This window comes from Methylobacterium sp. J-090, from assembly GCF_022829345.1.
Classification (GTDB): domain Bacteria; phylum Pseudomonadota; class Alphaproteobacteria; order Rhizobiales; family Beijerinckiaceae; genus Methylobacterium.
This window is the reverse complement of sequence record NZ_JAKSXV010000096.1, coordinates 1-56,126: the sequence shown is the minus strand read 5'-3', so window position 1 is coordinate 56,126 and position 56,126 is coordinate 1. Positions and strand designations below refer to the sequence as shown.

At 68.0% G+C, this 56,126-nt stretch carries 54 protein-coding genes and 3 pseudogenes (1 of these 57 running past the window's edge); 31 read left to right on the top strand and 26 right to left on the bottom strand.

The window, feature by feature from the left end; genetic code table 11:
* The 3 genes from rseP to MKK49_RS17200 all read right to left on the bottom strand — a co-directional run.
* A protein-coding gene (rseP, locus tag MKK49_RS17210) for an RIP metalloprotease RseP (protein ID WP_244030657.1) crosses the window boundary here: on the bottom strand, window positions 1-1,047 show its 5' portion. Its footprint begins 114 nt before the window's first position; the window shows 1,047 of its 1,161 coding nt (coding positions 1-1,047); the start codon lies at window positions 1,045-1,047; its stop codon lies off the left edge, out of view.
* 163 nt (window positions 1,048-1,210) lie between these two features.
* The gene (locus tag MKK49_RS17205) at window positions 1,211-2,788 is read right to left on the bottom strand and encodes a DHA2 family efflux MFS transporter permease subunit (RefSeq protein WP_244030650.1); all 1,578 of its coding nucleotides are present in this window, start codon (window positions 2,786-2,788) and stop codon (window positions 1,211-1,213) included.
* A gap of 5 nt (window positions 2,789-2,793) precedes the next feature.
* Window positions 2,794-4,008: an HlyD family secretion protein gene (locus MKK49_RS17200; RefSeq protein WP_244030642.1), complete on the bottom strand. Its 1,215-nt coding sequence runs from the start codon at window positions 4,006-4,008 to the stop codon at window positions 2,794-2,796.
* A 122-nt stretch (window positions 4,009-4,130) separates the two neighbouring features.
* On the opposite strand from MKK49_RS17200, the gene MKK49_RS17195 reads away from it, so the two are divergent.
* Window positions 4,131-4,772, top strand: coding sequence for a TetR/AcrR family transcriptional regulator (locus tag MKK49_RS17195; protein WP_409565092.1), 642 nt, complete (start codon window positions 4,131-4,133; stop codon window positions 4,770-4,772).
* Between the two features lie 4 nt (window positions 4,773-4,776).
* On the opposite strand, the gene dxr is transcribed toward MKK49_RS17195, so the two are convergent.
* The 7 genes from dxr to MKK49_RS17160 form a co-directional block, all read right to left on the bottom strand.
* Window positions 4,777-5,940, bottom strand: a complete 1,164-nt coding sequence (gene dxr, locus MKK49_RS17190) for a 1-deoxy-D-xylulose-5-phosphate reductoisomerase (protein ID WP_244030641.1) — start codon at window positions 5,938-5,940, stop codon at window positions 4,777-4,779.
* A gap of 13 nt (window positions 5,941-5,953) precedes the next feature.
* Window positions 5,954-6,820, bottom strand: a complete 867-nt coding sequence (locus MKK49_RS17185; RefSeq protein WP_244030634.1) for a phosphatidate cytidylyltransferase — start codon at window positions 6,818-6,820, stop codon at window positions 5,954-5,956.
* Window positions 6,820-7,659, bottom strand: coding sequence for an isoprenyl transferase (locus MKK49_RS17180; RefSeq protein WP_409565091.1), 840 nt, complete (start codon window positions 7,657-7,659; stop codon window positions 6,820-6,822). The genes MKK49_RS17185 and MKK49_RS17180 overlap by 1 nt, the downstream gene beginning before the upstream one ends.
* 50 nt (window positions 7,660-7,709) lie before the next feature.
* On the bottom strand, window positions 7,710-8,276 hold the full coding sequence (gene frr / locus MKK49_RS17175) for a ribosome recycling factor (protein WP_056173131.1): 567 nt from the start codon (window positions 8,274-8,276) through the stop codon (window positions 7,710-7,712).
* A gap of 134 nt (window positions 8,277-8,410) precedes the next feature.
* On the bottom strand, window positions 8,411-9,133 hold the full coding sequence (pyrH, locus tag MKK49_RS17170; protein WP_244030632.1) for a UMP kinase: 723 nt from the start codon (window positions 9,131-9,133) through the stop codon (window positions 8,411-8,413).
* A gap of 186 nt (window positions 9,134-9,319) precedes the next feature.
* Entirely contained in the window at window positions 9,320-10,240 is a 921-nt protein-coding gene (gene tsf / locus MKK49_RS17165) for a translation elongation factor Ts (protein WP_244030629.1), read from the bottom strand.
* Window positions 10,241-10,408: 168 nt separating this feature from the next.
* Entirely contained in the window at window positions 10,409-11,476 is a 1,068-nt protein-coding gene (locus MKK49_RS17160; protein WP_244030626.1) for a 30S ribosomal protein S2, read from the bottom strand.
* A gap of 440 nt (window positions 11,477-11,916) precedes the next feature.
* Here MKK49_RS17160 and MKK49_RS17155 point away from each other — a divergent pair, with 440 nt between their 5' ends.
* Window positions 11,917-12,492, top strand: coding sequence for a hypothetical protein (locus tag MKK49_RS17155; RefSeq protein WP_244030624.1), 576 nt, complete (start codon window positions 11,917-11,919; stop codon window positions 12,490-12,492).
* A gap of 18 nt (window positions 12,493-12,510) precedes the next feature.
* Window positions 12,511-15,084, top strand: a complete 2,574-nt coding sequence (locus MKK49_RS17150; RefSeq protein ID WP_244031260.1) for a DUF2235 domain-containing protein — start codon at window positions 12,511-12,513, stop codon at window positions 15,082-15,084.
* Here the strand turns inward: MKK49_RS17150 and MKK49_RS17145 are convergent.
* The 7 genes from MKK49_RS17145 to MKK49_RS17115 form a co-directional block, all read right to left on the bottom strand.
* Entirely contained in the window at window positions 15,081-15,836 is a 756-nt protein-coding gene (locus MKK49_RS17145; RefSeq protein WP_244030622.1) for a pseudouridine synthase, read from the bottom strand. The genes MKK49_RS17150 and MKK49_RS17145 overlap by 4 nt on opposite strands.
* On the bottom strand, window positions 15,833-16,765 hold the full coding sequence (locus MKK49_RS17140; RefSeq protein ID WP_244030620.1) for a methyltransferase: 933 nt from the start codon (window positions 16,763-16,765) through the stop codon (window positions 15,833-15,835). The genes MKK49_RS17145 and MKK49_RS17140 overlap by 4 nt, the downstream gene beginning before the upstream one ends.
* A gap of 86 nt (window positions 16,766-16,851) precedes the next feature.
* Window positions 16,852-17,754, bottom strand: coding sequence for a GTPase Era (gene era, locus MKK49_RS17135; RefSeq protein ID WP_409565101.1), 903 nt, complete (start codon window positions 17,752-17,754; stop codon window positions 16,852-16,854).
* Between the two features lie 67 nt (window positions 17,755-17,821).
* Entirely contained in the window at window positions 17,822-18,616 is a 795-nt protein-coding gene (gene rnc / locus MKK49_RS17130; protein ID WP_244030613.1) for a ribonuclease III, read from the bottom strand.
* A gap of 14 nt (window positions 18,617-18,630) precedes the next feature.
* Window positions 18,631-19,431, bottom strand: a complete 801-nt coding sequence (lepB, locus tag MKK49_RS17125; protein WP_244030612.1) for a signal peptidase I — start codon at window positions 19,429-19,431, stop codon at window positions 18,631-18,633.
* Between the two features lie 117 nt (window positions 19,432-19,548).
* Window positions 19,549-19,962: a holo-ACP synthase gene (acpS, locus tag MKK49_RS17120; protein WP_244030611.1), complete on the bottom strand. Its 414-nt coding sequence runs from the start codon at window positions 19,960-19,962 to the stop codon at window positions 19,549-19,551.
* Complete coding sequence (locus MKK49_RS17115) at window positions 19,959-20,717, bottom strand: pyridoxine 5'-phosphate synthase (RefSeq protein WP_244030607.1); 759 nt, start codon at window positions 20,715-20,717, stop codon at window positions 19,959-19,961. Before MKK49_RS17115 ends, acpS begins: the two co-directional genes overlap by 4 nt.
* 115 nt (window positions 20,718-20,832) lie before the next feature.
* Here MKK49_RS17115 and MKK49_RS17110 point away from each other — a divergent pair, with 115 nt between their 5' ends.
* From MKK49_RS17110 to MKK49_RS17035, 16 genes are all read left to right on the top strand, one after another.
* Window positions 20,833-21,204, top strand: coding sequence for a PH domain-containing protein (locus MKK49_RS17110; RefSeq protein ID WP_244030605.1), 372 nt, complete (start codon window positions 20,833-20,835; stop codon window positions 21,202-21,204).
* Between the two features lie 72 nt (window positions 21,205-21,276).
* Window positions 21,277-21,540: a PepSY domain-containing protein gene (locus tag MKK49_RS17105; RefSeq protein WP_244030603.1), complete on the top strand. Its 264-nt coding sequence runs from the start codon at window positions 21,277-21,279 to the stop codon at window positions 21,538-21,540.
* Window positions 21,541-21,576: 36 nt separating this feature from the next.
* On the top strand, window positions 21,577-22,281 hold the full coding sequence (locus MKK49_RS17100) for an MgtC/SapB family protein (RefSeq protein WP_244030601.1): 705 nt from the start codon (window positions 21,577-21,579) through the stop codon (window positions 22,279-22,281).
* Window positions 22,282-22,606: 325 nt separating this feature from the next.
* Complete coding sequence (gene rpsF / locus MKK49_RS17095; RefSeq protein WP_056086650.1) at window positions 22,607-23,086, top strand: 30S ribosomal protein S6; 480 nt, start codon at window positions 22,607-22,609, stop codon at window positions 23,084-23,086.
* Between the two features lie 3 nt (window positions 23,087-23,089).
* Window positions 23,090-23,380 (top strand): 30S ribosomal protein S18, encoded by a 291-nt coding sequence (gene rpsR, locus MKK49_RS17090; protein WP_244030599.1) that lies wholly within the window; start codon window positions 23,090-23,092, stop codon window positions 23,378-23,380.
* A gap of 161 nt (window positions 23,381-23,541) precedes the next feature.
* Window positions 23,542-24,564, top strand: a complete 1,023-nt coding sequence (locus MKK49_RS17085; RefSeq protein ID WP_244030594.1) for a DUF2232 domain-containing protein — start codon at window positions 23,542-23,544, stop codon at window positions 24,562-24,564.
* Between the two features lie 60 nt (window positions 24,565-24,624).
* Complete coding sequence (gene rplI / locus MKK49_RS17080; protein ID WP_244030592.1) at window positions 24,625-25,188, top strand: 50S ribosomal protein L9; 564 nt, start codon at window positions 24,625-24,627, stop codon at window positions 25,186-25,188.
* Between the two features lie 268 nt (window positions 25,189-25,456).
* Window positions 25,457-26,947: a replicative DNA helicase gene (locus MKK49_RS17075; RefSeq protein WP_244030590.1), complete on the top strand. Its 1,491-nt coding sequence runs from the start codon at window positions 25,457-25,459 to the stop codon at window positions 26,945-26,947.
* A gap of 36 nt (window positions 26,948-26,983) precedes the next feature.
* Complete coding sequence (locus MKK49_RS17070) at window positions 26,984-27,790, top strand: DUF29 domain-containing protein (RefSeq protein WP_244030588.1); 807 nt, start codon at window positions 26,984-26,986, stop codon at window positions 27,788-27,790.
* Window positions 27,791-27,807: 17 nt separating this feature from the next.
* Entirely contained in the window at window positions 27,808-28,899 is a 1,092-nt protein-coding gene (gene alr, locus MKK49_RS17065) for an alanine racemase (RefSeq protein WP_279595604.1), read from the top strand.
* Between the two features lie 21 nt (window positions 28,900-28,920).
* Window positions 28,921-30,354, top strand: coding sequence for a DNA repair protein RadA (radA, locus tag MKK49_RS17060; protein ID WP_244030586.1), 1,434 nt, complete (start codon window positions 28,921-28,923; stop codon window positions 30,352-30,354).
* A 135-nt stretch (window positions 30,355-30,489) separates the two neighbouring features.
* Window positions 30,490-31,101, top strand: coding sequence for a CvpA family protein (locus MKK49_RS17055; RefSeq protein ID WP_244030580.1), 612 nt, complete (start codon window positions 30,490-30,492; stop codon window positions 31,099-31,101).
* Between the two features lie 119 nt (window positions 31,102-31,220).
* Window positions 31,221-32,711 (top strand): amidophosphoribosyltransferase, encoded by a 1,491-nt coding sequence (gene purF, locus MKK49_RS17050; RefSeq protein WP_244030576.1) that lies wholly within the window; start codon window positions 31,221-31,223, stop codon window positions 32,709-32,711.
* Between the two features lie 25 nt (window positions 32,712-32,736).
* Complete coding sequence (locus MKK49_RS17045; RefSeq protein WP_244030573.1) at window positions 32,737-33,486, top strand: SDR family NAD(P)-dependent oxidoreductase; 750 nt, start codon at window positions 32,737-32,739, stop codon at window positions 33,484-33,486.
* 95 nt (window positions 33,487-33,581) lie between these two features.
* On the top strand, window positions 33,582-33,989 hold the full coding sequence (locus tag MKK49_RS17040; protein ID WP_244030568.1) for a dihydrofolate reductase: 408 nt from the start codon (window positions 33,582-33,584) through the stop codon (window positions 33,987-33,989).
* Window positions 33,990-34,046: 57 nt separating this feature from the next.
* Window positions 34,047-35,165, top strand: a complete 1,119-nt coding sequence (locus MKK49_RS17035) for a carboxylate-amine ligase (protein WP_244030567.1) — start codon at window positions 34,047-34,049, stop codon at window positions 35,163-35,165.
* Window positions 35,166-35,190: 25 nt separating this feature from the next.
* On the opposite strand, the gene der is transcribed toward MKK49_RS17035, so the two are convergent.
* From der to MKK49_RS17020, 3 genes are all read right to left on the bottom strand, one after another.
* A complete protein-coding gene (gene der, locus MKK49_RS17030; protein ID WP_244030565.1) occupies window positions 35,191-36,543 on the bottom strand; it encodes a ribosome biogenesis GTPase Der in 1,353 nt (450 codons plus the stop codon).
* Window positions 36,544-36,585: 42 nt separating this feature from the next.
* Window positions 36,586-37,296: a tetratricopeptide repeat protein gene (locus MKK49_RS17025; protein ID WP_244030561.1), complete on the bottom strand. Its 711-nt coding sequence runs from the start codon at window positions 37,294-37,296 to the stop codon at window positions 36,586-36,588.
* Window positions 37,297-37,425: 129 nt separating this feature from the next.
* On the bottom strand, window positions 37,426-38,031 hold the full coding sequence (locus MKK49_RS17020) for an NnrU family protein (protein WP_244030560.1): 606 nt from the start codon (window positions 38,029-38,031) through the stop codon (window positions 37,426-37,428).
* A gap of 108 nt (window positions 38,032-38,139) precedes the next feature.
* On the opposite strand from MKK49_RS17020, the gene MKK49_RS17015 reads away from it, so the two are divergent.
* Window positions 38,140-39,315 (top strand): hypothetical protein, encoded by a 1,176-nt coding sequence (locus tag MKK49_RS17015; protein WP_244030559.1) that lies wholly within the window; start codon window positions 38,140-38,142, stop codon window positions 39,313-39,315.
* 9 nt (window positions 39,316-39,324) lie between these two features.
* Here the strand turns inward: MKK49_RS17015 and MKK49_RS17010 are convergent, their stop codons facing one another.
* Both MKK49_RS17010 and adh read right to left on the bottom strand, forming a co-directional pair.
* Complete coding sequence (locus MKK49_RS17010; protein WP_244030557.1) at window positions 39,325-39,750, bottom strand: DUF779 domain-containing protein; 426 nt, start codon at window positions 39,748-39,750, stop codon at window positions 39,325-39,327.
* Between the two features lie 98 nt (window positions 39,751-39,848).
* The gene (adh, locus tag MKK49_RS17005) at window positions 39,849-41,369 is read right to left on the bottom strand and encodes an aldehyde dehydrogenase (protein WP_244030555.1); all 1,521 of its coding nucleotides are present in this window, start codon (window positions 41,367-41,369) and stop codon (window positions 39,849-39,851) included.
* A 544-nt stretch (window positions 41,370-41,913) separates the two neighbouring features.
* On the opposite strand from adh, the gene MKK49_RS17000 reads away from it, so the two are divergent.
* Together MKK49_RS17000 and MKK49_RS16995 are read left to right on the top strand one after the other, a co-directional pair.
* Entirely contained in the window at window positions 41,914-43,083 is a 1,170-nt protein-coding gene (locus tag MKK49_RS17000) for a multidrug effflux MFS transporter (RefSeq protein ID WP_244031258.1), read from the top strand.
* A 70-nt stretch (window positions 43,084-43,153) separates the two neighbouring features.
* Window positions 43,154-43,666: a DoxX family protein gene (locus tag MKK49_RS16995; protein WP_244030553.1), complete on the top strand. Its 513-nt coding sequence runs from the start codon at window positions 43,154-43,156 to the stop codon at window positions 43,664-43,666.
* A 1-nt stretch (window position 43,667) separates the two neighbouring features.
* Here the strand turns inward: MKK49_RS16995 and MKK49_RS16990 are convergent, their stop codons facing one another.
* Window positions 43,668-45,068 (bottom strand): MFS transporter, encoded by a 1,401-nt coding sequence (locus MKK49_RS16990; RefSeq protein ID WP_244030551.1) that lies wholly within the window; start codon window positions 45,066-45,068, stop codon window positions 43,668-43,670.
* A gap of 310 nt (window positions 45,069-45,378) precedes the next feature.
* Here MKK49_RS16990 and MKK49_RS16985 point away from each other — a divergent pair, with 310 nt between their 5' ends.
* The 6 genes from MKK49_RS16985 (at window position 45,379) to panE (ending at window position 50,078) form a co-directional block, all read left to right on the top strand.
* Window positions 45,379-46,263, top strand: a complete 885-nt coding sequence (locus MKK49_RS16985; protein WP_244030549.1) for a DUF3313 domain-containing protein — start codon at window positions 45,379-45,381, stop codon at window positions 46,261-46,263.
* A 174-nt stretch (window positions 46,264-46,437) separates the two neighbouring features.
* Complete coding sequence (gene guaB, locus MKK49_RS16980; protein ID WP_244030547.1) at window positions 46,438-47,931, top strand: IMP dehydrogenase; 1,494 nt, start codon at window positions 46,438-46,440, stop codon at window positions 47,929-47,931.
* Window positions 47,932-47,992: 61 nt separating this feature from the next.
* Window positions 47,993-48,223, top strand: coding sequence for a hypothetical protein (locus tag MKK49_RS16975; RefSeq protein WP_244030541.1), 231 nt, complete (start codon window positions 47,993-47,995; stop codon window positions 48,221-48,223).
* Complete coding sequence (locus MKK49_RS16970; protein ID WP_244030540.1) at window positions 48,220-48,648, top strand: type II toxin-antitoxin system VapC family toxin; 429 nt, start codon at window positions 48,220-48,222, stop codon at window positions 48,646-48,648. Before MKK49_RS16975 ends, MKK49_RS16970 begins: the two co-directional genes overlap by 4 nt.
* Window positions 48,645-49,064: an MAPEG family protein gene (locus tag MKK49_RS16965; protein ID WP_244030538.1), complete on the top strand. Its 420-nt coding sequence runs from the start codon at window positions 48,645-48,647 to the stop codon at window positions 49,062-49,064. Before MKK49_RS16970 ends, MKK49_RS16965 begins: the two co-directional genes overlap by 4 nt.
* A 69-nt stretch (window positions 49,065-49,133) precedes the next feature.
* The gene (gene panE, locus MKK49_RS16960; protein ID WP_244030537.1) at window positions 49,134-50,078 is read left to right on the top strand and encodes a 2-dehydropantoate 2-reductase; all 945 of its coding nucleotides are present in this window, start codon (window positions 49,134-49,136) and stop codon (window positions 50,076-50,078) included.
* On the opposite strand, the gene MKK49_RS16955 is transcribed toward panE, so the two are convergent.
* Window positions 50,072-50,239 (bottom strand): hypothetical protein, encoded by a 168-nt coding sequence (locus MKK49_RS16955; RefSeq protein ID WP_244030534.1) that lies wholly within the window; start codon window positions 50,237-50,239, stop codon window positions 50,072-50,074. The two genes, panE and MKK49_RS16955, sit on opposite strands and share 7 nt — an antisense overlap.
* A 149-nt stretch (window positions 50,240-50,388) precedes the next feature.
* On the opposite strand from MKK49_RS16955, the gene MKK49_RS16950 reads away from it, so the two are divergent.
* From MKK49_RS16950 to MKK49_RS16940, 3 genes and pseudogenes are all read left to right on the top strand, one after another.
* On the top strand, window positions 50,389-51,696 hold the full coding sequence (locus MKK49_RS16950) for an RsmB/NOP family class I SAM-dependent RNA methyltransferase (RefSeq protein ID WP_244031257.1): 1,308 nt from the start codon (window positions 50,389-50,391) through the stop codon (window positions 51,694-51,696).
* Between the two features lie 88 nt (window positions 51,697-51,784).
* Complete coding sequence (gene guaA, locus MKK49_RS16945; RefSeq protein ID WP_244030531.1) at window positions 51,785-53,341, top strand: glutamine-hydrolyzing GMP synthase; 1,557 nt, start codon at window positions 51,785-51,787, stop codon at window positions 53,339-53,341.
* 308 nt (window positions 53,342-53,649) lie between these two features.
* Window positions 53,650-54,648 (top strand): annotated as a pseudogene (locus MKK49_RS16940) (tyrosine-type recombinase/integrase); the annotation flags it as partial.
* Window positions 54,649-54,802: 154 nt separating this feature from the next.
* Here MKK49_RS16940 and istB read toward each other — a convergent pair.
* Both istB and MKK49_RS16930 read right to left on the bottom strand, forming a co-directional pair.
* Window positions 54,803-55,516, bottom strand: a pseudogene (gene istB / locus MKK49_RS16935) (IS21-like element helper ATPase IstB).
* Between the two features lie 8 nt (window positions 55,517-55,524).
* Window positions 55,525-56,126 (bottom strand): annotated as a pseudogene (locus MKK49_RS16930) (Mu transposase domain-containing protein); the annotation flags it as partial.

The window sequence follows — 56,126 nt, the reverse complement described above, 5'->3', positions numbered from 1 at the left end:
CCGCTCGCTCAGGGGCCGGCCTCGCACGGCCTCGAACGCGTAGAACAGCAGGTGGCCACCATCGAGCAGCGGCACCGGGAACAGGTTGAGGAGGCCGATGGAGACGGAGAGCAGGGCGATGAGGCCGATGAGTCCGCCGGCGCCCCCGACCTTGGCCACCTCTCCGGAGACCCGGGCGATGCCGATGGGGCCGGAGAGCTGGTCGGCCGATTCGCGGCCGGTCACGAGTTTGCCGATGTAATCGATGGTGCGGTCCACCACGAAGTAAGTCTCATGGACGCCGAGTGCCACGGACTGGAGCGGCCCATATTGGACGAGCTTGGCCTCGTTGCCTTTCGGGCCCTGGATGCCGAGGCGGCCGAAGCGATGGCGGCCGAAGGGAGTACGCTCCTCCATTCCGTCCGGCACGGCGGTGAGAACCTGGCGCTCGCCGTTGCGCTCGACGGTGATGGCGAGGCTGGAGCCGGCACTCGTGGAGACCGTGCGCTGCATGTCGGTGAAGCTGTTCACCGTCGAGCCGCCAATGGCACGGATCACATCGCCGGGCTGGAAGCCGGCGCGCTCGGCCGGGCTTCCGGCCAGCACGGCTTCGACGCGGGCCGGCGTCTCGTAGCGGCCGCCGAAATAGATTGCCCCGGAGAACAGCACGATCGCCAACAGGAAATTGGCGATGGGCCCGGCCGCGACGATGGCGGCGCGCTTGGCCAGGGGCTGCGTCGGAAAGCTCGTCGCGCGCTCCTGCGGGCTCATCCGGGCGACGGCCTCGGGATCCGGCACGCTGGCACCGTTGGCGTCGCCGTGGAACTTGACGTAGCCGCCGAGCGGCACCGCCGAAAGCTTCCAGCGGGTGCCATGGCGGTCATTGAAGCCGAACAGTTCCGGTCCGAAGCCAAGGGAAAAGGCGTGAACGCCGACACCGCACCAGCGGCCGACCAGGAAGTGCCCCATCTCGTGGACGAACACGACGACGCTGAGCACGATCAGGAACGGGATCACGTTGCCGAAGAAGCCGGCGGCAGTTCCGCCCATCGCGTTCAGAAAGTCCATCGTCGATCCCCGAGGCGTCGCGGCAGCACGCCAATCCGCCTTTAGCAGATCGGACCCGTGGCCGGCGAACGCAAATGCGCCAGCGTGGTTCTGGCGTCGCACCGGGGCAAAGACCAGACGGAAAGCAGGCTTTCCTGCGATCTCGGTAAAGAGAGCGCGTCGTTCAGTGCCCCCCGCCCCCGCCCATGGCGGCCCTCGGCCGGCGGATGAAGGGCACGGCGCAGGCCATGAGGAGGAACAGGCCGGTGAGGACGAGGAACACGTCCGAAAAGCTCATCACGAGGCCTTGGATGCGAACGGTGTTCATCATCGCCTTGAGGGCCATGGCATCGGCGTTGCCGCCCATCCCCTCGAATTGCCGGCGCGTCATCTCCAGTCGCTCGAGCACGGCGGTGTTGGTCCAGGTGAAGCGCTCGTGCAGGCGGGCGAGGTGGAGATCCCAGCGGTCGTTGAGCACCGTGTTGATGAGGGCGAGGCCAACCGCCCCGCCGAGGTTGCGGGTGAGGTTGTAGAGACCGGAGGCGTTCTTCATCCGGGCCGGCGGCAGGGTGCCGAGCGCAATGTTGTTAATGGGGATCATGCACAGCATCAGGGAGCAGCCGCGCAGGATCTGGGGCACGAGCAGCTCGCCGAAATCCCAGTCCTTGGTGAGGCCGGTGACGATCCAGGTGCCGGCGGCGAAGCCGATGAAGCCGAGGCCCATGGGGATGCGCGGATCGACCTTGCCGAGGAAGCGCCCCGCGATGGGGGCGGTGGCGAACATGCACAGGCCGGAGATGAACATGGTCTCGCCGATCTGCAGGGCCGAGTAGCCGCGCACCCGACCGAGATAGACCGGATAGAGGTAGGTCAGGCCGTAGAGGCCGATGCCGAGGACGAAGCTGAACAGGCAGCCGGCGGCGAAATTGCGGTCGGAGAAGGCGCGCAGATCGACGATGGGCTCGGCCGCCGTAAAGGCACGCCAGAAGAAGGCCGGCCCGGCCACCGCGCAGACCACGGCGCAACCAAGGACCGCCTCGTCGGCGAGCCAGTCATGGTTCGGCCCCTCCTCCAGAACGTACTCGAGGCAGCCGAGCATCAGCGCCATGAACACGAGGCCGAACCAGTCGAAGCGACGGAACAGGGCGAGGTTAGGCTCGTCGAAATCGACGAGGCAGTAGGTCGAGACCGTGACGACGATGCCCGGCACGACGTTGATGAGAAACAGCCAGTGCCAGTCGAACAGGTCGGTGAGGTAGCCCCCCACCGTCGGGCCGATGGTGGGAGCGAGGGTCGCCACGAGGCCGATCATCGGCGAGACGATGGAGCGCTTCGAGGGCGGGAAGATCGTGAACGCCGAGGCGAACACCGTCGGGATCATGCCGCCGCCGATGAAGCCCTGCAGGGCACGCCAGACGATCATCTGGTTGATGGTGGTGGAGGTGGCGCACATGAGGCTCATGAGCGTGAAGCCGCCCGCCGAGATCACGAACATCCACCGGGTCGACAGCACCCGTGAGAGGAAGCCCGAGAGGGGAATCGCGATGACTTCCGCGATGAGGTAGCTCGTCTGGACCCAGGGGATCTCGTCGCCCGACGCCGAGAGGCCGGCCTGGATCTCGGCGAGCGACGCCGAGACGATCTGGATGTCCAGGATCGCCATGAACATCCCGAACACCATGCAGACGAACGCCACCATGCGGCGGCGGTCGAGAGGCGGTTCGGCGGCGGTGGGTGGGAACGCCTGGGCTGCGGCGGCCATGACGGCTACGGCCGCAGGGCGGCGGTCGTGGTCGTCACCGCACGGGTGTCGACCCGGACGGTGACGGAGAGGCCCGGCCGCAGCATTCCCTCGCCGGCGACGTCCGCCGGCACCCGTACTCGCACGGGCAGGCGCTGGACGATCTTGGTGAAGTTGCCGGTGGCGTTGTCCGGCGGGAGCAGGCTGAACACCGAGCCCGAAGCCGGCGACAGCGACTCGACCCAGCCGACGATATCGCGGTCCGGATAGGCGTCCACGGCGACGTGGACGGGCTGGCCGGCATGCATCCGCTCGACCTGTGTCTCCTTGAAGTTGGCATCGATGCGCACGCTCTGCAACGGCACCAGGGCAGCGATGCGCGACCCCGGAGACACGTAAGCGCCGGCCTCGACGGCCTTGTTGCCGATGACGCCGTCGAAGGGCGCATGCAGGACGGTGAAGGCGAGGTCGCGCGCGGCGCGCCGCTCGGCCGTGCGCAGTTCGGCGGCCAGCCCCTCGGCCTCGGTCCGCTGCGCGCGCAGGACTTCAACCTGGGCCTTCATCGCCACGAGGGACGCCTCGGCGCCCTTCTCGGCGGCCTGGGTGCGATCGCGGTCGGCTCGCGCCTGCTCGATACGGGCTTTGGCGACGAAATCGACCTTCTCGAGTTGCTGTTGGCGGGCGTAATCGGCCGCCGCACGAACCGAATCGGCCCGGGCAGCATCGATCTGGGCCGCGCTCTGGATGAGCTGGGCCTGGGCCGCCTCGACCTGCCGCCCGATGCGGGTAATGGTCGCCTCCTGGGTCACGAGCTTGTCGTGGGCGGCTTCCTCGGCGAGGCGATAATCCCCGTCGTCGATACGAGCGATGATGTCGCCGGCTTTCACCGACTGCCCGTTCACCACCGGGACGGCGGCGAGGTAGCCGGGCACCTTTGCGGCGAGGACCGAAATATCGGCCTGGATATAGGCATCGTCGGTCGACACGAAGAATCGCCCGACCGTCCACCACGCGTAGGCCTTGTACCCGCCTCCGCCGAGGATCGCGGCGACGAGGAAGGCGAGGATCAGTCTGCGCCCGATCTTCCACCGTGGCTCGGCAGCATCGGACACCGCAACCGACGCGGCCGACGAGGACGGCACCTGCGCGGCCATTGGTGACGGTGCTACCGGCGATGCGAAGCCGGATTCCCGGTCGTCATGGTGCTGCTCGTCCCGTCCGCCAGCGTCGCGCAGGGTCATCGTTGTGCTTCCGAGATCGAAAAATGACCGAACCGTTCGGTCATAAATTGAGACAGATTGAATTGCGATCGCGCGTCGGATAGATAGATTGACCGAACGGTTCGGTCAAGACGATGGTCGTTATGATGACGGGTAGTGCGAGCGTCGTGTCGGTCCGGGCGAGTCAAGAGACGGACAAGCGCCGACGGATTCTGGAGGGCGCGCGCGCGGTGTTCCTTGCCGCTGGCTTTGACGGTGCCAGCATGGGTGAGATCGCCCGGGTGGCCGGAGTCTCGAAGGGCACGCTCTACGTCTATTTCGACAGCAAGGAAGCCTTGTTTGAGGCGCTCACAAGCGCCGAGCGCGCGGGGCTGGCCGAGGCTCTGTTCCGGCTGGACGCGGACGATCCCGACGTCGCCGGCGTACTCACGCGTCTCGGGCACAGCTACCTCACCGAACTGGCACGGCCCGACCACGTGGCGGTGATCCGCATGGTCATCGGCGCAACGGAAAAGTTCCCGCGCTTCGGACAAGCCTTCTACGAGGCTGGGCCGGTCCAAGGTGTGGCGCGTCTAGCCGCTTATCTCGACGCCCAGGTGGTGGCCGAGAGACTCAAGGCAGCGGATCCGGAACTCGCGGCCAAGCACTTCCTGCACCTGTGCCAAGCTGGCCTCCTTACCCGCTTGCTGTTCGCAGCCGGCGAGGCGGTGACGGAGCGTGAGATCGGCTACCGGGTGGAGGAAGCCGTGCGGGTGTTCCTCGCAGGCTACGGACCGAAGGCCTGACCCTTCAGGCTGCCAGAGCCTGGCCGCTCCAGGCCCGAACCTCGGCGTCGATGGCCAGCGCCTCGTCGACATCGGCGGGGGCCTCCCGATAGAGGGCGGCGAACCGCGTGCAGGCGCGCTCGACGAGATCGCTGATCCCATAAAACCCGATGGCGCCGCGAATGAAAGCGTCGACCGCGATCTCGTTGGCGGCGTTCATCACCGTGGGGGCCGCGCCACCGTCGCGCAGGGTTGCTCGGGCGATGCGAAGGCACGGGAAGCGCCCCTCGTCGGTGGCCTCGAACGTCAGGCTGCCGACCGCCGCGAGATCGACGGACCGGCCACGCGCGATGGCGAGGCGTTCGCCGAGCCCGAGGCAATGGGCGATGGGCACCCGCATGTCCGGCATGGCGAGGCCTGCCGTTACGGCGCCGTCGCGCCAGGTGATCAGACCGTGGACGATGGATTGCGGATGCACGATGGCGTCGAGGCGTGCGGCCTCGATACCGAACAGGTGGTGCGCCTCGATGAGTTCGAGGCCCTTGTTCATCAGCGACGCCGAATCGATGTTGATTTTCATGCCCATGGACCAGGTCGGGTGGGCGGCGGCGTCCTCGGGTGAGGCGGCGGCGATGCGCTCCCGGGTCCAGGTGCGGAAGGGGCCACCCGAGGCGGTGATGGTCATGGTGGCGACATCCGCGACCTTGCCGTCGCCAAGCGCCTGCGCAAGGGCATTGTGCTCGGAATCCACCGGCAGGAGGGTGGCGCCGTAGCGCTTGGCGTCCCGCATGAAGGCATCGCCGGCACAGACGAGACTCTCCTTGTTGGCCAGCGCCACCGTGCGCCCGAGGCGCAAAGCCGCGTGGGTCGGGCGCAGTCCGGCGGCACCGCTCACGGCCGCCATCACGATGTCGGCGTCCCGCGCGACGGCTTCGAGCACGGCGCTCTCGCCGGCTCCGTTGGGGATGCCGCTGCCGGAGAGAAGTTCGCGCAGGGCTGCCCCTTGCGATTCGTCGGCGAGGGCGACGAAATCGGCACCGATCTCGCGCGCGAGCCTGGCGAGCGCCACGGCGTCACGGCCGCCGACGAGGGCGCCGATGCGGAAGCGCCCGGGGTGCTGGGCGAGGAGGTCCGTGGTGGAGCGGCCGATGGAGCCGGTGGCACCCAGGATGGAAACGGTGAGACTCAACGCGAGTGTTCCTTCAGACCGCGCCGGTGCGATGCGCGAGGAGATACAATCCGGCCAACAGCGCAACGGCGGCAAAGCCATCGAGGCGGTCCATGACGCCGCCATGGCCGGGAATCGAGCGGCCGGAATCCTTGACGCCCCAATGCCGCTTCAGGGCGGATTCGGCGAGGTCGCCGGCTTGGCTGAAGATGGAGGCGGCCGCGCTCACGAGGCCGACGATGGCGAGCGAGGTCGCCGCGAGCGGGCTCCAGCCGTATCCCCGGGCCAGAGCCACGAGGCCGATGCCGGCCATCGTCCCGGCGGCAAGGCCGCCGAGCGCACCCGACCACGTCTTCTTCGGGCTCACGGCCGGCATGAGCTTCGGGCCGCCGAAGGTGCGGCCGGTGATGTAGGCGACGACATCCGTGGACCACACGACGGCGAACATCCAGGCGGGTCCGAGGATGCCGATGGCGGGATCGTCGCGCAGGCCCGGCGGCACCAGTGCGACGACGGCGCCTCCGGCGAGACCCGCCACCGCGCGGGCCCGCGCCGGGCCGTCCTGAGCCAGGACGAGCAGGCCGATGGCGCCTGTCGCCGCGACCGCGAGAAACACGAGGGGAGTAGCCCCCTCCCGCAGGCACAGGGCGAGGCCGACCAAGGTGACGCCGATGATCGTCAGGAGCAGGCGGCGTGGGGCCGTGCGGCTCATACCGATCCACTCGGCGGTTCCGACGAGGGCGGCGGCGAGCCAGATGAACGCGAACGGACCGCCGCCGAGGATCAGGGCCGAGACGACGAGGACCGCCAGCACCGCGCCCGAAACGACACGAAGCTGGAACTCGCGCTCGCCGAAGGGATTGCGTCGCGCACCGGGGGTCGCCTCGCTCGAGCTTCCCATCACCTGGTCTTGTCGCTGAGGCCGCCGAAACGGCGGTCGCGGCGGTGATACTCGCCGATGGCCGCCACGAAGGCGTCATGGTCGAAATCAGGCCATAGGGCGGGTGTGGTCACGTACTCGGCGTAAGCCGTCTGCCAGGTAAGAAAGTTCGACAGGCGCATTTCGCCCGAGGTGCGGATCACCAGATCGGGGTCGGGAATGCCGGTGGTGTCGAGGGCCTCGGCGATGGCATCGATGTCGATGTCGTCCGGCGTCGCCCGTCCCTCGACGCAGGCGCGCGCGAGGGTGCGGACCGCGCGAACGATCTCCTGCCGTCCGCCGTAATTGAACGCGACCACGAGGGTCAGGCCTGAATTTCCCCGTGTCATCGCCTCGGCCTCGTCGAGGAGCGCGGTGATATCAGTGCTCAGGCCCTCGCGGCCGCCGATGATCCGTACCCGCACGCCGTTGCGGTGGAGGTCGGCCAGATCACGGCGCACGAACAACTTGAGCAGGCCCATGAGATCGGCGACCTCCGCCGGCGGCCGGCGCCAGTTCTCCGACGAGAAGGTGTAGATGGTCAGGTAGCGCACGCCGAGATCGATGGACGAGCGCACGGCCCGGCGCACGGCCTCGACGCCCCGACGATGGCCCTCGACACGGGGCAACCCGCGTTGCGCCGCCCAGCGACCATTGCCGTCCATGATGATGGCGACATGGGCGGGCGCCGGCAGCACGAGACCAGCGGGCAACACCGGCGTCGCACCGGACATGGCCGGCGAGCGGACGTCGAACGCCGACGCGCCTTGCCCACCCGCCATCCCGGTTTCGATGTGACGCGCGCCCTCAGTTCGACCCAACGCGCCCCTCCTCCATGCCTCGTCCAGTCTGATCAGAAATCCGCCGAACGCTAGACCTGCATGATTTCCTTTTCCTTGGACGCGAGGACGCCGTCGATCTCCGCGATGTGCTGGTCGGTGACCTTCTGGACTTCACCGGCCTGACGCTTCTCGTCGTCCTCGCTGATGGCGCCGTCCTTCTCGAGCTTCTTCAAATGATCGAGGCCGTCGCGCCGCACGTGGCGGACGGCGACGCGGGCCTCCTCCGTGTACTTGTGGGCGACCTTGACCATTTCCTTGCGGCGCTGCTCGTTCATCTCGGGAACGCGCAGGCGGATGGTCTGGCCTTCCGTCTGAGGGTTCATGCCGAGATCGGACTCGCGAATGGCCTTCTCGACGGCACTGACCATGCCGCGATCCCACACGGAGATGCTCAGCAGGCGCGGCTCCGGCACGCTCACGGTGGCGACCTGCGCCATGGGCATCATCGCCCCGTAGGCATCGACCTGGATCGGATCGAGGATGCTCGGCGTCGCGCGACCCGTGCGCAGGGAGCCGAGGTCCCCCTTCAGGGAGGTCACGGCGCCCTGCATGCGGCGCTTGATGTCGTTCAGGTCGAATTCGGGGATGGCAGCCATACGTTCAGTGTCCCGACGCGAACAGAGGAGGGAGGGAGGCCGGGCCGCCGGGGCCCGTTCTGCGGCTTCAATGAACCAAAACCCTGTGGCCCGCAAATACGTTCGCGGCCCTTCGCGCTTTCGAGACCGGAGGATCAGGGAACCACGTGGGTGGCAGGCGCCTCACCGGTGAGGATGGCCCGGATCGAGCTCGGCGCGTGGACGGAGCCCACGACGATGGAGAGCCGGCTCTCGCGGGCGAGCGCGAAGGCGGCGGTGTCCATCACCTTGAGGTCTCGACCGATGGCCTCGTCGTGGGTGAGGCGGTCGTAGCGGGTGGCGCTGGGATCCGTCTTGGGGTCGGCCGAGTAGACGCCGTCCACCTGCGTCGCCTTGAGCACGGCGTCGCAGCGCAGCTCGGCCGCGCGGAGGACGGCGGCCGTGTCAGTGGTGAAGAACGGGTTGCCGGTGCCGCCGGCGAGCACGATGACCTGACCCTTGTCGATGTGGTGCAGGGCGGGCTGGCGTGCGAAGGTCTCGCAGATGGTCGGCATCGACACCGCCGACATGGTGCGAGCCGGCACGCCGGCGGCGTTGAGGGCCGTCTCGAGGGCGAGGGAATTCATCACCGTCGCCATCATGCCGAGCGAATCGCCGGTGGCACGGTCGATCCAGCCGGCCGACGAGATGCGCGCGCCTCGGATCATGTTGCCGCCGCCGACCACCAGGGCGAGCTGAATGCCCGCCTCCCGGGTGCGGGCGATGTCCTCGGCGATGCCGGCCAGCGTCGGCGGATGCAGCCAGTAGCCGTCGGGGGCGGCGAGCGCCTCCCCGGAAAGCTTCACGAGGACGCGGCGAAACAACGTGGTGTCCGGCATCGAGCCAGTCCCCTCTAGCCCGACCCTGATCGAGGGCGGGAAGCCAATCGGAAGCGGAGGGGTGTCTAGCCCAAGGCGGGCCTGAACGTCGAGGGGCGGCATCGCTGCCGCCGCCTCTCGTCTCTTGCTCTCGTCTTTTGCGAAAGCGGATAATCCTGCGAAGCGGATAAGGCTCCGATCCGCGACCTAGCGCGACAGGCTCGCCACCTCGGACGCGAAGTCCGGGCCGTCGTCCTTCTCGATGCCCTCGCCGAGGGCGTAGCGCACGAAGGCGGTGAGCTTGACAGGCGCACCAGCCTTGCCCTCGGCCTCCTTGAGGACCTGCGTGATCGTCTTCGAGCCGTCATGGACGAAGGGCTGCTCGAGGAGGGTGACCTCCTTGTAATAGCTCTTCAGGCCGCTTTCGACGATCTTGGCGAGCACGTTCTCGGGCTTGCCGGCGTTCTTCTCGCGCAGGATGTTGATCTCACGGTCGAGGGTCGCCTGATCGACGCCGGCGGCATCCAGCGCCACCGGGTTGGTAGCGGCGACATGCATGGCGATCTGGCGGCCAAGGGTGGAGAGCACCTCGACATCCCCGTCCGACTCGAGCGCGATCAGCACGCCGATCTTGCCGAGACCCTCGACGATCTGACCGTGGACGTAGGAGGCGATGACGCCCTTGGTCACGTCTAGCTTGGCGACGCGGCGCAGGGTCATGTTCTCGCCGATGGTGGCGATGAGGTTGGCGAGGCTCTCCTTGACCGTGGTCTCGGCGCCGGGGAACTTGGCGGATTCGAGACCCTCCAGGGTACCGTCGGTGTCGAGGGCGAGCTTGGCGGCCTCGCGGGCGAAGGCCTGGAAGCTGTCGTTGCGGGCAACGAAGTCCGTCTCGGAGTTCACCTCGACGAGGGCGGCGTGGTGACCCGACGACTCGACGGCGACGAGGCCCTCGGCGGCGACGCGACCGGCCTTCTTGGCAGCCTTGGCGAGGCCCTTCTTGCGGAGCCAGTCCACGGCGGCTTCGATGTCGCCGTCCGTCTCGTTGAGCGCGCCCTTGCAGTCCATCATGCCCGCGCCGGTCTTTTCGCGAAGCTCTTTCACCAGTGCGGCGGTGATGTTGGCCATGGCCTGTCCTTTCCGGGACTCTTGAAGTGGGGGACGCTTGAAGTGCAGGACTTCTGAAGTGAAGGACTTCTGAAGTGAAGGAGCCCGGCGCTCTGCAAAAAGCACCGGGCTTCAGGATGATGATGTCGATCCGTCGGTGGCGGCCCGGTGACGGGCCGCCGGGCGGGATCAGGCGGCCGCGGCGGCCTCGGCGAAGCCGCGGGCCTGCTCGATCCAGCCGTCACGTCCGATGCGGCCGTTGAGCTTGAGATCGGCATCGACCTTGGCGACGTCCGCATCGCTCATCGCGGCGATCTGCCAATAATGATAGACGCCGGCCTCGTTGAGCTTCTGCACGATCTGGGGACCGGCGCCGTGAAGTTTGGACAGGTCGTCGGGGGCGCCGCGCGGAGCCGAGAGCAGCTCGAAGTGCTCGGTGGACTCGACGAGGGCGGCCACATCGGCCTGGGTGACGGAGCCGGACTCGATCGAGGCCGCGCCCTCGTCGTTGGCGGGCAGCTCCTCGGCGGTGGGCTCCTCGGACGCGCCGAGATCGATGCCGCTCGACCCCTGGCCGCGCGAGATGCCATCGATGGCCGCACGGGCGATGAGGTCGCAGTACAGCGCGATGGCGCGGCCGGCGTCGTCGTTGGCCGGGACCACGTAGGTGATGCCGTCCGGGTTGCAGTTCGTGTCGACGATGGCGGCGACCGGGATGCCGAGACGCTGGGCCTCCTTGATCGCAAGCTGCTCCTTGTTGGTGTCGATCACGAACAGCAGGTCGGGCACGCCGCCCATGTCCTTGATGCCGCCCAGAGCCTTCTCGAGCTTGTCCTTCTCGCGGGCGAGCATGAGGCGCTCCTTCTTGGTGAGGCCGGTGGCCCCGCCGTCGAGGATTTCGTCGACCTTGCGCAGGCGCGAGATCGAGCCCGAGATGGTCTTCCAGTTGGTCAGCATGCCGCCGAGCCAGCGGGAGTTGACGTAGTACTGGGCCGACCGCTTGGCCGCCTCGGCAATGGTGTCGGCGGCCTGACGCTTGGTGCCGACGAACAGCACGCGGCCACCCTTGGCAACGGTGTCGCTCACGGCCTGCAGGGCCTGATGGAGGGCCGGCACGGTCTGGGCCAGGTCGATGATGTGAATGTTGTTGCGCGTCCCGAAGATATAGGACTGCATCTTCGGGTTCCAGCGGTGGGCCTGGTGTCCGAAGTGGGCGCCGGCTTCGAGAAGCTGACGCATGCTGAAATCAACGGCCATGATCTTTGGTCTCTCCGGTTATGCCGCCGCGGAGGAAGCGATCGGGTCCGACAGGACCCGATCACCGGAAACTCCTCATTCAGGCATGAGGCCGACTCCGCGTGTGGAATGGGCGGGGCCTTAGCAGACCGGCCAATTGGAGGCAAGGCGGAGCGGCGAGCGTGGTTGCCGTCGCGAGATTCGCGCGTCGGCCGGGACAGGTTACGGAAAATCCTCACGGCAACCCGAAAGGGCATTCCCATGCTGAAACTTCGCTGCCTTAATACAACTTGAAGCATCGGCCGAATCGGTACGGTCGATCACTCAGCCTCCGATTCTGGCCGATGTCCAGGCAACGGAAATCTGACTTCAGGTTGTGCCGCCGAGGATCGACCATGCGTCTTGTGATCGCTTGTCTCATCGCCTGCCTGACAGCCGCCTGCGACTCCCCGAGCTTGCGGGTGACAGACCTTGAATTCGGCACGACGAAGGCCCTGGCGACCACCGGGAACCTCCGTCTCGTCACGGAACGGTTCCGGCCGATGCCGGACGGCTATCCGGCCCTCGCGACGGTCTGCACCGAGCCGAGCCCGGACTACGCGATCGCCTTCGGACAGAAAGCCGACGGCAACGTCAAGGTCACCCTGCCGCAAGGGTCGGGCGAAGGCGGGCTGAAGGTTGAGACCACCGAGCAGGCCACGCCGCTCGCGGGCCGCACGGCGGGCGTCCTCGCCCTGCGCGACGGCCTCTACGCCGCCTGCCAGGCCTACGCCAACGGCACGATCGGCCACGATGCCTACGCGATCATCCTCAGCCAGTACGGCACGCTTCTGGTGGCGCTGACGAGCAGCGGGACCGCCGGGGTCGCGAGTAGGGACGATGCGGGGCGGCGGGCCACGCTCTCCGCGCTCCTCGTCTCCTGCATCAGCGAGTTCGATCGGACGCGGCTCGCACCGCCTCAAAACCCTTTGCTCGACCTTCGGTTCTGCCGAAACGTGCTGTCGCGCAGCCTCGCGCATGGAACCAGCCGATCCTGATTTTCAGGGGTGACCATCATGATTCCAAGACGGATCGTCATCTTCGCTGATGGAACCGGAAACGCGTTCACGACGCAGGAATCGAACATCTGGAGGCTGTTCCAGGCGATCGATCAATCGCAGCCCGATCAGATCGCCCGTTACATTCCGGGCGTGGGAACTTCCGGCTTCCGCCCGTTCGCCATGCTCGACGGTGCCACCGGCATCGGCGTCCCGTCGAACGTCAGGAAGCTCTATCGCTTCCTCTGCTGGAACTGGCGGCCCGGCGACGAAATCTGGATGTTCGGCTTCAGTCGCGGAGCGTTCACCGTTCGCAGCCTGATCGGCCTGATCCATCATGAAGGTCTCGTCCCCGCCCAGATCAATGGCACGCAGGTCACGCATGCGGAGATGGACCGGAATGCCGAGGCAGCCTGGCGCTCCTATCGTCAGGAGACGGCGCCCGATCGGACCATGCTGCCCACGGTTCGGCTGGCGCGCAAAGCCCGTGACCTGATTCTCGCCGCCGTTCAACGCGTGACGGGGCGCCCGGCATATCGGACCATCAAGGACGAAACGACCAAACAAGGGCGCAGGGGCAGCAGCTATTATCCAAAGCGCGGCGAGTCCGAAGTGGGACCTAACGGAGTGGCGATCCGCTTTCTCGGTGTCTTCGACACTGTCGAAGCCTATGGCGTTCCGTTCGAAGAATTGCGCCTGGCGATCGACAGGGCGGTCTGGCCGCTCTCCTTCCGCAACAAGAGACTTTCCGAGAACGTCGCGACCGCATGCCACGCGCTCTCGCTCGATGAGGAACGCCTCTCGTTCAAGCCGATCCGGTTCGATGCGCCATCGCCCGATTCGTCGCAAACGATCGACGAAGTCTGGTTCGCCGGAGTGCATTCCGATGTCGGCGGCGGATATCCGGATGGTGCATTGTCCTACCTCCCCCTGGTGTGGATCGCGGAGGAGGCCGAGCGGCTCGGCCTCCGTCTGTGCCGTGGGCGGCTCAACGGATTTCGTCGGCAGGCGTCGCCTTTCGGGCCGCTCCACGACTCGCGATCCGGCCTCGCATCCGCCTATCGCTACGCACCGCGGGTGATTCAGCCCCAGAAATCCGCGACCGTTCATCACTCCGTCCTCGAGAAGATGACGCTCGGTAGCGAGCGCTACGCGCCCGTGCCGATGCCCCGGCGTGCGATCATCCGGATGCCGGATGGCACTTCATCGGCGCTCGATCCCGCTGGCGCGAACCCTCTGAATCTGCCGACGGCGCAGCGGATTTTTCCTCAATTCGCAAAGGTTGCCCAACTGCCGAAGCCGAACGGCAGCTATCTCGCGTTGGTCGACGCTCAGGTGTGGTGGCGGCGGGTCGCCTATCTGGCGCTGGCATGGTCGGCGACAGCCACCGTGGCCCTGCCCTGGATCGCCGAGGCGGTCGCTGGCCTCTCGAAGCGGGTCCTGATCGATGGCGGGAGCTTGATCGGCCTCGAAGCGGGAGGACGGCGCCTCTGGGAACATCTCGACGCCACGAACAGCGGTCTGGCGGGCACGGTCGGGGTCGTCTCCGGCTCGGTCGGAAGCCTCGTTCCGAGCTATGCGAGCCGCTGGGTGGCCGTTCTGTCCGAGAACACCTTGATTTCCGCGATCTTCATCGGCGCCACCATCGGATTCTATCTCTGGAACGAACGTCTCAAGAGCAGCATCCAGGATAGCGTCCATTGCGCCTGGGCGGCCGGCTCGCCGAAAGCACCGGCTTGGCGTCTTTCGGAGTTGGCGGACCGGGCACGGAAATCCCGCCCCCTGCTAAAATTTCACCGCGCCGTCACGCGCGTCGTCGTTCCCGGCTTCGTCGGTCTCGTCGCACTGGTGGCGGTCGCTGTCGGCTTGAACGCGCTCGCGGTGGGCTTCACCGCCGGCGAGGGCAGTCTGTGCAAGGCGACAGCGAACGGGCCCGATGCCGTACCGTCCGGCGCCGCTGGCCTGACGGCGACCTTCGCCCCGTCCAATCCCTGTTGGTCCAGCGGAATGCTGCTGACGAAAGGCTTGGCCTATCGACTGACGATCTCTGAGACCGATGCCTTCCTGGATTCGACACTCGCCACGGGCGTTTCCGGTTTCGAGAGCTCCACATGGACCTATCGCCTGGGCACGCTCGTGAAACGGCGATCGGATGCGGCCTGGTTCCAGCCGGTGGCGCGGATCGGAAAAGCCGGTGGGACCGAATGGCCGCTCACCCACGACGACAGGACCACGCCCCCCGATCTCGGCGCCGACTTCTCAGCGGAGATCGCGGCCCTGTGCAAAGCCCGTGCGCGGGAGACGAAGGAGCCGAACCGACCGAGCGCCTGCAATTCGCTATCGGGGGACGCACGCGAGACGCTTAGGCAGGCCGTGATCGCGCGACGCCTTCGCCATACGCTGACCGCGACCTTCGTCGCGCCGGAATCCGGGGAGCTCTTCCTCTACATCAATGACGGTCTGCTCGCACCTGGAGTGCCATTTTCAAAGCAGATGTATCGCAACAACTCCGGTGCGGCGACCGTGACGGTGACTCTGGCCCCCGAGCCGGGGGCACCGCTCGCGACGAGATCCGAGATCAGGGCGCCTTAAGCCGCAGTCGCTCCGAAGATCGCCGAGATCGCCGACGCGTCCATCACCCGATACGCCCCCGCCTCCAGATCCGCCGGCAGGTCGAGGCCGCCGATTCGGTCGCGGCGGAGGGCGACGACGTGGTTGCCCAGCGCCGCGAACATGCGCCGGACTTGATGGTAGCGGCCCTCGTGCAGGGTCACGGCCGCGTGGGTGTCGTCGTGAACCTCCGTCTCGACGGGGAGGAGCGGCTTCTCCTCGCCCTCCAGCATCAGAGTGCCGGACGAAAAAATCGCCGCCTCGTTGCCCTTCAGGGGGCGGTCCAGGGTCACCTGATAGCGCTTAGCGACGTTGGATTTCGGCGCGATGATCCGGTGCAGCAGGGCTCCGTCGTCGGTCAGCAGCAGGAGACCGGAGGTCTCCTTGTCGAGGCGCCCGACAGTGGAGAGGGCCGGGTCGCGCCGGCGCCAGCGCTCGGGCAGGAGCCCGTAGACGAGCGGTCCCACCTCCTTGTGCGAGCAGGTGACGCCGAGCGGCTTGTGCAGCATGAGGGTCACGCCCGGCGGCGGATCGAGGGGAACGCCGTCCACCACCATGCGCTGGGCGAGATCGGGCGTCACCGGAATGCGCTGATCCGAATCGCGCAAGGGGGCGCCGTCGAGGACGATGAGGCCGGCGCCGGTCAGCAGCCCGATCTCCCGGCGCGAGCCGTAGCCCATGTTGGCGAGCAGGCGATCGAGGCGCAGGGTCGGGGTTTTGCTCCCCTTGCTCATTTCCGGGCCTCGAAGATCTTGTAGCCGCCGGACGAGGCCTTCAGCTCCACGGTCTTGAAGGCGGCCTTCAGGGGCTTCTCATAGGGAAGGTGCATATTGGCGGTGAGCCACAGGGTGCCGCCCGGACGCAGGGCTTCGGCCGCGCGGGCGATGAAGCCCTGGCCCAGCGCCTGATCCTCCGAGCCGCCATCGTGGAAAGGCGGGTTCATCACCACGAAGTCGAGGCGGCTGAGGCCGAGGCGGCCGGCGCGGATGTCGGCCCAGCGGATGGTGACGCGTGGGTCGGCGACGTTGCGCGTCGCCATCTCGACGGCGCGCCGGTCGATGTCGATGAGGGTGAGCGTCGTCACCTTCGGCGAATGAAGGACGGAGCGGGCGAGGACGCCGAGACCGCAGCCGAAATCGGCGCCGCTTCCGGAAAGCGGCGGCAGGAGCGACAGGAGCAGGGCAGAGCCCGGATCGAGGCGGTCGTACGAGAAGATACCGGCCTGGGAGCAGAGGGCGAGGTTGTCGATGTGGCGCGGACCGCCCTCCTCCAGGGCCACGTTCAGGTCGCCGAGAGAATCGGGCCGGTCGACGACGCAGATGCGGTGGTGGCGCCGGGCGCTCTCCGTCGCCGGAGCATCGAACCCGGCGAGCTCCTTCGCTAGGCGCGAGCCGCCCCGGTCCTTCGGGGCCAGGGCCGTGAGGCGTCCGCCCGGGCGCAGGGCGCGCAGGGCCTGGGCGAGGACATAGCGGCGCTCGATGGTGCCGGCCGGCGCCAGCACGTCGATCCGATCGAGGCCACTCGACGCGACATCCTCGAGCCGGGGCGAGCCCGGGATCAGCGGCGAGACCTGGATGGGTCCTTCGACGGCACCTTCCGGACCCTCGATGAGTTCGGCGGGCGGGAGGCCGTAGACGGCGTGCGAGAACGATGAAGTGGACATGATACTACGATCCGGCGCGACGGCGCGCGCGCCTCGACGGCATTGAGCGTGACGGGTGGCCTGAACGGGCCAGTGATAGCCGATGCCTAACCGCGCGGAAACTCCAGGCCCATCTCGCGGTAGCGCGCCGGATCGTCGGCCCAGTTCTCGCGCACCTTCACGTGCAGGAACAGGTGGACCGTCTGCTCGGCGGCCTCGGCGATCTCGCGCCGCGCCGCCTGGCCGATGGCCTTGATGGTCTGGCCGCCCTTGCCGAGCACGATGGAGCGCTGGCTCTCGCGCTCGACGAAGATGGTCTGCTCGATGCGCACAGATCCGTCGGTCCGCACCTGCCACTGGTCGGTCTCCACGGTTGAGCGGTAGGGCAGTTCCTCGTGCAGACGATCGTAGAGTTTTTCGCGGGTGATCTCCGCCGCCAGAATGCGGATGGGGGCATCCGAGACCTGATCCTCGGGGTAGAGCCACGGACTTTTGGGCATCATGCCGGCGAGCGTCGCCTTCAGCACGTCGATGCCGTCGCCGTTAAGCGCCGAGATCATGAAGGTGTGGGTGAAGGCGATGCGCTCGTTGAGCGAGGCGGCGAGCGCCAGCAGGCGGTCGCGGGGGATCAGGTCGATCTTGTTGAGGATCAAGACCTTCGGGCGCTTCACGTCGGGGAGCTTGGCGAGGATCGCCTCGACCTCGTCGGAGACGCCCTTGCGGGCATCGATGAGCAGGCACACGGCGTCGGCGTCCGACGCGCCGCTCCAGGCGGAATGGACCATGGCGCGGTCGAGCCGGCGCTTCGGGGCGAAGATGCCGGGGGTGTCGACGAGGATGATCTGCGCCGCGCCCTCCATGACGATGCCGCGCACGAGCGCGCGCGTCGTCTGCACCTTGCGGGAGACGATGGAGACCTTGGTACCGACGAGGCTGTTGAGCAGGGTCGACTTGCCGGCGTTCGGGATGCCGATGAGGGCGACGAAGCCCGCAGTGGTATTCTCCGGCATCGGCGCCGACGGCAGCGGCACCAGGGGCGGCAGATCGTCGTCGTCGTGGTCGGTCTCGAAATCGGGATCAGACATCGGAGGAATTTCCTTCGCGGACGTCCGCCGACGTCTCCATGGTTGGGGTGGGAGTCTGACCGAGCACCTCGCGCTCTAGCACGAGGCGGGCGGCCTCCTGCTCGGCGAGGCGTTTCGACGGGCCCGTGCCGAAGCCGGGCGCGAAGCCTTCGACCCGGGCGGCGATGCGGAATACGGGGGCGTGGTCGGGGCCGGAGCGCTCCACCACTTCGTAGGCGGGGATCGGCAGGCCCCGGCCCATGGCCCATTCCTGCAGGGACGACTTGGCGTCGCGCCCGCGCGGGGCGGCCGTGTCGACGCCCGGTGTGAAGGCCGCCTCGACGATTGTCCTGGCCTTGGCGTAGCCGGCGTCGAGGAACACGGCGCCGAGGATCGATTCGCAGGCATCGGCCAGGATGGTCTGGTTGCGGCGCCCGCCGCTCTGGACCTCGCCGGGGCCGAGGAGCAGGTGCGGGCCGACATCCCAGGCGGTGGCGACGGCCGCGCAGGTCTCGCGCCGGACGAGGCCGGCGAGGCGCCGCGACAGGTCGCCCTCGTCGGCGCCCGGAAAGGCCGCGTAGAGGAGATCGCCGATGGCGAGGCCGAGCACACGGTCGCCGAGGAATTCCAGGCGCTGGTAGCTGCCGAGCCGGCCGTTGCCGCCGGCCTTGCTGACATGGGTCAGCGCCAGGGTCAGCAGGGTCTGGTCGGCGAAGGCATGACCGATCGCGGCTTCGAGCACGGCGAGGCCGGGCTTCGGACGGGGCGCGCGCCGCGCCCGGCTGGAAGGACGCGCCTCTTCGTCCACGGTTCGCAATCGCCCTAGTGAATGGTGGTGAACAGACGGCCCCAGCGGACCTTCGCCGGCCAATTCCAGATCTGCCACGCCGGCGTGCCCTCGTCGATGGAGAAGAAGATCATCTCCGCCCGGCCGACGAAGTTCTCGAACGGCACGAAGCCGACATTGGCGAGATCGCGCGAATCCGTCGAGTTGTCGCGGTTGTCGCCCATCATGAAGAACCGCCCTTCCGGCACGGTGTAGGGCTCGGTGTTGTCCCAATAGCCGTTGTCGCCGTCGCGCTCGATCACCTTGTGGGTGACGCCGCCCGGCAGGGTCTCGAGGTACTGCTCGGCTTTCGCCTGCTCGCCGTAGGGGCCGGTGGTCTCGAAGGGCGCGATCTTCTCGCGCTTGACCGGCACGTCATTGATGTAGAGCAGGCCGGACTTCATCTGAATCTTGTCGCCGGGCAGACCGATGACGCGCTTGATATAGTCGGTGGCGTTGTCCTTGGGCAGCTTGAACACCGCGATGTCGCCGCGCTTCGGCGTCGCCGCCCAGACCCGGCCGTCCGCCGTGAACGGCAGATACTCGCTCAGCGGCAGGGAGTATTTCGAATAGCCGTAGGAATATTTCGAGACGAACAGGTAGTCACCGATAAGGAGTGTCGGCACGAGCGAACCCGACGGAATGTTGAACGGCTGGAACAGCAATGTCCGCACCACGAGGGCGATGAGCAGCGCCTGGCCGCCGACCTTCAGGGTTTCCTTGATGCTGGCCCAGGTGCCGGTCTCGGCCGCCTTCAGGTCATGCTTCGTCTGGTGGTCCACGCGGGCACGTTCCATCTGGCTGGCCTCTCCGGTCCGACACGGAAGGCCGCAATCCAGGCCCCGTCCGTCATCGACGGTCGAGCGGCGGCATAGACCATGCGAGGAGGCGCCGCAACGCGAGGGGCCTGCCGACTAATCCCGAGGCGTGCCGAGCGGCACCGCCTCGATGATTACGAAGGCCTGAGCCATCGGCGGATCGTCCGTGAGGGTGATGTGGACCCTGATGGCATGGCCCGCTGGTGTCATCGCGGCGAGGTGGGTCGCGGCCCCGCCGGTGAGATGAAGGGTCGGGCGGCCGCCGGGGAGGTTCACCACTTCCATGTCGCGCCAGAACACGCCCTGGCTCAGGCCCGTGCCCAGCGCCTTGGCGCAGGCCTCCTTCGCGGCGAAGCGCCGGGCGTAGGAGGGCGCGCGGGCGGCGCGGGCGTCGCACTTCGCCCGCTCGGCATCGGTGAAGACCCGGTGGGTGAAACGCGCGCCGTAGCGTTCGAGGGAACGTTCGATGCGGCGGATGTCGCAGAGGTCCGAGCCGATGCCGAGGATCATGCGATGCTTGCCCGACGGGCGCGGTCCATGGCCGCCCGCATGTCGCGCACGGCCCGGTCCAACCCCGAGAAGATCGCCTCGCCGATGAGGGCGTGGCCGATGTTGAGTTCGGCGATCTCGGGCAAGGCCGCGACCGGACCGACGCTGTCCAGGGCCAAGCCATGGCCGGCATGGATCTCGAGTCCGAGACCGGCGCCGTATGCAGCAGCCCGGGCGATCCGGGCAAGTTCGGTCTCGACACGGGAGGCGTCTCCGGCCGCAACCGCCTCGCAATAGGTGCCGGTGTGAAGTTCGACCACGGGGGCGCCGAGGCGGTGGGCCGCGTCCATGACCGAAACGTCGGGCTCGACGAACAGGGAGACGCGCAGCCCGCCCCTCCCCAGGGCCGCGACGCGCGGCGCGAGGTGATCGTGCCCCCCGACGATGTCGAGGCCGCCCTCCGTGGTGCGCTCCTCGCGCTTCTCCGGCACGAGGCAGGCGGCATGGGGCCTCAGGCGGATCGCCAGGGCGATCATCTCGTCGGTGGCCGCCATCTCGAAATTGAGGGGCACGGTGAGGACCCGGGCGAGGGTCTCCATGTCGGCGTCGCGGATGTGACGCCGGTCCTCGCGCAGGTGTGCGGTGATGCCGTCGGCCCCCGCCGCGACGGCCATCCGCGCCGCCCGGATCGGATCGGGATGGGCGCCACCCCGGGCGTTGCGCACGGTGGCGACGTGGTCGATGTTCACGCCGAGACGCAAGGAACGAAGGGACATGGTTCGCGCGGACTCCAAACCCGATCCCGTCCGGGATCGTCACGCCCGGTCGTTTCACCCGGCCGGCCTCGTCCTTACATAGGCGCGACGAACGCGAACGGGGATACGGCACGCGATGGGATTTCTCGACGGCCTGCTCGGCCACGGCAGCGACCTCTCGGCGGCGGAGGTCAACGGACAGCTCGCCGGCATCCTCACGGAAGGCGAAAGCGTGCAGGTCGCATTCCGGCTCATCCGTGACCTCATCGTCTTCACCGACCGGCGCCTGATCCTCGTGGACAAGCAGGGCATCACCGGCCGCAAGATCCAGTACATGACCGTGCCCTATCGGGCGATCACCTGCTTCTCGGTGGAGACGGCGGGCAGCTTCGACCTCGATTCGGAACTCAAGATCTGGGTGTCCGGCCGCGAGCCGATCCAGAAGACCCTCAAGCGCGGCGCTGACATCCTGGGCATTCAGCAGGCCATCGCGCGTTCGATCCGATAGGGCGCAGGGGAACTGGCCTTTGGCATCGCTGTTAACGCCAAAGAGATTTTTTGCCGGCTCATGGAGTTTACGATGTCACGCCTAATCCCCGTCGCTGTCGCGTTCGCCCTCGCCTGCACCGCATCGACCGTCGCGTTCGCCGACCAGCCCGGGGCCGATTGGATGCCCGCCGATCAGGTGAAGCAGAAGCTGATGGCGTCGGGCTACACCAGCATCACCGAGTTCGAAGCCGATGATGGCCACTGGGAGGGTGAGGGCATGAAGAACGGCGTGAAGATGCAGTTCCATGCCGACCCGAAGACCGGCGCACTCCTATCGGAGAAGCCGGACAAGTAGCTCGACCGGTGGCTTGAGTACGGCGAGCGTGCCGCCATGCTGAGCAATTTCGACATGGTCGGCCGTCTGCTCGTGGCGGCCCTCCTCGGCAGCATCATCGGCTTCGAGCGCGAGCGACTGGTCTGGGCAGCCGGCATGCGAACGCACATGCTGGTGTGCGTCGGTTCCTGCCTTCTGATGATCGTCTCGGCCTTCGGGTTCGCGGACATCCTCGGACGGCCGAACGTGACGCTCGATCCGTCACGCGTCGCCGCCCAGGTGGTCTCCGGCATCGGCTTCCTCGGCGCCGGCACGATTCTTCTGCGTGGCGAGGTCGTGAAGGGCCTCACCACCGCCGCCAGTCTGTGGGCGGTGGCTGCCATCGGCCTCGCTTCCGGTGGTGGGCTCTACGTACCCGCCATCGCCGCCACCGCCATCGTGCTCGGCATCCTCGCCGGTATGAAGCCGATCGAAGAGCGCTATCGCGAGCGACGCCAGAAGCACGATCTGCGCATCGTCGCGCAGCACGGCGTCCTGACGATCGAGACCTTGCGAGACCTTGCCGGACCCTGCGCGTCGAAGCTGAGACAGATTGTGATCCGGCAGCGGGCGGGAGAGGCCGCCGACGAGATCGCGCTCTGCCTCGTGCACGTGGATCGCACCGCCGTCGACGCGCTGACCGGGCGCCTGCGCCGGCACGAAGCGGTCGAGAGCGTCGAGACCGTCCATCGAGAAACCGTCGGGCGCGCCTCAGAGACCTGAGCTCCGGCAACATGCGTCGAACGTTCGCCCGTTCCTTCGAGCCGAGCGAGCGCTGCCTTGCCAATCCCGAATAACTCGTTTATCCGCCACCCCTCGCGTTCGCTCCGGCTGGGGGCTGAACGGACGGTGCCGACTCGCTCGGCGCAGGGAAACATCCTGAGAGGGGTGTTTCCCGTCGTCCCGTGTCTCCGCCTTCGATCAACCGCTCGGGCCTTCAAACGGCTCGAAGGGCTTGGCGCCGGGTGAATTGCGTACGAACCGGCCCGACGCTTCTCTTCCAGCACATCAGTGCCGTCGGGTCCCTTTGGATATGAAGGGCCCGTAAATGCCTCTTTACGAACACGTCTTCCTGGCGCGCCAGGACGTGACGACCCAGCAGGTCGAGACCATGGTCGAGACCTACAAGGGCGTCATCGAAGCCAATGGCGGCAAAGTCGAGAAGATCGAGATGTGGGGCGTGAAGTCCCTCGCCTACCGCATCAAGAAGAACCGCAAGGCGCATTTCACGCTCCTCAACGTCGACGCCCCCCCGGCGGCCCTCGCCGAGATGGAGCGTCAGATGCAGATCTCCGAGGACGTCCTGCGCTTCATGACCGTCCGCGTCGAGGAGCTCGAGTCCGAGCCGTCGGCGATGATGCAGAAGCGCGACCGCGACGACCGCAAGGATCGCGAGCGCGGCCGTCGTCGTGACGACGAGGGCTTCGGTGGCGGCGGTGGATTCGGTGGCGACCGCGATCGGGGTGATCGCGGCGACCGTGGGGATCGGGGTGACCGTCCCGAGCGCAACTTCGGCGGGGAGGCTTAAGCCATGGCATTTGGTGCTGGACCCGGTGCGGCTCCTGCCGCTGGTGGCGGTGGTGGTGGTGCGGGCGGCGGACGCCGTCCCTTCTTCCGTCGTCGCAAAACCTGCCCGTTCTCGGGCGCGAACGCGCCCAAGATCGACTACAAGGACGTCAAGCTCCTGTCGCGCTACGTCTCCGAGCGCGGCAAGATCGTGCCGTCGCGCATCACGGCGGTCTCCGCCAAGAAGCAGCGCGAGCTCGCCCAGGCGATCAAGCGCGCCCGTTTCCTCGGCTTCCTGCCCTACGTGATCAAGTAGTTCACGCTGCCTCGGTCCGGCTCCGCCGGACCGAGGCGTCCGTCGCAACCGCGACGGTATGGTTTTCGTACCGGCCTTCGATGGTGAGGGCCGGGAGTCGTTGGGGCGATGTGGTTCGCCTCTAACCCTGCCCGTATCGGGACAGTGGGACAGCGGGATCGATGGGTCAGTTTCTCGGAATCGGCATCGGCGCGGGCATGGTCTCGGCCCTCCTCTTCGGCGTACTGCTGAAGGCGACGACGCTTGCCATCATCCTCTACCTGCTCGCCCCGCTCCCGATCCTCATCGTGGGGCTCGGCTGGAGCCATAAGGCCGCCCTCGTCTCGGCGATTTCGGGCAGCCTCGCCCTCGCCCTCGTGGTTCAACCTTTCCTGGGCCTGGGCTTCCTCGCCTATCTCGCCCTCCCCGCCTGGTGGCTCGCCTACCTCGCGCTTCTCGGCCGCCCCGGCACCGACGGTACCATGGAATGGTACCCGACCGGCCGGCTTCTGGCCTGGACCGCAGGCACGGCCGGCCTCGCCTTCGTCGCCATCGCGGTCATCGCGGCGCCGAACTACGAGACCTTCCACACGCAGTTGCGCGACATGACGCGCTCCATCGTGAAGATCCAGACGCAGGGACGCGCGGCTGCGCCGGCTCCAACCCAGCCCGCCCCCGACACGACCAATCCGGATGGATCGAAATCCGATACGGGCCAGCGTGACCCGAGCAGGACCGACGACACCCTGAAGGATGATGTCTCCGACGCGCTGGCGCGCGTCGCGCCGGGGCTCGCCGCACAGGGTTTGGCCGTCCTCCTCGTGTTCTACCTCTGGGCCGCCGCCAGAATCGTGAAGGTGTCGGGCCGTCTGCCGCGGCCCTGGCCTGACCTGCCGTCCACGCGGATGCCGCGCCGGGTCCTCGGCATCCTCGCCGTCGCCCTCGTGCTGACCTTCGTGCCAGGTTATCCCGGTGTCCTCGGCGTGGCCTTGGCCGGCGCCCTCAGCGCGGCCTTCGCGATCCAGGGCCTCGCTGCCTTCCATGACCGCAGTCGCGGTCGGCCCGGGCGCCTCGCCTTGCTGCTCGGCCTTTACCTCATCCTGTTCGTCACCCAGGGCATCGCCTTCGTGGCCCTGACCCTGTTCGGCATCGCCGACACCGCCCTCGACCGGCGCCGTCCCAAGGACGCGTCCGGGCGACTTTGAGCCCCGCAGCCGACGACCATCGGCAGCCTCCATCCCAACCCCAACCGAAGGACTAAACCCATGGAAGTCATCCTCCTCGAGCGCGTCGCCAAGCTCGGCCAGATGGGCGAGACCGTGAACGTCAAGCCGGGCTACGCCCGCAACTTCCTGCTGGCCCGCGGCAAGGCCCTGCGCGCCACCGCCGGCAACAAGAAGCACTTCGAGACCCAGCGCGCCCAGCTCGAGGCCCGCAATCTCGAGAAGAAGTCCGAGGCCCAGACCGTCGCCGAGACCCTTGAGGGCAAGAGCTTCGTGCTGATCCGCCAGTCGGGCGAGACCGGCGTGCTCTACGGCTCGGTCTCCACCCGCGATCTCGCCGAGGTCGTCACCGCCGAGGGCTTCTCGGTCGGCCGCGATCAGTTCGCCCTCAACCAGCCGATCAAGACCCTCGGCCTGCACGTCGTTCCCGTCGTGCTGCACCCCGAGGTCGAGGTCACCGTCACCGTCAACGTCGCCCGCTCCCCCGAGGAAGCCGAGCGTCAGGCCCGCGGCGAGTCCACCACCGAGCGCGAGGCGTTCAACCTCGACGACCTCGGCCTGGAAGTCGGCGCCGCGCTGGCCGAGGCCGGCGACGACCGCGAATAAGCCTGACCGGCCCTTCGGGGCGGTGGAGAACGGGGAGCGACGGCCCTTGCGGGTTGACTTGTTCCTTGTTTGTTCCAACATGGACGCCCGCGTCTCCCGTGAGTCGCGGGCGTTCGCGTGTCCGGCTCCTGCCGGATTCGTGCGCGGATCGGCCGGTCGTGATCAGAGCCCTTTAACCATGGTGGATCATGGTCGGCCTCTGAATGAAGGCGGGTCGGGCGTTCACATCCCCACGCGCTTGGAAAAAGTCGGAGCCTCGAGTCAGCCCATGGCCCTGCCCAACGCCCTGACGGCCAATCTGCAGGCGGTGACGCAAGAATTCCGCGTCGCGCCGCACAACATCGATGCGGAGCAGGCACTGCTCGGCGCGATCCTGGTCAACAACGACGCTTATTACCGAATTTCGGATTTTCTCCTCGCCGAACACTTCATGGAGGATGTGCACCGCAAAATCTTCGAGGTGGCCTCGCAGCTCATCAAGGGCGGCAAGCTCGCGACGCCCATCACCCTGAAGACCTATCTCGGCGACGCCGATCTCGGCGGCCAGACGGTGATGCAGTACCTCGCCCGCCTCGCGGCCGAGGCGACCACGGTGATCAACGCGGGCGATTACGGCCGCACCATCTACGACCTCGCCATCCGTCGCCGGCTCATCACCATCGGCGAGGACCTCGTCAACGGCGCCTACGAGGCGCCGGTGGAATCCTCGCCCCGCGACCAGATCGAGGGCACCGAGCGCCGCCTCTACGAGCTCGCCGAATCGGGCAAGTACGACGGCGGCTTCCAGAAGTTCTCCGAGGCGCTCACCACCGCCGTCGACATGGCGGCCAAGGCCTACCAGCGCGAGGGCAAGCTCTCGGGCATCGCCACGGGTCTGTCCGACCTCGACGCCAAGATGGGCGGCCTGCAATCGTCGGATCTCATCATCCTTGCGGGCCGCCCGGCCATGGGCAAGACCTCGCTCGTGACCAACATCGCCTTCAACATCGCCAAGGCCTACAAGGGCGAGAAAGGCGCCGATGGCGTCATGAAGACGGTGAACGGCGGCATCGTCGGGTTCTTCTCCCTCGAAATGTCGGCCGAGCAGCTCGCCACCCGTATCATCGCCGAGCAGTCCGGCGTGCCGTCCTACAAGATCCGCCGCGGCGACATCCGCCCGGAGGACTTCTACAAGATCACCGACGCCGCCCGGGACATGCAGACGATCCCGTTCTACATCGACCAGACCGGCGGCATCTCCATCGCCCAGCTCGCAGCGCGCGCCCGGCGCCTGAAGCGCCAGAAGGGTCTCGACCTGCTCATCGTCGATTACCTCCAGCTCCTGTCGGGCTCGGGCAAGCGCTCGGACAATCGCGTGCAGGAGATGACCGAGATCACCACCGGCATGAAAGCGCTGGCGAAGGAACTCGCTGTGCCGATCATCGGCCTGTCGCAGCTCTCGCGTCAGGTCGAGAACCGCGAGGACAAGCGCCCACAGCTCTCGGACCTGCGCGAATCGGGCTCCATCGAGCAGGATGCCGACGTGGTGATGTTCGTGTTTCGCGAGGAATATTACGTCAACAACAAGAAGCCGCGCGAGGGCACCGAGGAGTTCTTCGCCTGGGAGGCGGAGATGAACCGCGTCCACGGCAAGGCCGAGGTGATTCTGGGCAAGCAGCGCCACGGCCCCACCGGCACCGTGGAACTCCAGTTCGACGCCAACATCACCCGGTTCTCGAACCTCGCCCAGTCGGACCGGATTCCCGATCAGCATATGTGATAACGTTGGTCGGCATCGACTGATCGGAGCCACGTCATGGGCGTAGGCAAACGTGCCGTTCCCCCCGAGCGCTACACCCTCAACGACGTGTTCGAGGCCGAGCAGGCGCTCGTCGGCCTCATCCTGTCCGATGGGCGCGTACGCCCCCGCATCGGATCGGTCCTACGCGAGTCGGACTGGACCGAGCGCCTGCATCGCGGCGTGTTCGAGGTGTCCGGATTGCGTTGCGCACGGGGTCTGCCTGTGACCGTGGAAGACATCGCGCCTCACGTCAGCGACACCGGACCCGATGGGGCGTCGGCCGAGCTTTATCTGGCCGATCTCGTCGCCCGTGCACCCGCCTTGCACTTGGCCGACCAGTTCGCGCACGTGATGGCGACTGCCGCAGCGGAGCGGACGATGAGCGACACCGCCTACGACACCGATTTCTACACCTGGGCGTATCGGCAGGCCGAGCGGCTGCGCCGTGGACGTCTGTCAGAGATCGATGCCCTCAACCTCGCCGAGGAGATCGAGGATTTGGGCCGGGAGATCTACCACCGACTGGAGAGTGCGCTGCGCGTCACGCTCCTGCACTTGCTGAAGTGGGATCGTCAGCCCGAGAAACGGACGCGGAGTTGGACTCTGTCGATCCGCAACGGGCGAATCGATGCCGAAGAGCTTCTGGTCCGGCATCCTGGATTGAAAGGCCGCCTCGCGCAGGCCGTCACCGGCGCGTATCGCCGATCCCGTCTCGATGCGGCCGGAGAGACTGGGCTCGACGAAATCGTCTTCCCCGCCACGTGCCCCTACGATGACGAGACCCTTATGAACCGGCCAGTCCCTTGGCCGGTCGAATCATAAGGACGCGAACCATTTCGTTGCACGGCCACGGCGCCACCCTCATCATCGACCTCGGGGCCATCGTGTCGAATTGGCGGCGCCTCGCGGACGAGGCGCCTGGTCGCGCCTGCGCGGCTGTGGTCAAGGCCGACGCCTATGGGTGTGGCCTGGACCGGGTCGCGCCGGCCCTGTGGCAGGCCGGCTGCCGGACCTTCTTCGTTGCCCATCTCAGCGAAGCGATCGCGGCGCGGGCACTCCTGCCGGAGGCGATCATCTACGTCCTCAACGGGCTTTTGCCCGGCATCGGACCAGCGCTCATGGCCCACGCCCTGCGCCCGGTCGTCGGATCGCGCGACGAGATGGTGGAATGGGCGGCCCTGGCTGCTGCGTCCGGCGCCCCTCTGCCCGCCGCGCTTCACATCGATACCGGCATGAACCGCCTCGGATTCCCGGTGCCGGAAGCGCTGGCCCTCGCTGGCGATCCGATCGTGGCCCAGGCCGGCATCGCCCTCCTGATGACCCATCTCGTCAGCGCCGAATTGCCCGAAGAGGTCGTCAACGCCCGGCAGGCGGCGGACTTCGCGCGTCTGCGCGCGGCCCTGCCGGGCATCCCCGCCTCGTTCGCCAACTCGTCGGGCGTCTTCCTCGGCGCGCCGGCCCACCACGACCTCCTGCGCCCCGGCTACGCCCTGTTCGGCGGCAACCCGGTGCCGGGCCGGCCCAACCCCATGCGCCCGGTGGTGCGCCTGGAGGCGACCATCGCCCAGGTCCGTACCGTCGCGGCGGGGGACACCGCCGGCTACAACGCCCGCTGGACGGCGGATGGCCCGCGCCGCCTCGCCACCCTTTCGTTGGGCTACGCGGACGGCTATCCACGCGCAGCGAGCGGACGGGGCATGGCCCTGGTGGGCGGTGTGCGCTGTCCCATCGTCGGCCTCATCTCCATGGACCTCGTCATCCTCGACGTCACCGATGCCCCGGCTGCGGCGCGCGGCAGCACCGCGACTCTCATCGGGGACGGCCTCGACATCGACGCCGTGGGGCGGGCCGCCGGCACCATCGGCTACGAGATCCTGACGGGGCTGGGTTCTCGCTATGTTCGCCATTATGTGACAGGAACCGAGGCCTGAGAGGCCTCTTCCGGACCGAGCATGGCCAAGATCAACCAGACCTTCGTGTGTCAGTCCTGCGGGGCGGTCTACAACCGCTGGCGTGGGCGGTGCGAAGCCTGCAACGGCTGGAACACCATCGTCGAGGAGACCGGCGCCGCCGGTCCCCAATCCGGGCCGGTCAAGACGCGGCCGAGCCGGGCCAAGGGCCGGGTCTTTCCGCTCGAGGGTCTCACCGGCGAGGTGAAGCAGGCGCCGCGCATTCCCTCCGGGATCAACGAGCTCGACCGGGTGACCGGCGGCGGCTTCGTACGCGGTTCGGTGATCCTTCTCGGCGGCGACCCCGGCATCGGCAAATCGACCCTCCTGATGCAGGCCACCGCCGCCATGGCCCGCACGGGGGAGCGCGTCGTCTACATCTCCGGCGAGGAGGCGGTGGCGCAGGTGCGCCTACGCGCCGAGCGCCTCGGCCTCGCCGACATGCCGGTGGAGTTGGCGGCCGAGACCAACGTCGAGGACATCGTCGAGACCCTGTCGCAGGGGACCCCGCCGGCGCTCTGCATCATCGATTCGATTCAGACCATGTGGACGGAGACGGTGGAATCGGCGCCCGGCACCGTCACGCAGGTGCGCGGATCGGCCCAGACCCTGATCCGGTTCGCCAAGACCACCGGCACGGCGGTGATCCTCGTCGGCCACGTCACCAAGGACGGGCAGATCGCGGGCCCTCGCGTCGTCGAGCACATGGTCGATGCGGTCGCCTCGTTCGAGGGCGATCAGGGCCACCATTTCCGGATCCTACGCGCCGTCAAGAACCGCTTCGGTCCCACCGACGAGATCGGGGTGTTCGAGATGACCGATATGGGGCTCGCCGAAGTCCCCAACCCTTCGGCCCTATTCCTCGCCGGGCGCGACCACGCCGCCCCCGGCACGGCGGTGTTCGCTGGCATGGAGGGGACGCGACCGCTCCTTGTCGAGATCCAGGCCCTGGTGGCGCCCTCGTCCCTCGGCATGCCGCGTCGCGCGGTGGTGGGCTGGGACCCCAACCGCCTGTCCATGGTGCTCGCCGTGCTGGAGGCCCATGGCGGCATCCGCCTCGGCACCCACGACGTCTACCTCAACGTCGCTGGCGGCCTGCGCATCACCGAGCCGGCGGCGGATCTGGCGGTCGCCGCCGCCCTGGTCTCGTCCCTGTCGGGCTCGGCCCTTCCGCCCGAGACGGTGTATTTCGGCGAGATCGGCCTGTCCGGCGCCATCCGCCCCGTGGCCCAGGCGCCGGCCCGCCTCAAGGAGGCGCTGAAGCTGGGCTTTGCCAAGGCGGTGACGCCCCAGGGGCGCGGCGAGGGCGGCAATGACGGGTTTCCCACAGAAGCCCTGCGCCACATCGCCGACCTCGTCGCCGGCATCGCCAGCAACGGTCCGCGCCGTGTCGGCTCGAACCGGGGACGTGGCGCGGTGGCGTACGACGACGATTGAAGCCCTCCCAGGCCGGGACGCCCGCCGGCTTGAGGGTGACGGCCAGGATTCGGCACGATATACAGGGGCGCGGCCGGGGGAAGCCGCAGGATACGCTGCGCCGCCGCAACTCCCTTGAAGTGACAATCGCCCACGATGCCGTTCTCCGTTCTCGATCTCGTCGTGCTCGGCATCGTCGTGGTGTCCGCGTTGCTTGCGGCCGTTCGCGGTGCCACCCGTGAAGTGCTGGCGATCATCGCGTGGGTTGCCGCCGCCGCCGTTGCCTGGAAACTCTATCCCCTCCTCCTGCCCACCGTGAGCCAGCACGTCACCAACGCCACCGTGGCCTTGGTGGCCTCCATCGCGGCGATCTTTCTCGGCACGCTCATCGTGGTCTCGATCATCACCGTGAAGGTGTCCGACATGATCCTCGATTCGCGCATCGGCGCCGTCGATCGGTCCCTCGGCTTCCTGTTCGGCGCCGGGCGCGGCTTCCTCATCTGCGTCATCGGCTGGGTGTTCCTGGCCTGGCTCGTCCAGGGCAAGATGCCCGATTGGGCGGCCCAGGCCCGAAGCCGGCCGATGCTGGAGAAATCCGGCGAGGCCCTGGTGGCGCAACTGCCCGAGAACCCCGAAGGCCTCCTGAAGCAGTTCAAGAAGCCCAAGATCGAGACGCCCGCCGATCCCGTCGAGCCGCCGGAGGGCGACGTGCCGGCTCAGCGCCGCAGCGACGTGCCGTCGCCAGCCACGCCCGCCTCGCGACGCTGATCTGCGGTGTCCGCGCTTGGTGCCCGGACGAACGCCGCTTACATGCTGGCTTCTCACATGACGGCGTCGTGACGGCGCCGACCGTGCCCAGTGCCGGGCAACCAGGGATCGACCGCACCATGTCTGCAGTGAAACCGAGTGCCCGTCCGGCCGCCGGGACCGTGGACGGCCTCGATCGCGACGGTGACACCCTGCGCGAGGAATGCGGCGTCTTCGGCATCTTCGGCCACCCCGACGCCTCGGCCATCGTGGCGCTCGGTCTCCATGCCCTCCAGCATCGCGGCCAGGAGGCAGCGGGCATCGTCTCCTTCGACGGCGCCGTGTTCCATTCCGAGCGCCGCCCCGGCCTCGTCGGCGATTCGTTCTCGGATGGCGAGACCATCGCCCGCCTGCGGGGCCCGGCCGCCATCGGTCACGTGCGCTACTCCACCACGGGCGGGACCATCCTGCGCAACGTACAGCCGCTGTTCGCCGAACTCGCCAGCGGCGGCCTCGCGGTCGCGCATAACGGCAACCTCACCAACGCGCTGTCGATCCGCCGCGACCTCGTGCGCGATGGCGCCATCACCCAATCGACCTCCGACACGGAGGTGATCCTGCATCTGGCCGCTCGCTCCCGCGCGCCGCGCATCGTCGAGCGCTTCACGGAAGCCCTGCGCCAGATCGAGGGCGCCTACGCCATCGTGGCGCTCACCAACAAGAAGCTCATCGGCGCCCGCGATCCCATGGGCATCCGCCCCCTGGTACTCGGCGAACTCGACGGCCGCTACATCCTCGCTTCCGAGACCTGTGCCCTCGACATCATCGGCGCCAAGTTCATCCGCGACGTCGAGAACGGCGAGATCGTGGTGATCTCGGAGGAGGGCATCGAGTCGATCCGCTTCGCGCCGGCCCGGCCCATGCGCCCGTGCATCTTCGAGTACATCTACTTCGCGCGGCCCGATTCCGTGGTGAACGGCAAGAGCGTCTACGCGGTGCGCAAGAACATCGGCCACGAACTCGCCCGCGAATCCGCCACCGACGCCGACGTGGTGATCCCGGTCCCGGATTCCGGCGTGCCCGCGGCCCTCGGCTTCGCCCAGGAGACCGGCCTGCCCTTCGAGATGGGCATCATCCGCAACCACTATGTCGGGCGTACCTTCATCCAGCCGACGCAGTCCGTGCGCGAGCTCGGCGTGCGCATGAAGCACTCGGCCAACCGCGCGGTCGTGGAAGGCAAGCGCATCGTCCTGGTCGACGATAGCCTCGTGCGCGGCACCACCTCCGTCAAGATCGTCCGGATGATGCGCGAGGCCGGCGCCAAGGAGGTGCACTTCCGTATCGCCTCGCCGCCGATCACCTATCCGGACTTCTACGGCATCGACACGCCGGAGCGGGAGAAGCTGCTGGCCGCGACCCATGATCTCGAGGGCATGCGCCGTTACATCGGTGCCGATTCGCTGGCCTTCCTGTCCATCGACGGACTGTACAAGGCCATGGGCGAAGAACGCCGCGACGAGGCCTGCCCGCAATACACCGACCATTGCTTCACCGGCGACTACCCGACGAACCTGACCGACATGGCCATCGCCGGCCCGCGCCGGCTGGCGATGCTGGCGGAAGCCGACTGAACGCCTGGCCATGACCGACTCGTACATGACCGACTCGCAAAAGCCCCTGGCCGGACGCGTCGCCGTCGTCACCGGCGCCTCGCGCGGCATCGGCCGGGCCGCGTCCCTGGCCCTGGCGGCGGCGGGCGCCCACATCGTCGCCGTCGCCCGAACGCAGGGCGCCCTCGAGGAACTCGACGACGCCATTCAGGCTGCGGGGTCGAGCGCCACCCTGGTACCCCTCGATCTCACCGACTACGACGCCATCGACCGCCTCGGGGCCGGCCTGTTCCAGCGCTGGAAGCGCCTCGACATCGTCGTCGGCAATGCGGGCATCCTCGGCAACCTGACGCCGCTCGGCCACGTGACGCCGAAAACCTGGGCGCAGGTGATGGACATCAACGTCATGGCGAACTGGCGCCTGATCCGCTCGCTCGATCCGCTTCTCCGCCTGTCCGATGCCGGCAGGGCGATCTTCGTCACCTCGGGTGCCGCCCAGAAGTGCAAGGCCTATTGGGGACCCTATTCCGTCTCCAAGGCCGCCCTCGACGCCCTGGTGCGGACCTACGCCGCCGAGACCGAGACCACGCCGGTGCGCGCCATGCTCCTCAACCCCGGCCCCCTGCGCACGGACATGCGCCGTGCCGCCATGCCGGGCGAGGACCCCGAGACCTTGAAGACGCCGGAGGATCTGGCGCCGCACATCGTCCGGCTGGCGAGTCCCGCCTGGACGGAGACCGGCAAAATCTTCGATTTCCCAAGCAACCGCGTGCTGACGCCGCGGATAGCGGACTGACTCTTTTTCGGTATCGTCGCTGACGCAACTCTCCTCACCCTGTGGGGAGGGGTGCGCAGAGCCGCATATGGTCTTCCCTCCAGGGCCGTGACACCATGATCGACGTTCGCTGCATCTGCGCCATCGGCCAGCGGGGCCAACTCGGGCTCAACGGGCGCCTCCCCTGGGAGGGCAACAGCGATGCGCTCTTCGTCGAGGACGTGACGCGCTTCTTCGCCATTACCATGGGCCACGTGCTCATCGCCGGCCCGAAGACCATCGCCTCGGTGCCGGACTTCGCGTTCAGGGACCGCACCATCGACGTGATCCGCAGCCACGAGGCCCCTGAGGCGGTGCTGGCACGCTATCCCGGCCGCCGCATCTTCGTCGGCGGCGGGATCAGCGTCTGGAACGTCTACGCGAAGTACATCCAGCACTGGGACGTCACCCGCCTGCCCTATGACGGCGAGGCCGACCGCTGGTTCGATCCGGCCTGGCTCGTCGGCGGCCCCTTACGCACCTGACGGCACAAAGGACCGAGCTGGCGGGTTGAGAAGAGCCCTCGAGCCCCAAGGTCCGCGATGAGCCCACATTCGTATCGTTTCGGCATCGAGGAAGAGTACTTCCTGGCCGATGCCGAGACCCGGGGGACGCCGAACCGGTCGCTTGCCGCCTTTCACGACGCGGCCGGAGCGGCTTTGCCGGAGATCGGCCGCGAACTTCTCGAATCTCAGGTCGAGGCTTGCACGCCACCCTCGGACAGCTTCGACACCGCCCGAGAGACCCTCGCGCATCACCGGACCACGCTGGCCCGGATCGGCCGCGAGCACGGCGTCCTCGTCTTCGCCGCCGGCACCCATCCGGTCGCGGCCTGGTCGCGACAGGTGGCCACGCAAGGCGAGCGCTACACCGGTATTCTGAAGGATGTCGGCCTCGCCGGCCGCCGCAGCCTGATCTGCGGCATCCACGTCCACGTCGAGGTGCCGGACCCGGACGCGCGGGTCGACCTCATGAACCGCCTGCTGCCGTTCCAGCCCGTGCTGCTCGCCCTCTCGGCCTCGTCGCCGTTCTGGCAGGGCCAGCCGACGGGGCTCGCCGCCTATCGCCTCAGCGCCTTTGGGGAACTCCCCCGTACCGGGCTGCCCGAGCTGTTTGCCGATGCGGACGCCTACGAGCGCTACGTCCGGATCATGACCCGGGCCGGCTCGATCCAGGATGCGAGTTTCCTGTGGTGGTCCCTGCGCCCGTCCATCAAGTTCCCGACCCTGGAGTTGCGCATCGCGGATTCCTGCACGCGAGTCCCGGACGCGATTACCATCGCGGCCCTCTACCGCTGCCTCGTCCGCTGCGCCGTGCGCTGCCCCGACCTGAATGCCGGCCTCGACGGCGTCTCGCGGGCGATCGCGCAGGAGAACCTGTGGCGAGCGCAGCATGGGGGAACGAAGGCGGAGATGATCGACGAGGCGAACGAGGGAGCGGTGCCCTTCGCCGAGGCGCTCGACGGGCTTCTCGCGCTGATTGCGGAGGATGCCGAGGCCCTGGGCTGCGTGGCGGAGGTCGAAGACGCCCGGCGGCTCGTCCGCGACGGCACGAGCGCCGAGCGCCAGATCGCCGCCTATGAGGAAACTCGGTCCGATGACCAAAGGCGCCTCGCCGCGGTGGTGGACTGGCTGGCAGACACCACGCGGGACGACGGTTGAATCCCCCGCGCGACGGAGCGCCGGCTCAGCCCTTGTTGTCCTTGTCGAACGGGTTCTTCGAGGTCCGGAGCGACAGCCGGATCGGCACGCCGGGCAGCTCGAACGATTCGCGCAGGCCGTTGACGAGGTAGCGGGTATAGGATTTCGGCAGGCCGTCGAGCTGGTTGCCGAACAGGGCGAAATGCGGCGGGCGGCTCTTCACCTGGGTGGCGTAGCGAATCTTGATGCGCCGGCCCGACACGGCAGGCGGAGGGTTGCGCTGGGTCGCAGCACTCAGCCAGTCGTTGATGCGCGAGGTCGACACGCGGGTGTTCCACACCACCTCCGCGCCCGTCACCGCCTGCATGAGCTTGTCGATGCCCTCGCCGGCGAGCCCCGAGAGCGGCACCACCGGCACACCGCGCACCTGCGGCAGCAGGCGGGTGCAATCCTCGCGCAGCTTCTTCAGAAGGCCGTTCTGGTCGGCCACGAGGTCCCACTTGTTGAGGCCGATGACCAGCGCCCGGCCCTCGCTCTCGATGAGATCGACGATGGTGAGATCCTGTTTCTCGAACGGGATCGTGGCATCAAGAAGAACCACCACCACCTCGGCGAAGCGCACGGCACGCAGGCCGTCCGACACGGCGAGCTTCTCCAACTTGTCGTCGATGCGGGCCTTGCGGCGCATGCCGGCAGTGTCGTGCAGCTTGATCCGGCGCCCGCGCCAGACCCAGTCGAGGGAGATGGAATCCCGGGTGATGCCGGCCTCGGGGCCGACGAGAAGACGCTCCTCGCCGAGCATCCGGTTGATCAGGGTCGATTTGCCGGCATTGGGGCGTCCGACGATGGCAACTTTGAGGGACCGGTCGGACGGGTCCTCGTCCGCGTCGTCCTCGTCCTGCGCCGGCAGAGCCTCCGTGAGGGCATCATGGAGTTCGCCGATGCCCTCGCCGTGCTCGGCCGAGAACGGGATCGGATCGCCGAGACCCAGCGAGAACGCCTCGTAGGCGCCGCCGAGGCCAGCGCCGCCCTCGGCCTTGTTGGCGATGAGGATAACGGGGCAGCCGGCGCGGCGCACGAGTTCGGCGAAGGGCTGGTCGGCGGGCAGGATGCCGGCGCGGGCGTCAATGACGAACAGCACCACATCGGCCTCGAGGATCGCGGCCTCCGTCTGGGCACGCATGCGGCCGAGCAGCGAATCGGCATCGGCCTGTTCGAGGCCGGCGGTGTCGATGATGCGGAAGACGAGTCCACCGAAGTTGACGTCGCCCTCGCGCCGGTCGCGGGTCACGCCGGGGCGGTCGTCCACGAGGGCGAGCTTCTTGCCCACGAGGCGGTTGAAGAGGGTCGACTTGCCGACATTCGGCCGTCCGACGATCGCGACGGTCGGCATGTCCATGGTGTGCTCGATTCAGTCGTACAGGATGGGGGAAAACGGGTGTCAGCGCGTCACGGGCGGCGGCGCGGCCGGCTCGGGGACAGCGGCCGTCACCGTCACGGGGCCACCGGCCACGAGGGCGGCGTAGACCTCGATGCGCTGGCGCAGGTTCTGCGGCGCCTGTGGGTCGGCGTTGATCTGGTCGAACCAGCGCCCCGCGGCCTCGTACTCGCCGCGCTTGAGGGCGACGAGGCCGAGCATCTCACGGGCGGTGTGGCGGAACGCGCCGGTCGGCGCGGCGAGGCCCTGGAGGCTGGCGAGCGCCGCGTCGGGCTGCGGCCCGTCGAGGCGCAGGAGGGCGGCGCGCAGGCGAGCGAGGTCGCGCAGGGCGTCGCTCACGCCGGTATCGGCCGCGAGGCCGTCGTACTCGGCGGCACCGGCGGCCCCGTCGCGCTTCGAGGTCTCGGCGGCCGAGCGGAAGCGCGCGAGGAGGCGATAGCCGCCCGGCGCCTCGGTGCGGATCGCCGCGAACGCCTTGTCGGCCTCGGCGGTCTTGCCGTCGCGGGCGAGGCGGCTCGCCGTGTCGAACTGCTCGGAAGCCGCATCGGCGCGCACGCGCTGGTCGTGCTGCCAGTAGCGCCAGCCGCCGACGGCGGCCACCACGAGGATCGCCACGGCGATGATCGCGCCGCTGTAGCGGCGCCAGATCTCGGCGACCTGATCCCGGCGATAGTCCTCGTTGACCTCGCGGATGAACTCGTTGTTCTCGGCCATGCTGTCTCACGCCGGCCGAAAGCCCGCCCGGCCACGTCTAGGGAGAATTGAGACTTGCGCCTAGCACAGGCCCGGGCCGTTGGCGACCGGTCTTCGCCGCAGGGCCGTCCTGCCCGCGTTCGGGCTCCCTCAGGCCTGACCCGGCCAGGCGGCGACACCGATGAGGATCGGATGGAGGTACTTGCCGAACACGAACCACGCGGCGAGGCCGACCACCACCGCGATGGCATCGTTGCGCCAGCCGGCCGGGGCCGCGACGACGCCGTGCTGGGCGGCCACGGCGGTGGGGCTCAGGGCCCGGCGCTTGGCGCTGATGCGGGCGACGACGGCCCAGGCGAGGAACCCGCCGAACAGCAGGATCGAGCCGAGATCGCCGTTGGCGAGCAGGTGGGCCGTCGCCCAGATCTTCACGGCCAGCAGCATCGGGTGCTTGGCCTTGGCGCGGATATGGCCCGGCAGATAAGCCGAGGCGAGGACGATGAAGGCCAACAGGGTCAGGACGAGGGAGAGGTGGCGAGTCCAGACCGGCGGGTTCCAGACTTCGATGTAGCCCGACTGGCGGTAGAGGTGGAAACCGTAGGCGATGAGCACGAGGCCGAGCAACGAGACGCCAGTGTAGATAAGCTTGTACCGGCTCTCACCGACATTACCGATGACGCTGGCGCGCTTGGCCCGCGCCATGGAGAAGGCGTGCATGCCGAGGAACAGCACGAGGCCAAGGATCAGGATCAGCATGGTGGGCTTTCGCGGGTCGGGATGTGGGCGGCCGCCGGAGGCGGCGCCTTGGCAATCAGTCTGTAACGGTTCAAAACCCAAACTCGCAGTGATGTCCAGGCATACGCGATGACGCGCCCCTTCCTCCGCATTCTTCTTGCGCTCGCAGGCCTCACGGGCGCCGCCAACGCAGCGTCCGAACCACCGCTCTCGGCCTTGACCCTGGTCGGACCGCCGACCGTCGTCTTCAAGGCCGGTCGCGACGCCTGCGATGGGGCCGACGTACCGGATGCGTCGGCGCGGGCGTTTCGCGACGCCTCAGGCGCCGTGGCGCTGTTCGGGATGCATTATCGCAATCGCGCCCTGCGGGGTCCGTCGCTCGACAAGCTGACCCTCGACTGCGCCGTGGTGCTCGATTCAGGCGAGAAAGCCGATCCTGCCCTCTACGACGACCGCTCGTGGATCGCCGCCACCTGGACGGAGGACGGCAAGGCGGTCTCCGCCCTCCTCCACCACGAGTATCAGGCCAACGAGCATCCCGGACGCTGCCGCTCCAAGGTCTACATGGAGTGCTGGTACAACGCGGTGGTGGCCGCCGCCTCGACGAATGGGGGGCGTCTCTTCTCGCGGTCGACGCCGCCCGTGGTGGTGGCCGGGGTGCCGTTCCGGCAGGAGGTCGGCCAGGGCCGCCATCGCGGGTTCTTCAACCCGTCGAACGTTTTCGGCGACGGCCGCTGGCGCTACATGTTCGCCTCGACCACGGGGTGGGATCTCAAGGGCAGCGATCAGGCGGCGGGCGTGTGCCTGTTCCGCACCGATGATCCGACCGATCCGACGCGCTGGCGCGCCTGGACCGGCAGCGGCTTCACCGCCGCGTTTCCCGATCCTTACGCCAAACCAATGGCGCATCCGGCGACCTGCAAGCCCGTGTCGCCCTTCCCCACCCCCGTCGGAGCCGTAGTGCGCCATCGCGGCAGCGGAGCCTGGATCGCGGTGTTCATGGCGGCGAAGGCCGACGATTTTCCCGAGTCCGGATTCTATTGGACGAGCTCGCGCGACTTGCTGACCTGGGATCGACCGCGCCTGCTCCTCGCCGGCGCGACCCTGTACGACGATCCGTGCGGGGCACCGGACGGCCTCATCGCCTACCCGTCGCTCCTCGATCCCGCCGCCACCGGCCGCAATTTCGACGACACCGGCGACACGGCGTTCCTCACCTACGTCACCCTGCGCACGGAGGGCTGCGCCATCACCTCGGACCGCGACCTCGTCCGCCGGCCCCTCGCCATCAAGGTCTGGCCCTGAGGCTTACGATCAGAGCTTGCAGGCGCCGGACAGCGCCGTGTTCTCAGCCTGCGTGAACAGCCGCGAGCGGATGAGGAAGCGCCTGTCGCGCCCGTTCTCGAGGGAGAACATGCCGCCGCGCCCCGGGACCACGTCGAGGATGAGGTGGGTGTGTTTCCAGACCTCGAATTGCGGCCGGCTGATCCAGAAATCGGCGCCCGCCACGGTCCCGAGACGCACGTCGCTGTCGCCGGTGAGGAACTCGCCAACCGGGTAGCACATGGGCGAGGAGCCATCGCAGCAGCCGCCCGACTGGTGGAACATCACCGGGCCGTGGTCGGCGCGCAGTTCGTCGATGAGGGCGAGGGCCGCCGGGGTCGCGGTGACACGCAGGGGCGTGCCGTCGACGCCGGCCAAGTCTGCGGTGGTCTGGTCGGGCGTGGCAACGTCGTTCATCGGTTGATCCTCACTGGGGCGATCTTGCCGAAGACATAGGGCGAGAAAAGAAAAAGCCCCGGCCTTTCAGCCGGGGCAAGGTGGTCTCGGGTGGATCTTTAGAAGAAGCCAAGCTTCTTGGCGGAGTAGCTGACCAGCATGTTCTTGGTCTGCTGATAGTGGTCGAGCATCATCTTGTGGTTCTCACGGCCGATGCCTGACTGCTTGTAGCCGCCGAAGGCCGCGTGGGCCGGGTAGGCGTGGTAGCAATTGGTCCAGACGCGGCCGGCCTGGATGGCGCGGCCGAAGCGGTAGGCGCGGGTGCCGTCACGGGTCCAGACGCCGGCGCCGAGGCCGTAGAGGGTGTCGTTGGCGATGCTGAGCGCATCGGCGTCGTCCTTGAAGGTCGTCACCGAGAGCACCGGCCCGAAGATTTCCTCCTGGAAGATGCGCATCTTGTTGTGGCCCTTGAACACGGTCGGCTTCATGTAGAAGCCGTCCGCGAACTCGCCGTCCTTCACGTTGCGCTCGCCGCCCGTCAGGCACTCGGCGCCCTCCTGCTTGCCGATGTCGACGTAGCTCAGGATCTTCTCGAGCTGCTCGGAGGAGGCCTGCGCGCCGATCATCGTGGCGGGATCGAGGGGGGACCCTTGCGTGATCGCCTCGACGCGCTTGATCGCCCGCTCCATGAAGCGGTCGTAGATCGACTCGTGCACAAGCGCCCGGCTCGGGCAGGTGCAGACTTCGCCCTGGTTCAGGGCGAACATGGTGAAGCCCTCGAGCGCCTTGTCGAAGAAGTCGTCATCCTCGTTGGCGACATCGGCAAAGAAGATGTTCGGCGACTTGCCGCCGAGTTCCAGCGTCACCGGGATCAGGTTCTGCGAGGCGTATTGCATGATGAGCCGGCCCGTCGTCGTCTCGCCCGTGAAGGCGATCTTGGCGATGCGGGGCGACGAGGCCAGCGGCTTGCCGCATTCGAGGCCGAAGCCGTTGACGATGTTGAGCACGCCCGGGGGCAGCAGGTCGGCGATGAGTTCGGCCACCACGAGGATCGAGGCGGGGGTTTGCTCGGCGGGCTTCAGCACGACGCAGTTGCCGGCCGCGAGCGCCGGGGCGAGCTTCCACACCGCCATCAGGATGGGGAAGTTCCACGGGATGATCTGGCCGACCACGCCCAGCGGCTCGTGGAAGTGATAGGCGACCGTGTCGTGGTCGATCTCGGAGATCGAGCCTTCCTGCGCGCGGACGCAGCCGGCGAAGTAGCGGAAATGGTCGATGGCCAGCGGGATGTCGGCGTGCGTCGTCTCGCGGATCGGCTTGCCGTTATCCCAGGTCTCGGCGAGCGCGATGAGATCGAGGTTGTCCTCCATCCGGTCGGCGATCTTGTTCAGGATCCGAGCGCGCTCACCCGGCGCGGTCCGGCCCCAGGCGTCCTTCGCGGCGTGGGCGGCATCGAGCGCCTTGTCGACATCGGCCGCGTCGGAGCGGGCGACCTCACAGATCACCCGGCCGGTGATCGGCGAGGTGTTCTCGAAGTAGCGGCCGGCGCTCGGGGCAACCCATTGGCCACCGATGAAATTGTCGTACCGGGCCGAAAACGGGGACTTGGTGCCGGCGTTCAGGAACTCTGGCTTGTTCATGGCGAATCCTCCGATTTTGTTTTTGTGCGTGCGGCAGACAAGGCCAGACGGGACGCCAAGGCAAGGTGGACCTTTGGCCAATGCGGTCCTGTGAGACCGATCCGTCCGCGCGCCGGATGGCGTCCGGGCGGCACGAGCATGTTAGCCCCGATCGGAGTGCGTGGCGACCCGGTTGCGAGCGGGGTGCAGCCGGTGATCCGCCGGGTCTCCTCGGGCTCGATACGAGGCCAGGGCTGCACGGTTGCGGCCCCGCAAGCGGCGCGCAAGCCTCAGGGACATCGCGCGTGTTTTCGCACAGACACCCGGGGTGAAACCATGCGACCGGCCTCCCCTTCGCAACACGTCCTCACTGCCCGCTCGTCGGACATGTGTTCCGCTGGTAGCTCGGCCGTACCCCGCCCACGCATCAGCCAGGGCCCCAGCCAATCGCCCAAGGATCGCTTTGTCGGTGACGCCTCCGCCCGCTCCGGCCCCTTCGTCGCGCCCGGACACACCCGCCTGGAGCGGTCCGCGCTTCGGTGAGTTCGTCGGCATCGTCGCCCTGATGATGGCGGTGACCGCCATCTCCATCGACAACCTGCTGCCGGCCTTTCCCGAGATCCAGGCCCGATTCGGGGTGGCCGATCCCAACAGGCTGCAATGGTTGATCTACGTCTACATGCTGGGCTTCGGCGCGGCGCAGATCGTCTATGGTCCGCTGTCGGACAGCTACGGACGGCGTCCGGTGCTGCTCGCGAGCCTCGCCATCTACGTCGCCGGTACCGTGCTCGCCATGGTGGCGCCCTCCTTCGGCTGGCTCCTCGCCGCCCGGATCATCCAGGGCATCGGCGCGGCCGGCGGACGGGTCCTGTCCACGGCCATCGTGCGCGACCGCTTCGCCGGGCGGGAAATGGCGAGCGTGATGTCGCTTGTGATGATGGTGTTCCTCATCGTGCCGATGATCGCGCCGGCCATTGGCGGGGCGATGCTGCTGCTCGGCTCGTGGCACTATGTCTTCGTATCGATGCTGGTGCTCGCCGGCCTCCTCGTGACGTGGTTCTCCACCCGGATGCCCGAGACCCTGCATCCGCAGGACCGGCGCCCGTTCTCCCTCGCGGCCGTGGGGCAGGCGGTGTCCTTGACCTTCCGCAACCGTGTGGCGGTCGGCTACGCCACGGCGCTCGGTCTGCTGACGGGCTGCATCATGGGCTATGTCGGGTCGGCCCAGCAGGTGTTCGATACGGGACTCTACCACCTCGGGGGTCTTTTCCCCCTCGCCTTCGGACTCGTGGCCGGGGCCATGGGAGCGGCAACCCTGGTCAACGCACGCCTCGTGCGCCGCCTTGGCATGCGGCCGCTCTCGCATGCCGGGCTGACCGCCTTCGTCGTCGTCGCGGTCGTCCAAGTCATGGTGGCGCTCGCCTATGGCGGGCGCCCGCCCCTCGGGCTGTTCCTCGGGATTCTTGCCGCCAACCAGTTCCTCCTCAGCTTCGCCATGCCGAACTTCAACGCCCTCGCGCTGCAGCCGCTCGGCGAGATCGCCGGGACCGCCTCGTCCTTCCTCGGCTTCTACACGACGATCCTGGGCGCCCTGTGCGGCTTCGTCATCGGACAGGCCTTCGACGGTACGGTGCTGCCCATCGGCCTCGGCTATGCCGGGCTCGGAGGCCTCGCCCTCCTCGTCGTCGCCTGGACGGAGCACGGGCGCCTGTTTCGCGGCGGCGTGTCGGGCTGACGGGCTTAACCCGGTCTTCAGGCCCTCGGGACATGCTTTGTTCTCTCGAAGATCAGACGGAGCATCCGACGTGACCGGCCGTACCCATGACGGAGCGCTTCTCCTCGCGCGCCTCCTCCTCGCCGCCGCCCTGCTGCCGACGGGCATCGCCCGGGCGCTGAACGTCTCGGGCTTTGCCCTGACCCTCGCCGGAACCGGCCTGCCCTCGCCGAACCTCGTGGCGACGGCCGCCGTCGTGGTGCAGGTGTTCGGGCCACTCGCCCTCATCCTCGGGGTGCTGCCACGGGTGACCGGGTTCGCGCTCGCGGTGTTCGCCGTGGCCATGGCAGTGCTGCTGCACCCGTTCTGGCAGTTCTCCGGTCCGACGGCGGTGGCCGAACGCACCCTGTTGCTCGCCGATCTCGGCCTCGCCGGGGGCTTTCTGATGGTCGCGATGACGGGCCCCGGCGCCTGGTCCTGGCAGGGCTGGCGCCACGGTGTCCGCGCCCAGGCGAAGCCGGCCTCCGCCAGGACAAACCCTCCGAAATCGGCCGCCCGGCCGAAGCGCCCGGCCGGGCGTGCTCCCACCCGCGCGGCCGCCTAGATCAGGGCGTCGGCGCAACCCGGCGCTGACCCGACACCTCCGCTCCGGCATCGGGCGCAAGGCGCCGGAAGGCGAAGACCGACAGGGCCGAGATCGCCGCCACCGCGAAGAAGGCCGGGCCGAAATCGTCCGCCCGGATCGCCGTGCGCCCGTGCCAGCCCGCGGCCGCTTCGAGGGCGAGGGCCCCGAAGGAGACGCCGAGACTGAGGGACAGTTGCTGGGCGACGCTCGCCAGACTCGTGCCGGCGCTCATGTCGCGCGGCTCGAGGTCGGCATACGCGATGGCGTTGACGCAGGTGAACTGGAGCGAGCGCACGCAGCCCCCGAGCAGCAGGGTGCAGACGATGATCGCATGCGGCGTCTGCGCCGTGAACAGGCCGTTCACCGCGAGGAAGCCCGAGGCCACCACCGCGTTGACGAGCATCACCCGGCGAAAGCCGTAGGCGCGCAGGATGCGTGGTCCGATGAGCTTGATGAGGAGCGCACCGGCAGCGGCGGCGAAGGTGAGCAGGCCCGATTGCAGCGGATCGAGGCCGAATCCGATCTGCAGCATCAGCGGCAGCAGGAACGGGATCGCCCCCGTGCCGATACGAAACAAGCTCCCCCCGGTCACCGCGGCACGGAATGTCGGATAGCGCAGGAGATCGAGGCGGATCACCGGATGGGCCACCCGGCGCGAATGCCGGAGATAGAGGACCAGCAGGACGATCCCGGCGGCGAGGCAGCCCCACGAGACGCCCTCGGGCAGGAGGTGACGACCCGTCGAGGCGAGCCCGAGCATCAGCGTCGCGAGTCCCAGGCCCGAGAGGAGAAAACCGACGACATCGAGGGGCGGCCGTTCGGCCTCGCGCACGTTCTCGAAATAGACGCTCGCAAGCACGATGCCGGCGAGCCCGATGGGGATGTTGATGAAGAAGATCCAGCGCCAGTCGAGGTAGGTCGTGATCAGCCCGCCGAGCGGCGGTCCCATGATCGGGCCGATGAGGGCCGGGATGGTGAGGTAGGCGAGCGCGCTCACGAGTTCGTTCTTCGGCACGCTGCGCAGGATGACGAGGCGCCCCACCGGCACCATCATCGCGCCGCCGAGCCCCTGGAAGAACCGCGCGGCGACGAAGCCCATGAGCGAATCGGAGGCCGCGCACGCGAGCGATCCGGCCATGAACACGCCGAGCGCCGCCCGGAACACCGTGCGGGCGCCGTAGCGGTCGGCCATCCAGCCGCTGATGGGAATGAAGATCGCGAGGCTCACCAGATAGGCCGTGAGCGCGAGTTTCAGGGCGATGGGGTCCTCGCCGAGGCTGCGGGCGATGGCCGGCAGGGCCGTGGCGATCACCGTCGCGTCGGTGTTCTCCATGAACAGTGCGGTGGCGACGACGAGGGGGACGATCTGGGACGGGCGCATTGGTGGGCAACAAGTCCCATGAATGCGATCGGGTTGCGTCCGGGTCGAGAGAAATCCGTCCTCGGATGGGCGCCGGGCGTTTTTCTTACGATGTGATGGATGAAACGAGCCGCCGTAGCCGTGCCCATGGTGGCGTGGCGCTTGCGCCACAGGCTGACGTTACAGCGGGCGGCACCGGCCCGAGCGCCTTTCCACAGGGTCGCCACCCCCGCTAAGCTATGGCCCAACACGGACCGGCTGACGCCGCTCGTGGGCATGCCTGCCCCGAACGCGCGCCGAGCCTGTCGTTCCCGTTCTTCAAGGTTACCGGATGCCCCCGCGCTTCGAACGTCGTCTCAGGCTGCCGGGCATGACCGCCGGTCTGGCCCTCATGCTCGCCATGGCCGGCTGCGGCACGGTCCTTCTCAACGATTCAGGCTCCCTCACCCGCTACGACCGTCTCGTGAGCAGCGACGAGGTCGCCACCCGGGCCAAGCTCTACATCGACCGCGCGGCCACCGCCGGCGCCCGCACGGTGCGGATCATCCCGACGACCTTCTCCGAGGCCGTCTCCGGGCCGGGCCTGACGCCCGTCGAGCGTCGCCTCGTCGCCAATGCCGCCGACCGGGCGCTCTGCTACGAACTGTCCCTACGCTACGACGTCGTGTCGGGCCGCAAGGCGGACCTGACCGTGCGCGCCGCCGTGACCCGCGTCGAGCTCACCGGCCTGCCGGCGGCGGGAGCCACCATCGCGACCTCGGCGGGCGTCAGCATCGCCTCCCAGGTCGGCGTCGGATTCGCCGCCTCCGTCGGCCGGGTGCCGATCCCACGCATCCCCATCGGTCTGGGCAGCATCACCATCGAAGCGGAGGCCCTCGACGGGCGCCACGAACAGCGCGCCGCCATGGTGTGGGGTGGGGCAGCCAACTCGTTCACGAGCCAGCCTCGGTTCTCGCCCATCAGCGACGCCTACGACCTCGCCGGTGAGTTCGGCCAGGATTGGGGCGGCTACCTCGCCACAGGCGTCGATCCGTTCAAGGCCCCCCTCGCGATTCCGAGCTACGACCGCATCCGGATCACCACCCTCGGCGAGGCGCCCCTCGACCCCGATTGCGAGGCCTTCGGCCGCGCGCCGGGTGTCGATGGCATCGCGGCCGATTATCTCGGCCTGCCGCCGGAATACACCGACAAGGGTCCTGTCGCGCCGGTCAACTGACCGAGCGGCCCGGCCCGCACGGCCGATGAGCCATGCGGCCGGGGGATATCCCCCCGCCGCCCATGGATTCCGCCTTTGCGCGGGTCGGGCCTGCATGATACTGGCCCTTGCCAACTCGACGACGCCGAAGCGGTCCCCGGACCCGGTGTCTCAAGCCCTTCTGGGAGTTGGTTCATGGCCCGCATCACCGCAGATTCCATCATCGAGGGCCTGACCTTCGACGACGTCCTCCTGCGCCCCGCCGCATCCTCGGTGATGCCCACGCAGGTCAGCGTGGCGAGCCGGCTCACCCGCACCATCCACCTCAACCTGCCGATCCTGGCCTCCGCCATGGACACCGTGACGGAAGCGCCCATGGCCATCGCCATGGCGCAGAACGGCGGCATGGGGGTGATCCACCGCAACCTCGAGCCCGAAGAGCAGGCCGAGCAGGTCCGCCTCGTCAAGAAGTACGAGTCGGGCATGGTGCTGAACCCCATCACCATCCATCCCGACGAGACTCTGGCCGACGCCTTCTCGCTGATGAAGCGCAACCGCATCTCCGGCATCCCGGTGGTGGAACGCGGTCCCAACGGCTCGCGCGGCAAGCTCGTCGGCATCCTCACCAACCGCGACGTGCGCTTCGCGACCAACTCCTCCGAGACCGTCGCCGAACTCATGACCCGCGACCGGCTCATCACCGTGCGCGAGGGCGTGAACCAGGACGAGGCCAAGCGCCTCCTGCACCAGTTCCGGATCGAGAAGCTCCTCGTGGTCGATGACCATTACCGCTGCATCGGCCTCATCACCGTCAAGGACATCGAGAAGCAGGTCGCCTATCCGGGCGCCGTGAAGGACGAGCAGGGCCGCCTGCGGGTGGCGGCGGCCACCACCACGGGGGACAGCGGTTTCGAGCGGGCCGAGCGCCTCATCGACGCCGGCTGCGACGTGGTCGTGGTCGATACGGCGCACGGACACTCGATCAAGGTGCTCGACGCCGTGCGCCGGGTGAAACAGCTTTCCAACACCGTCCAGATCGTCGCCGGCAACGTCGCCACCCGCGATGGCGCCCAGGCCCTCATCGACGCGGGCGCGGACGCCATCAAAGTGGGCATCGGTCCGGGCTCCATCTGCACGACCCGCATCGTCGCCGGCGTCGGCGTGCCCCAGCTCACCGCCCTGATGGAGGCCGTGGAGGCGGCCGACCGCGCCGACGTGCCGGTGATCGCCGATGGCGGCATCAAGTATTCGGGCGATCTCGCCAAGGCCATCGCGGCCGGCGCGTCGGTGGCCATGCTCGGCTCCCTGCTCGCCGGCACCGACGAGGCGCCCGGCGAGGTGTTCCTGCACCAGGGCCGTTCCTACAAGAGCTACCGGGGCATGGGCTCCGTCGGCGCCATGGCGCGCGGCTCGGCCGACCGCTACTTCCAGGCCGAGGTCAACGACACCCACAAGCTCGTGCCCGAGGGCATCGAGGGCCAGGTGCCGTACAAGGGCCCCGTGGCGGCCGTGCTCCACCAGCTCGCGGGGGGCTTGCGCGCCGCCATGGGCTATGTCGGCGCCCCGACCATCCCGGAGTTCCAGGACAAGGCGCAGTTCGTTCGCATCACCAATGCGGGCCTGCGCGAGAGCCACGTCCACGACGTGACCATCACCCGCGAGAGCCCGAACTATCCCGGGCGGGCGTGAGGATTGGAGCGGATCGTGGTGTTGGGGATAGGATGGTGGTCCATCGATCGGGAGAGACACCATGCCTGACCTGACTATCAAGGATCTGGACGACTCGACTCTGCGGACGATCGCCTTCCAGGCCGAAGTCCAGAACAGGTCCGTGGACGAGGTCGCCATCGGACTCATCCGCCTCGGTCTCCTGCATGACGTCGAGGGGCGGGTCGCGGTCGCCGACCGCATCCGATCGGGGACACGCGGTCCCGTCGAGGACAGCACCGATGTCATCCGGCGGATGCGAGACGCCGTGTGATCGTCGTCGATGCGAGCGTCGCGGTGAAGTGGTTCGTCGCCGAAGCCGATTCCGAGGCCGCCCTGAGCCTTTTTCGCTCTTCCTCCGCGCTGATGTGCCCGGACCATGCGCTCGGTGAGATCGGCGAGGTTCTCGTCAGGTCATGCCGTCGCGGCCGCCTGACGCAGGATGACGTCCGTCGTGCGAATGACGCCATCGCGGGGCGTCTCGCATTCCGGTCGCCGCTGGCGCTCATCGATCTCGCGACCACCATCGCGGTCAGCGTCTCGGTCAGTTTCTATGACGCACTCTATGTCGCCGCAGCCGAACGTTGGCACATCCCGCTGGTGACAGCCGATGCCCGCCTCGTTGCCTCCGTCGCCGGAACGCCGTGGCAGCGGTGCGTCGTCTTGTTGAGCGCGTGGCGTGAGGAGCACGAGCCGTGATCGTCCAGGCCATTCTCGCCCCGGTCTTCGCGCAGGTGCTCCTCACCTTCGCCCTCGGGTTCTGGATGGGACGCGTGCGCTTCGCCGAAGTGAGGGCCGGCACCGTCCGGGTCGGCGACATTGCCCTCGGGCAGAAGGCGTGGCCGGCCCGTGCCCAGCAGGCGGCCAACACCTACGCGAACCAGTTCGAGTTGCCGGTACTCTTCTACGCCCTCGTGCCGCTGGCTCTCTATACGCGGAAGGCGGACCTGCTCTTCGTGGTCATGGCCTGGGCGTTCGTCGCGACGCGGATCGTCCATGCGGGCGTGTCCATCACCACGAACCATGTCCCACATCGCTTTCGCGCCTTCGTCGCGGGCGTGCTCGTGCTGTTGGTGATGTGGGTCGTGTTCGCCGTGCGTATTCTGGCAAGCTGACGCGGACCTCTCGCCGAAGAAGCGTAGGGTCGGCCCCAAGGAGCTTCTTCGAACCAAAAGGATCGTCCCATGCGCGTACTCGTCGTCGGTGCCGGTGCCACCGGTGGTTACTTCGGCGCCCGGCTGGCCGAGATCGGCCGGGACGTGACCTTCCTCGTGCGCCCGGCGCGTGCGGACAAGCTCGCCGCCAGTGGGCTCAACGTGAAGAGCCCGCACGGCGATCTGACGATCCCGGCGCCCAAGACCGTCACGGCGGCCGGCCTGAGCGGCGCTGGAGGGTTCGACCTCGTGTTCCTCAGCTGCAAGGCCTACGACCTCGACGGGGCGCTGGCCGACGTCGCCCCCGCGATCGGATCGGGGACGGCGATCCTGCCCGTCCTCAACGGCATGCGCCACCTCGATGCTCTCGACGCCAGGTTCGGGCCGGAGCGCATCCTCGGCGGTACCTGCGCCATCGCGGCGACGCTTGGGGCCGACGGCACCGTCCACCAGATGAACGACCTGCACACCCTCACCTACGGCGAGCGCGACGGTTCGCTCTCCCCGCGCATCGAGGCCATCGACGCATTGATGCAGGGCGCCATTTTCGAGCCGCGCCTGAGCCGGACCATGGTGTTGGAGATGTGGGAGAAATGGACGTTTTTGGCGACGCTCGCCGGCTCGACCTGCCTCATGCGGGCCACCATCGGCGACATCGTTGCGGCCCCTGGCGGCCGGCCGTTCATCGAGTCCCTGCTGGAGGAATGCCGGAGCATCGCCGAGAATGCAGGTCACGCCCCGCGCGAAAAATTCGTGGCGCGCACCCGCGCCACCCTCACGGCCGAGGGCTCGGGCTTCACCGCCTCGATGCTGCGCGACATCGAGAACGGCGCGCGGATCGAGGCCGACCAGATCATCGGCGATCTCATCGCACGGGCGCCCGACGCGGCCGGGCATCCCCTGCTCGACCGCGTCCTGACGCACGTGAAGGCCTACGAGGTACGCCGCGCCCGCGAGGCGGCGAAGGCTCAGTAGCGCGGGCCGGGCGGCGGCGGCGGGTTGCCGTATTCGAGCTGCGTCTTCGCGTCGAGCCGGCGCGGCGGCGGGGTCGGATCGATGGCCGCCGGAGCCGTCGCGCAGGCGGCGACGAGGAGCATCACGAGGCCGGCGAGGCCGAGATGGATGACGGGGGGCATGGGGTTCTCTAAAGCTCCGGGCGCCAACCGCTGTGGCCCCGCGCTCGACATGCCCGTCGATCGCGCCGGAAGCTCGACCGTATTGTGACCTATTCCGCCTCAAGCGTGGCCGTATCGCGGCTTTTGCCGCAACTCGAAGGACCTTTGCCCTGACGCCCCCCGCCCGCCTCTCCGCCGCCATCGAAGTCCTCGCCGACATCGCCGGACGCCGCCGCCCCGCCGCCGATGCCCTTAAGGATTGGGGCCTCGCCCACCGCTTCGCCGGCTCGGGCGACCGAGCGGCCATCGCCAGCCTCGTCTACGATGCCCTGCGCCGGCGCGCCTCGGCCGCCTGGATCATGGACGATGACAGCCCGCGCGCCCTGGTCATTGGCATGTTGCGTCTTCAGCACGGGCTCGCCGCCCCCACCATCGCGGGCCTTTTCTCGGGCGATCGCTTCGCGCCGGAGCCCCTGTCCGACCAAGAGCGCGCCCGCCTCACCGACGCGACCCTGGCGCAAGCCCCCGACCACGTCGCCGGCGACGTGCCCGAATGGGTTCTGCCCGCCCTGGAGACGACCTTCGGTGGTGCCCTGCTGGAAGAGTTGCGGGCGCTGGGGCGCCGTGCGCCCCTCGACATCCGGATCAACACGCTCAAGCACGACCGCGAAGCGGCCATGGCGGGCCTGACGCACCTCGCCCCCGCAACGACGCCGCACGCCCCCAACGGCCTGCGCATTCCCATCGGCGAGGACGGGCGCGGCCCCGCCCTCCATGTCGAGCCGGAGTTTCTCGACGGGTGGTACGAGATCCAGGACGAGGGCTCGCAGCTCGCGAGTCTGCTCTCCGGCGCGAAGCCGGGCGAGACCGTGGTCGACCTCTGTGCGGGCGGCGGCGGCAAGACCTTAAGTCTCGCCGCGATGATGAACAACGATGGCCGGCTGGTCGCCAGCGACGACGATCCGCGCCGCCTCGCCCCCATCCATGAGCGCCTGCGGCGGGCGGGGGCGAAGGCCGAGATCCGCACCCCGCGCGGCGGCCGGGCCCGGACCGACGTGCTCGGAGACCTTGACGGCGCCGTTGACCGCGTCCTCGTCGACGCGCCCTGCACGGGTTCGGGCACGTGGCGCCGCAACCCCGACGCCAAGTGGCGGATGCGGCCGGGCGCGTTGGCCGCCCGCGTCAACGAGCAGGCGGCGGTCCTCGACCGAGCCGCCCTGCTGGCGCGGCCGGGCGGACGCATCACCTACGTCACCTGCTCCCTGATCCCGGAGGAGAACGACGGTGCGGTGACCGGCTTTCTCGCCCGCACGTGCGGGGACTTCGCGGTCGTACCGGCCACGGACGTGGTCGCGGCGCAAAAGCCCGATCTCGCACCGTTCCTGCGCTTCACCGGCCACGGCCTGCAGATGAGCCCGGCCCTGACGGGAACGGACGGATTCTACGTCGCCACCCTGGAACGTCGCCCTGCCGGCTGACGGCATCCCCAGACGGTTGGAGCGCATGAGAGCCACGCCCTGGCCTATCCGTTGCACCACGCCGAGGCCTCGTCTAACTCCGGTTGCCATGAACACCGAGCACGACAAGATCCTCATCGTCGATTTCGGCTCCCAGGTGACGCAGCTCATCGCGCGGCGTGTGCGCGAGGAGGGCGTCTATTGCGAGATCGTCCCCTTCACCAAGGCGGCCGAGGCCTTCGCCGAGTCGAGGCCCAAGGGCGTCATTCTCTCGGGCGGCCCCGAATCGGTGACCACGGACGCCTCGCCGCGCACGCCGCAGATCGTGTTCGATTCCGGCGTGCCGGTCTTCGGCATCTGCTACGGCCAGCAGACCATGGCGGCCCAGCTCGGCGGCGAGGTCGAGGCCGGGCACCACGCCGAGTTCGGCCGCGCAGAGATCGAGATCCTCTCCGACTGCCCCCTGTTCAAGGGCGTCTGGCATGTGGGCGAGCACTACCCCGTCTGGATGAGCCACGGCGACCGGGTGACGAAGCTCCCCGACGGCTTTACCACCGTCGCCCTATCGAAGAACGCCCCGTTCGCGGCCGTCGCCGACGAATCGCGCAACTACTACGCGGTTCAGTTCCACCCCGAGGTGGCCCACACGCCCCACGGCGCGCTGCTCATCCGCAACTTCGTGCGCGACATCGCCGGTTGCTCGGGCGATTGGACCATGGGGGCCTACCGCGAGGAGGCCATCGCGAAGATCCGCGCGCAGGTCGGCTCCGAGAAGGTGATCTGCGGCCTGTCGGGCGGGGTCGATTCGTCCGTGGCGGCGGTCCTCATCCACGAAGCCATCGGCGAGCAGCTCACCTGCGTTTTCGTGGACCACGGCCTCCTGCGCATGGGCGAGGCCGACGAGGTCGTGCGGCTGTTCCGCGACCACTACAACATCCCGTTGGTCCACGTGCAGGCGCAGGACCTGTTCCTCGGCGAGCTCGAGGGCGTCAGCGACCCCGAGATCAAGCGCAAGACCATCGGCCGGCTGTTCATCGACGTGTTCGACGCGGAGGCGAAGAAGATCGGCGGCGCCAAGTTCCTGGCCCAGGGCACCCTCTACCCCGACGTGATTGAGAGCGTGTCATTCACCGGCGGCCCCTCGGTGACCATCAAGAGCCACCACAATGTCGGCGGTCTCCCCGAGCGCATGAACATGCAGCTCGTCGAGCCGTTGCGGGAGCTGTTCAAGGACGAGGTGCGGGTGCTCGGCAAGGAGCTCGGCCTGCCCGAGGCCTTCGTCGGCCGCCACCCCTTCCCCGGCCCCGGCCTCGCCATCCGTTGCCCCGGCACCATTACGGGCGAGAAGCTGGAGGCCCTCCGAAAAGCCGACGCGATCTACCTCGACGAGATCCGCAAGGCGGGCCTCTACGACACCATCTGGCAGGCCTTCGCGGTGATCCTGCCGGTGAAGACCGTGGGCGTGATGGGCGACGGGCGCACCTACGATCACGTCTGTGCCCTGCGCGCCGTCACCTCCGTCGACGGCATGACGGCGGATTTCTACCCGTTCGACATGGCCTTCCTCGGCCGAGTCGCGACCCGTATCATCAACGAGGTCAAGGGCATCAACCGGGTGACCTACGACATCACCTCGAAGCCGCCCGGCACCATCGAGTGGGAATGATTCAGACCCATCAGAGCGTATCCGAAACTACGCTATGGTACGACCTAAGTCGCTGAAGTTAAAGAATTATATGTCGTCGTCTATCGTCATCTATCGCAGGGCAAGCGAATGGAATGACGGTATGGCCGAATCTTGATCGACCGCTAAGACCATTATACCGTCAGGTTCAAGAGAACCTTGACGGTATATTTTTTGGCCATAGTGCCGTGATAATAAAGCGTAAATTCGGTTTTAAAAGTGCCGATTCTGGCCTGACGGTATAATTCAAGACTCTCCCCTGGAAATCGCCCATTTTTGAGGGAGTCAGGCTGACGGATGCAGCTCTTAAGAGCCTGAAACCGAAAGACAAATTATGCAAAATTACCGACCGTGACGGTATGTACGTGCTCGTGCAGCCGTCAGGCAAAATCGCATTCCGCTACGACTTCCGTTTGAACGGACGGCGTGAGACGGTGACGCTAGGCTGATACTCCCCAATCGACCTGTCTTTGGCGCGAGCACGTGAGAAACTTATCGATGCCAAGCGAGCGATTGGTGAAGGCCGCTCGCCGGCCCATGAGAAGCAGCGCGAGAAGCGCCGGCTCAAGGAAGCCAAGAGCTTCGGCGAGTTCGGCGAGCGTTGGATGCAAGAGGCAAAGATGGCCGACAGCACCCGGGCCATGCGGCGTGCGATCTTCGAGCGCGACATCCTCCCGGCGTTCCGGAACCGCCTGCTGACGGAGATCGATCCGAACGATCTGCGGGCTATGTGCGCGAAGGTCAAAGAGCGCGGGGCGCCGGCCACCGCGGTTCACGTCCGTGACATCGTCAAGCTGATCTACGCGTTTGCGATCCTGCACGGCGAGAAGGTGGCCAATCCTGCGGACGAAGTTGGACCGGCCTCGATCGCAACCTTCGTCCCCAAGGATCGCTCGCTGTCACCCTCCGAAATCCGGGTGATGCTCGGGCAACTTGAGCATGTGCCGACGCTGCCGACGATCCGGCTCGGTTTGCGCCTCATCCTGCTGACGATGGTCCGCAAAAGCGAACTCCAGGATGCGACATGGGACGAGGTGGATTTCGAGAACGCCGTCTGGTCGATCCCCAAGGAACGGATGAAGCGCTCCAGGGCGCACAACGTCTATCTCGCCCAGCAGGCGATCGACATGCTCATCGCACTGAAAACCTGCGCGGGTAATTCGAAGTACCTGCTGCCGTCGCGTTATGACGCCGATGCTCCGATGTCGCGGGCCACGTTCAACCGGATCACGACCGCTGTGGTGGTGCGCGCGAAGAAGGAGGGATTGCCGCTGGAGCCGTTCACGGTGTCAAGCAGCGTTGAACATTGACCCTGGATCGGCGTCGAACTTTGACCCCCCTGGATGGGTATGGCGGGACGCCGCTGATCAGCCCGGCGAAGCGGGTCGGGGTGGCGCAGCCGGGCTGATCATGGGTCCAGCAGGCGCGACGTGTGTGCCGGCCTCAGGCGCGGTTCTTGAAGCGCCAGCTCTCGTTGCCGGTCTCGACGATCTCGCAATGGTGGGTGAGCCGGTCGAGCAGCGCCGTGGTCATCTTGGCGTCGCCGGCGAACACGCTGGGCCATTCCCCGAAGGCGAGGTTGGTGGTGACCACGATCGAGGTGGTCTCGTAGAGCTTGCTGATCAGGTGGAACAGGAGTTGGCCACCCGACTGCGCGAACGGCAGGTAGCCGAGTTCGTCGAGCACCACGAGGTCGAGCCGGGCGAGATGGTCGGCGATGCGGCCCTGGCGGCCGGCGCGTGCCTCGGCTTCGAGCCGGTTGACGAGGTCGACGACGTTGTAGAACCGGCCCCGCGCGCCATCCCGGATGCAGGCCCGTGCGATGGCGATGGCGAGGTGGGTCTTGCCGGTCCCGGTGCCGCCGACGAGCACGACGTTGCGCTGGTGAGCCAGGAACTAGCCGCCGGCGAGGTCGCGCACCAGACCCTCGTTGATCGGGGTGCCGTCGAAGGCGAACTCGGCGATGTCCTTGGCCAGGGGGAGCTTGGCGATGGGGAGCTTGGCGATGGGGAGCTTGGCCTGGAGCAGGTCACCGACGATCTGCTGCGGCTCGTGGGTGCGCTTCACCGCGACCTTGATGATCTCGTCGTAGGCGGCCTTCATGCCGAAGAGCTTCAACTCGCCCATGGTGGCGAGGATGTTCTGGCGTTCCATCATGGGGGGCTCCTCAGGCTGTCGTAGCGGGCACAATCGGCGACCGGCTCGTGGCGCAGCCGCAGGCTCTCAGGCGTCAGGATGGTGACGGGCGGGGTCGGCTCGCGCTGCCGGGCGAGGATGTTGAGGACGATGTCGGCCGAGTGGACGCCCTCGCGCAGCGCCTCGGCACAGGCCGCCTCGACGGCCGGCAACCCGTCGCCGAGCACGGCGGTGAGGATCTCCACCATCTACGGGGCTCCCCATGCGACCTGTCGCATGGGGTCCCGTGTCGGTCACCTCCGGCACTGCCGGCGAGCTTGCGTCGGACCCGGTCGAGGGCGGGAGGCAGCACCCAGTCCTTGAACGGTGCGCCGTTCCGGAGCGCGCCGGGTTTGCGGGCCAGCACGGGGACGTAGTGCCAGGGATCGAACACGGTCTGATCCCGGCCGAAGGCGCGCTCGTGCTCGGCGACGACGCGACCGTCCTGCCCGGATCTCGACGCGCTCGGCGTAGGCCCGCACCTCGACCGGCCGACCGATGGCCGAGGCCATGACCGAGTAACGGTTGTTGTCGAAGCGCACGAGGCAGGTCGTGGACACCGAGGCGGTGATGGCGTGGAAGCCGTCGAAGC

Excerpts from the sequence above, each read along its gene's own strand:
- MKK49_RS17205 (WP_244030650.1), bottom strand. The coding sequence starts at position 2,788 with ATGGCCGCCGCAGCCCAGGCGTTCCCACCCACCGCCGCCGAACCGCCT.
- MKK49_RS17200 (WP_244030642.1), bottom strand. The coding sequence starts at position 4,008 with ATGACCCTGCGCGACGCTGGCGGACGGGACGAGCAGCACCATGACGAC.
- MKK49_RS17195 (WP_409565092.1), top strand. The coding sequence starts at position 4,131 with ATGATGACGGGTAGTGCGAGCGTCGTGTCGGTCCGGGCGAGTCAAGAG.
- MKK49_RS17185 (WP_244030634.1), bottom strand. The coding sequence starts at position 6,820 with ATGGGAAGCTCGAGCGAGGCGACCCCCGGTGCGCGACGCAATCCCTTC.
- frr (WP_056173131.1), bottom strand. The coding sequence starts at position 8,276 with ATGGCTGCCATCCCCGAATTCGACCTGAACGACATCAAGCGCCGCATG.
- pyrH (WP_244030632.1), bottom strand. The coding sequence starts at position 9,133 with ATGCCGGACACCACGTTGTTTCGCCGCGTCCTCGTGAAGCTTTCCGGG.
- tsf (WP_244030629.1), bottom strand. The coding sequence starts at position 10,240 with ATGGCCAACATCACCGCCGCACTGGTGAAAGAGCTTCGCGAAAAGACC.
- MKK49_RS17160 (WP_244030626.1), bottom strand. The coding sequence starts at position 11,476 with ATGGCCGTTGATTTCAGCATGCGTCAGCTTCTCGAAGCCGGCGCCCAC.
- MKK49_RS17150 (WP_244031260.1), top strand. The coding sequence starts at position 12,511 with ATGATTCCAAGACGGATCGTCATCTTCGCTGATGGAACCGGAAACGCG.
- MKK49_RS17145 (WP_244030622.1), bottom strand. The coding sequence starts at position 15,836 with ATGAGCAAGGGGAGCAAAACCCCGACCCTGCGCCTCGATCGCCTGCTC.
- MKK49_RS17140 (WP_244030620.1), bottom strand. The coding sequence starts at position 16,765 with ATGTCCACTTCATCGTTCTCGCACGCCGTCTACGGCCTCCCGCCCGCC.
- era (WP_409565101.1), bottom strand. The coding sequence starts at position 17,754 with ATGCCGGAGAATACCACTGCGGGCTTCGTCGCCCTCATCGGCATCCCG.
- lepB (WP_244030612.1), bottom strand. The coding sequence starts at position 19,431 with ATGGAACGTGCCCGCGTGGACCACCAGACGAAGCATGACCTGAAGGCG.
- acpS (WP_244030611.1), bottom strand. The coding sequence starts at position 19,962 with ATGATCCTCGGCATCGGCTCGGACCTCTGCGACATCCGCCGCATCGAA.
- MKK49_RS17115 (WP_244030607.1), bottom strand. The coding sequence starts at position 20,717 with ATGTCCCTTCGTTCCTTGCGTCTCGGCGTGAACATCGACCACGTCGCC.
- MKK49_RS17110 (WP_244030605.1), top strand. The coding sequence starts at position 20,833 with ATGGGATTTCTCGACGGCCTGCTCGGCCACGGCAGCGACCTCTCGGCG.
- MKK49_RS17105 (WP_244030603.1), top strand. The coding sequence starts at position 21,277 with ATGTCACGCCTAATCCCCGTCGCTGTCGCGTTCGCCCTCGCCTGCACC.
- MKK49_RS17100 (WP_244030601.1), top strand. The coding sequence starts at position 21,577 with ATGCTGAGCAATTTCGACATGGTCGGCCGTCTGCTCGTGGCGGCCCTC.
- rpsF (WP_056086650.1), top strand. The coding sequence starts at position 22,607 with ATGCCTCTTTACGAACACGTCTTCCTGGCGCGCCAGGACGTGACGACC.
- rpsR (WP_244030599.1), top strand. The coding sequence starts at position 23,090 with ATGGCATTTGGTGCTGGACCCGGTGCGGCTCCTGCCGCTGGTGGCGGT.
- MKK49_RS17085 (WP_244030594.1), top strand. The coding sequence starts at position 23,542 with ATGGGTCAGTTTCTCGGAATCGGCATCGGCGCGGGCATGGTCTCGGCC.
- rplI (WP_244030592.1), top strand. The coding sequence starts at position 24,625 with ATGGAAGTCATCCTCCTCGAGCGCGTCGCCAAGCTCGGCCAGATGGGC.
- MKK49_RS17075 (WP_244030590.1), top strand. The coding sequence starts at position 25,457 with ATGGCCCTGCCCAACGCCCTGACGGCCAATCTGCAGGCGGTGACGCAA.
- MKK49_RS17070 (WP_244030588.1), top strand. The coding sequence starts at position 26,984 with ATGGGCGTAGGCAAACGTGCCGTTCCCCCCGAGCGCTACACCCTCAAC.
- radA (WP_244030586.1), top strand. The coding sequence starts at position 28,921 with ATGGCCAAGATCAACCAGACCTTCGTGTGTCAGTCCTGCGGGGCGGTC.
- MKK49_RS17055 (WP_244030580.1), top strand. The coding sequence starts at position 30,490 with ATGCCGTTCTCCGTTCTCGATCTCGTCGTGCTCGGCATCGTCGTGGTG.
- purF (WP_244030576.1), top strand. The coding sequence starts at position 31,221 with ATGTCTGCAGTGAAACCGAGTGCCCGTCCGGCCGCCGGGACCGTGGAC.
- MKK49_RS17045 (WP_244030573.1), top strand. The coding sequence starts at position 32,737 with ATGACCGACTCGCAAAAGCCCCTGGCCGGACGCGTCGCCGTCGTCACC.
- MKK49_RS17040 (WP_244030568.1), top strand. The coding sequence starts at position 33,582 with ATGATCGACGTTCGCTGCATCTGCGCCATCGGCCAGCGGGGCCAACTC.
- MKK49_RS17035 (WP_244030567.1), top strand. The coding sequence starts at position 34,047 with ATGAGCCCACATTCGTATCGTTTCGGCATCGAGGAAGAGTACTTCCTG.
- der (WP_244030565.1), bottom strand. The coding sequence starts at position 36,543 with ATGGACATGCCGACCGTCGCGATCGTCGGACGGCCGAATGTCGGCAAG.
- MKK49_RS17025 (WP_244030561.1), bottom strand. The coding sequence starts at position 37,296 with ATGGCCGAGAACAACGAGTTCATCCGCGAGGTCAACGAGGACTATCGC.
- MKK49_RS17020 (WP_244030560.1), bottom strand. The coding sequence starts at position 38,031 with ATGCTGATCCTGATCCTTGGCCTCGTGCTGTTCCTCGGCATGCACGCC.
- MKK49_RS17015 (WP_244030559.1), top strand. The coding sequence starts at position 38,140 with ATGACGCGCCCCTTCCTCCGCATTCTTCTTGCGCTCGCAGGCCTCACG.
- MKK49_RS17010 (WP_244030557.1), bottom strand. The coding sequence starts at position 39,750 with ATGAACGACGTTGCCACGCCCGACCAGACCACCGCAGACTTGGCCGGC.
- adh (WP_244030555.1), bottom strand. The coding sequence starts at position 41,369 with ATGAACAAGCCAGAGTTCCTGAACGCCGGCACCAAGTCCCCGTTTTCG.
- MKK49_RS17000 (WP_244031258.1), top strand. The coding sequence starts at position 41,914 with ATGATGGCGGTGACCGCCATCTCCATCGACAACCTGCTGCCGGCCTTT.
- MKK49_RS16990 (WP_244030551.1), bottom strand. The coding sequence starts at position 45,068 with ATGCGCCCGTCCCAGATCGTCCCCCTCGTCGTCGCCACCGCACTGTTC.
- MKK49_RS16985 (WP_244030549.1), top strand. The coding sequence starts at position 45,379 with ATGCCCCCGCGCTTCGAACGTCGTCTCAGGCTGCCGGGCATGACCGCC.
- guaB (WP_244030547.1), top strand. The coding sequence starts at position 46,438 with ATGGCCCGCATCACCGCAGATTCCATCATCGAGGGCCTGACCTTCGAC.
- MKK49_RS16975 (WP_244030541.1), top strand. The coding sequence starts at position 47,993 with ATGCCTGACCTGACTATCAAGGATCTGGACGACTCGACTCTGCGGACG.
- panE (WP_244030537.1), top strand. The coding sequence starts at position 49,134 with ATGCGCGTACTCGTCGTCGGTGCCGGTGCCACCGGTGGTTACTTCGGC.
- MKK49_RS16955 (WP_244030534.1), bottom strand. The coding sequence starts at position 50,239 with ATGCCCCCCGTCATCCATCTCGGCCTCGCCGGCCTCGTGATGCTCCTC.
- guaA (WP_244030531.1), top strand. The coding sequence starts at position 51,785 with ATGAACACCGAGCACGACAAGATCCTCATCGTCGATTTCGGCTCCCAG.